Below are 55,883 nucleotides of genomic sequence, written 5' to 3'. Positions count from 1 at the left end.
GTGCAAGGCGTACAGTCGAAATACAAGCGGCTCGTCAAGGCGATGGCGCTGGATATCGAGAACGGCACACTGGCTTCAGGCGCACGCTTGCCGCCGCAACGCGAGGTCGCGGCGGATCTGGAAATCAGCGTGCAGACGGTCACCAATGCCTATAAAGAACTCGAGCGCCAGGGGCTGATTCGCTGCGAAGTCGGGCGCGGCAGCTTCGTCGCGGCGCGCGTCACGGAAACCATGTCCAACTACATGCTCGATACGGCCGAGCGCTCCGTGGTCGACTTTTCGATTGCGCGTATCGTCCATACGCCCGAACACGATGCAATGTGGCGCAAGGTCTGCGCGACGCTTGCAACCATCGAGGATCAGCCCTGGATACGCGCGTTTCGTCCGATTGCGGGTTTCGAGCATCATCGGCAAGCGGGTGTTGCTTGGCTCGAATCGCTCAACATGCCTGCGACCGCTGAGACGCTCCTAGTCACGAATGGTGCTGCGCACGGCATCTTTCTGGCGCTTGCTTCCATTGTCGGACCGGGCGATACCGTGCTCTGCGAGAGCCTGACCGATCACGGCGTCATAGGCTCCGCGAACGTGCTCGGCTTCACGCTCAAGGGACTGGAAATCGACGAACATGGCATACGTCCCGAACATTTCGAGGAAATGTGCGACAGCGAGCGCGTAAGCGCACTGGTCTGCACACCGACGCTCAATAATCCCACGGTCGCCATCTTGACCGACTCGCGCCGGCGCGCGATTGCGCGCATTGCAGAGCGATACGGCGTGTATGTCATCGAAGACGATGTCTACGGCGCGTTGCCCGCCAAGGCGCAGACGCCGATAGCAAGCCTGATCCCCGAACTGGCGTTCTATTGCACGAGCATGACGAAGTCAGTGTTAAGCGGCTTGCGCACGGGCTTCATGACCGTGCCACGGCGTCTTGCCTTGCGCGCGGAAAGCGTGTTGCGCGTATCGAGCTGGATGGCGACCTCGCCGATAGCCGAAGTCACCGCGCGCTGGATCATGGACGGCACGGCGCAACGTCTCGTGCAGATACAACGCGAGCGGCTTTCGATGCGTCAGAGTGTCGTGCGTGAAGTGCTGGGAGAATATGTGCTCGGCAGCCATCCGAACGCGCTCTCTGCGTGGCTGCGCGTGCCGGATGAATGGGAAGCGGAACGTATTACGCGCGAACTGCGCAACCGCAATATCGCGGTGACATCGCCCGATCCGTTTCTCGTGCGCGGCGCTGAGCGGCCCAATGCGGTGCGTCTGTGCGTGGGCGCCGAAGTGGGCGAGGCGAGCTTTCGCACGGCCATAGAGACCATTCGCGAAGTCTTCGAGCAATTTCCGCACGTGCACGACTTCAACTAATCTCGCATGCGCGGAAATGAACTAGGACAATTCAAAACGATTTTTTAGGACATTAGACTCGGTTGCATCGACACTTGCTCAATGCAATCGCGCCATGTCCGCACTCACGCTCGACGATGTTTATCGCGCACGCCAACGCATCGAAGGGCGTGTGCTCGTCACGCCGCTCGTGCAGTCGGCGACACTCTCGCGCGTTGTAGACGCACCTGTCTACCTCAAACTCGAAACGCTTCAGCCTACCGGCAGCTTCAAGTTGCGCGGCGCGACCAACGCATTGGCGCAACTCGCGGAAGCAGGGTGCAAGCGTGTCGTGACGGCATCGACGGGTAATCATGGCCGTGCGATCGCGCATGCGGCGCGCGCGCTGGGAATCGAGGCCGCAGTGTGCATGTCATCGCTTGTGCCAGCGAACAAGGTGGATGCGGTCGCGGCGCTCGGCGCGCGCGTCGTGATTGCAGGCAAGAGCCAGGACGATGCACAAGTCGAAGCGCAGCGCCTGGTGCGCGAAGAAGGCTATGCGTTCGTACCGCCTTTCGACGATGCGCGCGTCATTGCGGGGCAGAGCACCATTGGTCTGGAGATTATCGAAGCGCTTCCCGACGCATCCGCTATCGTCGTGCCCCTGTCGGGCGGCGGTCTTTTCAGCGGCGTGGCATTCGCGGCAAAAGGCATGAGGCCAGGCATCGAAATGATCGGCGTATCCATGCAACGCGGCGCCGCCATGCATGCGAGCCTCGAGGCGGGCAAACCCGTTCTCGTCGATGAACTCGAGACGCTGGCGGATTCGCTCGGCGGCGGCATTGGTCTCGACAACCAGCATACGTTCGCGATGACACGTGAATTGATCGATCGCATGGTGCTCCTCGATGAGCGTTCGATTGCTCGCGGCATTGCACATGCATATAACGAAGAGCGGCTCGTGGTGGAGGGCGCAGCGGCCGTCGGCATCGCGGCTGTGCTGGATGGTGCCATCAGGCCGCGTGAAGGTGGGCCAGTGGTTATCGTCGTGAGCGGTTGCAACATCGATATCGATACGCACCGCCGCCTGATTGGAGCGCTTTGATGACGTCTTCAATCGATCGTTCCACCATCTTGCTAGGCGAAGCGGAGCTGCGCGAACTCGTGCCGCTCGACCTCGATGCGATCGCACAGATCGAAGCTGCCTTCCGTTCGCTTGCGACAGAAGCGGTGGCGATGCCGCCGATTCTTCGCCTCGACATTCCCGAACACGCTGGCGAAGTCGACGTAAAAACCGCTTATTTGCCGGGTCTTCTGAGTTTTGCGATCAAAGTCAGTCCTGGCTTCTTCAACAATCCCTCTCTGGGTTTGCCGAGCTTGAACGGTCTCATGCTCGTGCTTTCGGCGCGCACGGGACTGACGCAAGCCGTGCTGCTCGACAACGGCTATCTCACGGCGGTACGCACGGCGGCAGCGGGTGCTGTCGCCGCACGCTGGCTCGCAAGACATGACGCCAAACGCGTGGCGATCATCGGTGCGGGCGAACAGGCGCGCCTTCAACTCAAAGCGTTGCGACTGGTACGCGACATCGATCACGTGACCGTGTGGGCCCGCGAAGGCGAGCGCGCGTTGCACTACGCACGCGATTGTGAAGCGGCGGGCCTTGAATGGGCTGTCGCCGATAGCGTGAGCCACGCGCTCAGGCATGCGGATATCGCCATCACCACGACACCTAGCCGCGAGCCGTTGATTCACGCCCGCGATCTTCATGCGGGCTTGCATATCACCGCGATGGGTTCGGATGCCGAGCACAAGAACGAGATTGCGCCAGACGTGTTCAAGGCGGCGCGCTACGTGTGCGACCGCTTGCAGCAAACGCGCGTGCTTGGCGAACTACATCACGCGATAAGCGCAGGGGTTATCGCCGCCGATGCATCGTTCGCCGAATTGGGACAGATCATCGCGCAGCAAGTGCAAGGCCGCATGAGCGATGACGACATCACCGTATGCGATCTCACCGGCACCGGCGCGCAGGACACGGCCATTGCAGCACTTGCGCTTGCAAGAGCACGCGCGACGCGTGCAGGAAGCATCTTTCACAACGACGTGACGCTTTGACAGAGGGGACGATGTCCGAAATCAAGCAAGAGAAGCGAGGCGAAGCGCCGGTCGTGCGCTTGCCGTTCGATCGCGGCGAGTACGACGCGCGCATGGCGAAGACGCGACGCGCAATGGAGAAAGCAGGTATCGACCTGATGATCGTGACGGACCCGACCAACATGGCATGGCTCACCGGTTACGACGGCTGGTCATTCTATGTGCATCAATGCGTGCTGCTTGCCATGGATGGCGAGCCGGTATGGTTCGGTCGCGGGCAAGATGCGAACGGCGCGAAGCGCACGGTGTTCATGGCGCACGAGAATATCGTCGGATATCCGGATCACTACGTGCAGTCTCAGGTTCGTCATCCGATGGACTTTCTCTCGATTGAAGTCATCGTCGCGCGCGGATGGGACAAGAAGCATATCGGTGTGGAGATGGACAATTACTACTTCAGTGCGAAGGCGTATGCGTCGCTCGTTCAGCACTTGCCCAACGCGAAGTTCAAGGACGCGACCGCGCTCGTCAACTGGCAGCGTGCGGTGAAATCGCCGCGCGAGATCGAATATATGCGTGTGGCGGCGCACATCGTCGAGAAGATGCACGCGCGCATTCTCGACAAGGTCGAGCCTGGCATGAGGAAGTGCGACCTCGTCGCGCAAATCTATGACGCCGGCATCACGGGCGTCGAAGGCTATGGCGGCGACTATCCGGCTATCGTGCCGCTCTTGCCTACTGGCTCGGATGCAGCGGCGCCACATCTCACATGGGACGACTCCGCGTTCACTGCGAATGCCGGGACGTTTTTCGAAATCGCCGGATGTTTCAAGCGCTATCACTGTCCGCAATCGCGCACGGTTTATCTCGGCAAACCGCCGCAGCATTTCATCGATGCCGAGAAGGCGGTAGTCGAAGGCATTGAAGCAGGACTCGCCGCTGCGAAGCCGGGCAACAAGACCGAGGACATCGCCGATGCGTTCTTCGCGGTGCTGCGCAAGTCGGGTATCGAGAAGGATAGCCGCTGCGGTTATCCCATCGGTGCGAGTTATCCGCCCGACTGGGGCGAGCGCACCATGAGCTTGCGGCCGGGGGACAAGACGGTCCTCGAACCCGGCATGACGTTTCATTTCATGCCGGGACTATGGCTCGATGACTGGGGTCTCGAGATCACGGAAAGCATCCTGATTACCAATACCGGCGTCGAGACTTTCTGCAATACGCCTCGCAAATTGTTCGTGAAGGAGTAGTACGATGCGCGCGTCACCGATCAGTCCGACCGTCGACTTCGAAGCCGACGGCGAACAACACGGCTTCCTGAAGCTGCCGTATTCGCGCAACGATTCGGCGTGGGGTGCGGTAATGATTCCGGTCACGGTCATCAAGCGCGGCGACGGACCGACCGTGTTGCTCACGGGCGGCAATCACGGTGACGAGTATGAAGGGCCGATCGCGTTGTCGAAGCTCGCATCGACGTTGAAGGCCGGCGATATCAATGGCCGCTTGATCGTGGTGCCGTTCATGAATTACCCGGCGTTTCGCGCGGGTACGCGCACGTCGCCCATCGACGCGGGTAATCTCAATCGCAGCTTTCCGGGCCATCCCGATGGCACGGTGACGCAGAAGATAGCCGATTACTTTCAGCGTCATTTGCTGCCCTTGGCGGACTACGTTCTCGACATTCATGCAGGCGGGCGTACGCTCGATTTTCTTCCGTTCGCGGCGACTCACGTGTTGGCGGATGCACGGCAACAGGCTCGCTGCGAAGCCGCCATGCGCGCGTTCGGCGCACCTTATTTAATGCGCATGCTCGAACTCGACAGCGTCGGTTTATACGACAGCGCAGCCGAAGAGGCGGGCAAGGTGTTCGTCTCCACCGAACTCGGTGGCGGCGGTTCATCCACTGCTGCTAGCGTCGCCATCGCGGAACGCGGCGTGTATGGCTTCCTCGCCCATGCGGGCATCATCGACAAAGAAAGCGTGATTGGCGAAGCGCGCACGACCACGCTGCTCGATATGCCCGATGGCGCGTGCTATACGACGAGCGAACACGCGGGCTTGCTGGAGATGTGCCGCGATCTTGGCGACATGGTGGCCGAGGGCGATGTGCTTGCGCGTGTTCATGACATCACGCGCTCTGGCGCGACGCCGGTCGAATATCGCGCACAGCGTGCGGGACTGCTTGCGGCAAGGCACTTTCCTGGCCTCGTACAGACAGGTGACACGGTGGCTGTCGTGGCCGACATCATCGAACGCAACATACCGGTGACGATCTGACTTGACCAAACTCGACCGATACGATCTGGCTATCTTGCGCATTCTCGCGGGCGACGGACGCATTACGAAGTCGCGTCTGGCGGAGAAGGTGAACCTGTCGATCTCACCTGCATGGGAGCGTGTGAAGCGGCTCGAAGAAAGCGGGATAGTCAAGGGATATCGGGCGAATATCGACTGGACGTCGGCGTTCAAGGGAAGCCGTATCGTCGTGGAAGTTACGCTCTCGCGGCATACCGCGTCAGACATGAGACGCTTCGAAGACCGCGTGCAACAAGCGTCCGAGATCGTGCAGTGTGTGGCGACAGGTGGTGGTGTCGATTACGTGCTGCATGTAGTCGCGCGGGACATAGACCACTACCAGCGCTTCATCGACTCGTTGCTGGTCGAGGAACTCAGCATCGAAAAGTACTTCACGTATATCGTGACCAAGGTCATCAAGGACGATTGCGGTGGTCCGCCCGAGTGGGCGCAAGTTTGAGTCGCGAACATCGAAACAGAAAAAACACCAGGCGTGGCAATCGATAACGAAAAATTCCGCGACTGCATGAGCTTAAAGTGACTCCATCGAATTAGACTCAAGAGCGAATCAACCGATAGGAGCGAACGTCATGCTGTTAGGACATCCGGTTCTCTTCAAGTCGCTGTGCTATGTGGACGGCCGTTGGGTACATAGCAACAATGCCGCGTCGATCCCGGTGGTCAATCCCGCCGATCAGCGCGTCATCGGGCATGTGCCGATGCTCGAACGCGAACAGGTCGTCAGCGCCGTCGGAGCCGCCGACCGCGCGTTTCAAGCTTGGCGCTGGACACCCCAGCAAAAGCGCAGCGCGTTTCTCATGCGCTGGCATGAACTGATCTTGCGTCATCAGTCTGACCTCGCCGGCATTTTGTCGCTGGAGCAAGGCAAGCCGCTCGCCGAAGCGAAGGGCGAGATCGCATATGCCGCGAGCTTTATCGAATGGTTTGCCGACGAAGCAAAACGCCTTGCAGGACGCACCATTCCAACGCATATCGATGGCGCGCATCTCGGCACGGTCATGGAGCCAGTCGGCGTTGCGGCGCTCATCACGCCATGGAATTTCCCCGTGGCGATGATCACGCGCAAAGCCGCAGCCGCTATCGCGTCGGGCTGCACGGTTGTCATCAAGCCTGCGCACGAAACGCCTTTTTCAGCGATGGCGCTTGCACAACTCGCGGAAGAGGCTGGCTTTCCCGCAGGCGTGTTCAACGTCGTGATCGGCGAGCCGCAGATGACCATGGAAGCGCTCGTGAGCGACACTCGCGTGCGTGCGGTGAGCTTCACCGGTTCGACGCGAGTTGGAGGTCTGGTGGCAAAGGCCGTGGCGCAGGCAGGCATCAAGAAGCTTGCGCTCGAGCTTGGCGGCAATGCGCCGTTCATCGTGACCGAGGACGCAGATCTCGAACATTCGGTGCGCGTTGCGATTGGGGCAAAGTTTCAGACATCGGGTCAGGATTGTTGCGCCGCGAATCGCATCTTCGTGGCGCGACCCTTGTACGAAGCGTTCGTGCAACGTTATACCGAAGCGGTCAAGGCACTGAAGGTAGGCAGCGCGTTCGAAGCGAATGTCGATGTCGGTCCGCTCATGCATCAGGCCGCTTTCGATGCGACCGTTGCGCGTATCGAAGACGCAAAGGCGCAAGGCGCGCGCATCACTGTCGGCGGCAACGCGCATGAGCTCGGTGGATGGTTCTATGAGCCGACCGTTGTCGCGGATGCTAGAGCTGGCATGCGTATCTACGATGAAGAGAACTTCGCGCCCATCTCCGCGATCTCTCCGTTCGATACGCTCGACGAAGCCGTGACACGCGCCAACGATACGGAATACGGCCTTGCCGCCTATATCTGCGCCACGCGCATCGACACGATCTTCCAGTTGGTGCGACGGCTCGACTTCGCAATGGTCTCGGTGAACGGCGTCAAGTTCACGGGCGCGCCCATTCCCTTTGGCGGCATGAAGGCATCGGGTCTCGGCCGCGAAGGTGGCGCGGAGGGCTTCGAACCGTTCGTCGAAACGAAGTATTTTTGCTTAGGGAATCTGGGTCTGCCGCTTTCGAGCGCAGCCTGATTCAACCCACGTTAAGAACACGCATAGCGCTCCAAGGAGAAGCACATGAGCCAGCAACAGCAATCGCTTGAACACTTGTTCGCGGAAGATCGCGCGCATTTCATGCATCCGTCCACGCACGCCCACGATCATGCAAGCGGCGCGTTGCCGGGCAAGATCGTGACGGGCGCCAAGGGCATTCGTATCGAAGATCATCAGGGCCGGACTTATATCGATGCATTCGCAGGACTGTATTGCGTGAACATCGGCTACGGTCGAACCGAAGTGGCCGAAGCCATTTATGAGCAGGCAAAGAAGCTCGCTTACTATCACACTTATGTCGGCCACTCGACCGATGCGATCATCGAGTTGTCGTCGCGCATCATCGCGTGGTCACCGGAAGGCATGAAGAAGGTGTACTACGGCATGTCCGGGTCCGATGCCAACGAAACGCAGGTCAAGATCGTCTGGTACTACAACAACGTACTGGGTCGCTCGAACAAGAAGAAGATCATCTCGCGCGAACGGGGCTATCATGGCTCGGGCATCGTCACGGGCAGCCTCACTGGCTTGCCGAGCTTTCATCAGCACTTCGACTTGCCGATCGATCGTGTGAAGCATACGGTTTGTCCGCATTGGTATCGAAAGGCACCGGCTGGTATGAGTGAAGCGCAGTTCACCGCATACTGCGTGGAAGAACTCGAGAAGCTGATCGCGAAGGAAGGCGCGGATACCATCGCTGCGTTCATCGCCGAACCGGTCATGGGCACGGGCGGCATCATCGCGCCGCCGGAAGGTTACTGGGATGCTATCCAGCAAGTGCTCAGCAAGCACGACATCCTCTTGATCTCCGATGAAGTCGTGTGCGGCTTCGGACGTCTCGGCTCGAAGATGGGCGCGCAGCATTACGGCATCAAGCCGGATCTCATCACCGTGGCTAAGGGCCTCACGAGCGCTTATGCGCCGCTGTCGGGCGTGATCGTGGGCGAACGTGTATGGGATGTGATCGACAAGGGCTCACGAGAGCATGGTCCGATGGGACACGGTTGGACCTATTCGGGTCATCCCATTTGCGCGGCTGCTGCACTGGCCAACCTCGACATTCTCGAACGTGAAAACCTCACGCAGAATGCGGCGGAAACGGGAGCTTATCTGCATGCGCAGCTTCACGCGGCATTCGATTCGCATCCGTTAGTGGGCGAAGTGCGTGGCGCGGGTATGCTTGCCGCGCTCGAATTCATGGCCGATAAAGACGCGCGCAAACCTTTCGATGCGGCGCTCAAGGTCGGGCCGAAGGTATCGGCAGCGGCTCTGGAGCGCGGTGTGATTGCGCGAGCCATGCCGCACGGCGATATTCTCGGCTTTGCGCCACCGCTCGTAACGACGCGTGCCGAAGTGGATGAGATAGTCGGCATCGTCAAGCAGGCGGTCGACGCGGTGGCTAATGACGTGATCGGATCGACTGTCGCGAGCTGAAGGTCGGAGTGGAATGCGCGTTGCTCATGTTGTTGGCACCGACAGCCTTTAACGGGAGCAAGCAATGACGATTAACGACAGCGAACAGAAGAGCACGGATAAGCCGCTTGGCGATGCTGGCAGCGGAGCAAGCGGTGGCGGTTCTATCGGCAATCTGCCGGGTCCCGGTTCAGCGACAGGAGGCGATCCAAAGCAAGGAGTGCGTCACCCTAATGCGGGAGAGATAGAGCCTGAAAATAGGCGGCTTGACGAAGATCCGCATCAAACGGCGGAAGTGCCTTTGGGTTCAGGCAGCCGACCTGAACCGGCAGGAAAGGGTGGACTTGGCCCACAAAAAAGCGAAGGTGACGGTGCAACGTCGCACGAGTCGCTCAAGCCTTGAAAAGAAAGCGGCCGCTTTGTGCGGCCGTTTTCTGCTTGGCGATTAACGCGTGGCGATGTACATCGTGATTTCAAAGCCAAAGCGCATATCGGTAAAGCTAGGGGTTTCCCATTTCATAAAGCCTCCTTTTGCAAGAGCGGCCAAGCGGTTGCAAGACCGATGCGCGGTTCTAAGCTTGGTTTAGCGCCGGCCGAATCCGCGCCCAAAATTCGACGCGCTTTAATCCTAACGCGTCTTAGGCGTCTGCATCATTGAAAATTGCCCGCGAGATCATTTAATTTATTTATAGCGGTCTTGGCCGGTTTCCCGAATCGTCAGGGGATGTACCTACTTTGTCAGGGTCCGTGACGGGATTCTGTTCCAGCGCTTCTCCGGGACGAGGGATTACCCTGTCTGCCTCGGACGGCTCGATTTCGTTCAGACGATTGCCGCCGGGTGTACGCGGCTCTTCATGCAAGTCGTTATTTGTTTGCGCGGATGTCATTACGGTTTCCTTTAGTCGCCTTGTCGTTACGTGAACCAAGTTGATAGAGCAGCAACCGTTGTACCTAAGGTCAGCGTGCGCCAGGCGCACTTGATGCTAGCCGATTGATATGTCTATCCACTCCAAGGAGCGAAGCATGTCAATCGAAGCGGACCGTATTTCCGATCTCGAAGTGAAAGTCGAAGACACGTTGTACATGTTCGATACAAAGGATCGCGCTGACGCGTTCATGCAGTGCCTTGGCAACGACTCGTTGCAGACGTGCACCATTAATCACGCGCCTGTATCGATGCGCGCTATGACGACCGACACAGGCGTGCCGGAAGGTGAACCGGGCAGCATCATCTCGCCCTCGCTTGGCGGCATGCCCTGATCCAATGCTCAAGAATCAGAGAATGGCGCTTGAAGTAGTGCGTGGCGCAAGCGCGCTGCGCGTCAGCGACTCTAGTGGCAAAGGCTTGTCGAAGAAGTAGCCTTGCGCCTGCGCTGCACCCATGTCGCGTAGTACTGCAAGCGTGGCCGCGTCCTCGACGCCTTCGGCGACAAGCGTGAGATCGAGCGACTCGGCCATTCGCACGATAGCTCGCACGATCGCGCGACTGCGAGGGCTTTCGGTCAGTTCGAGAATAAACGACTTGTCGATCTTGAGGCCGCTGAACTGATACTGATGCACATAGCTCAGGGACGAAAAGCCCGCGCCGAAGTCATCCAGTACGACGGACATGCCGTTATCCGCGAGTCTTTGCATGGTGCGGCGCGCAAGATCCGGCTCGGCTACGAGCGCGCCTTCCGTGAGTTCGAGACATACACGCGATGGCGACACGCGATAACGCCTGAGCAGCGCAAGGACATCGTCGGCGAACTCGGGGCGCGTCATGCTATAGCTCGAACAATTGACATGCACGGGCGGCCAGTGCGCAAAGCTGGCATTGGAAAGTATCGCGGCGACGCGTTCCAGCATGTATAAGTCGAGCCGACCGATGAGGCGCAGCCCTTCCACGGCAGGCAGAAATTCGCCGGGTGCCACGATACGTCCATCGGGTTGGCGCCAGCGAATCAACGCTTCGAGCGCGACCACTTGGCCACTCCCTACATCGACGATAGGCTGAAAATACGGCAGCAACTCGTCGTCGCGCTTGATCGCGTTACGCAATGCGCCCTCGCGTTCGACCTGATCGGAGACCTGTCGGCGCAGCTCCTGATTGAACACGACGAAGCTGTCGCGGCCCGCGTTCTTGACGCGATACATCGCGGTATCGGCATCGCGCAAAAGATCGGCGGGCTCGGTATGAAACTGCGTGTCCGCGCTCACGATGCCAATGCTGCACGAAGAAAACACCACATGTTCTTCGATATGAAACGGCAGATCGAAAGCCGCGAGGATGCGCTTGGCAATCGCCACCGCGTCGCGTACCGGCGCCTTGGGCGACAGCACTGCGAATTCGTCGCCGCCCAAGCGCGCGAGCAGATCGGTGGAGCGCAGACAATCGCGCAGACGCGCGGCGGCCTGCACCAGCAGCATGTCGCCGAAATGATGACCCAGGCTGTCGTTCACCACCTTGAAGCGATCGAGGTCGATGAACATCACCGAGAGCTCATCGCCGCGTGTCTGGTAGTCGTGCCATGCACCACGCAGCCGATGCATCAGATGACTGCGGTTGGGCAGGCCGGTCAATGCATCGTGCGAATTCTCGTACAGCAGACGCGCGTTGACATCGTCGAGTTCACGCGTACGGGCCTGCACACGGGCTTCGAGCTCGAGGTTGGCTGCATGCAATGCTTCGGCATCGCGGCGGCGCGAGAGGGCGGTATCGATATGGCGCGATACGAAGGTCAGCAACTCCTGATCGCGCTGCGAATAGCGCACGAGCGGCGAGTAACTTTGCACCGCGAGCACGCCGCGCACGACATCGCCATCGAACAGCGGAATGCCGAGCCACGAGCGCAGGCGCACGTCGTCGTGATCGGTTTCGAACGCCCCTTCCGCGATGAGACGCAGCGCTTCCTGATGATCGATGAGACGCGCGCGGCGTTCGCGAATCACATACTCGGTGAGCCCACGCTGGCCGCGACGCGGCGCGGGCCGCTCCTGCACGATCTCATCGACGTAATAGGGAAACGAGACTTCGCATGTTTCGGTTTCGAAGAGCGCCACATAAAAATTGCGCGCATAGAGCAGCTCGCCGACGATGCCATGCAAACTGCGAAAGAACTCCATCATGTCGCCGGGCCGGCTCGACAATTCCGCGATCTGATAGAGCGCTGCTTGCAGATGCTCGGAACGCTCGCGCTCGGCAATGCCATGTCGCAAAGCAGCGTTGAGCTTCGACAATTCGGAGGTGCGGCGGGCGACCTGTTCTTCCAGATCCGCGCGATGCAGGATACGGTCGAGCGCCATTGCGACGTGACGCGCCACGACTAAAAACAGCGCGCGGTCCTCGGCGGTGTACATGCGCGAGACGTCATAGACCTGCATGGCCAGCATGCCGAAGACTTCGTCGGACGCATTCTTGAGCGGCGCGCCCATCCAGAACTCGGGGCGATCGCCGATGCAATAGAAACGCTCCGCGCGTTCGGCCGCGCAGATGTCGGCTGCGGTCACAAAGAGCGGCTGCTCGCTCGTGAGCACTTGCCCTGTCATCGAAAGACGCTTGGGATCGAGAATGTCGTAGTTCTCGGCGGCGACCACGTCCGTGTCGATCACATCGACGTAATACGGATAGGTGATCTTGCCGGTCTTGCGGTCGTAGAGCGCGAGGTAGAAGTTCTCGGCGTCGATGAGCGTGCCGAGACGCTCGTGCACGCAACGCAGAAAATCCGCGCGCTCGGGCACCGAACTGGCGAGATACGCGATCTCATACAACACGCGTTGCGTGAGTTGCGCGCGCGCGAGGACATCGGCCTGCACGCGTTCACCAAGTGCGCGCGCGAGTTCAGCGAGATGTGCATTGTCGCTGTATGCCACCGGCGCGAGCAGCCAGCCGAGCACGCTTTCGCCGCGGCCGGTCGGCCATGCATGCCAGCCGTGCGCGGCGCAGGCTTTCGCGAGGCGGTCCTCAGCGATGTCGCTTGGCCACGCTGGTATGCAAAATTCATTGCCCTGGCGTTCAAGATGCAATTGCTCCCCCGCGCGATACCAAGCCCATGTGTTGGGGCAAGCGGACGCGGCAGTGTCCCGCAGCAAGGCGTCGATGGACGGTGCGATGTTCGCCAGCGCGGCATCGGCAGCGGCAGTCACGTCTTCCTGTGCGGCCTGAGCCGCCTGCAGTGGCGCGTTATACGCGGAAAACACACTCATCGGCGCTCCAGGCCCTCAGGCCGCCTCGTCGGACGGTTGGTTAAGCAAAGCGGCTCGCGCACGGTTGCCCGAAGCGCCTCATGCAATCGCTCTTACTCTGGTATCGGCAGCGAGCATACAGCCTTGAGCATGGATGACAAAAAAAGCGGCAGGATTGGCTTTTGCATGCACTTTATGCCGATACCGCCGCGCGGGCGAAGCGTTCGCGGTAAGTCTGAGGCGCAACCCCGAGTGCGCGCACGAAGCCGCGTCGCATGGTTTCTTCCGAACCGAAGCCGCAGCGTGCCGCAATGCGCTTGACCGGCAGGTCCGTGTCGCCCAGCATACGGCGCGCGGCTTCCAGCCGCATTTGTTCGATGGCGCGAGCAGGCGTTGCGCCGGTCTGCGCCCGGTAATGACGCACGAAGCTGCGCTCGCTCATGCCGACGCGCGCCGCCAGCGTTCCGATGGATAGATTGCATGCAAGATTCTCCGCGATCCATGCATGCAATTCGCCGAAGCGTTCGCCCGAGTCCTTCTGCAGCGAAAGCGCGGCGCTGAACTGCGCCTGCCCGCCGGGGCGCTTCAGAAACACGACGAGATGACGCGCGACATCGAGCGCGAGCGCGCGTCCGAGATCATCTTCGACGAGCGCAAGCGCCAGGTCGATTCCCGCTGTCACGCCCGCGGAGGTCCAGAGATCGCCGTCGCGGATGAAGATGGGATCGGACTCGACCCGCACCGCCGGAAAGCGGCTCGCGAGCTCGGCGCAGCGCGTCCAGTGCGTGACGGCGCGGCGTTCGTCCAGCAGGCCGGTCGCCGCAAGCAGAAAGGCGCCGGTACACACCGATGCCGTGCGGCGCGCATGAGCGGACCGCGCGCGCACCCAGTTGACCAGCGTGCGGTCGCGCAGCGCTTCATGCACGCCCCAGCCGCCCGCGATGACGAGCGTGTCGCACGGCTCGCGCGCATCGGGCAGCGCTTCGCCGATCAGCCCAAGTCCCGCCGATGCTGTCACCGTGCCGCCCGGCGCGACGACTCTCGCGCGATAAGGGCGTGGCATGCCGGCCTCGCGCGCCAGTTCGTTCGCGGACGCGAACACCTGCAAGGGACCGGCGACATCGAGCAACTGAACGTCGGGAAAGGCGAGTATGTCGATGATGCGTGGCTTCGGCGATGACATGATAGCTAGGGCGCTTGGCGTAAAAGGTGGGGCGATCGACCATCTCGCCATAGCGTAGCGGCGTAGGATGCATTCGTCCACCTTCATTCTTCAACCTGCCACCAGAGAGAAAGCGATGACCCTTCAAATCGGCCTGCTGCTTTTCCCGCGCGTTCAACAACTCGACCTCACCGGTCCGTACGAAGTCTTTGCGCATCTGCCGGACGCTAAAGTGCATCTTGTATGCAAAACGCTTGCGCCTGTTCCTTCCAGTACAGGGATGCAACTCACACCCGACACATCGTTCGCGGAATGCCCCACACTCGACGTGCTCTGTGTTCCCGGAGGCGAAGGCGTCGGCGCTCTGATGGAAGACAAGGAAACGCTTGCGTTCATCCGCCAGCAGGCCAAGGGCGCTCGCTTCATCACTTCGGTATGCACCGGTTCACTCGTTCTCGGCGCGGCCGGTTTGCTGCGCGGCAAGCGTGCGACGACGCATTGGGCTTTTCACGAGCTGCTGGGCGAATTCGATGCGACGCCCGTGCACGCCCGCGTGGTGCGCGACGGCGCCTTGTTCACGGGCGGTGGAATCACGGCGGGCATCGACTTCGCGCTGACGCTCGCGGCTGAACTCGTCGGCGAGCACGAGGCGCAGGCCATTCAACTGCAAATGGAGTACGCGCCCGCGCCGCCGTTCGATGCCGGGGATCCGAATCACGCGCCTGCCGCTGTAGTGGCGGACGTGCGGGAGCGCTCGGCGGCTTCGCTCGCAAAGCGCAGGGAAATCACGAAGCGCGCGGTGCATCGGCTCGGATTGAATGCTTGATGCAAAATGCCGGCATGCCGCATTTTGAATGCCAAATGCCTGTATTCAGAACCGCTTTTGCATGAAGTACCGCGCACGTCCTGAATGGAAATCAGCGAGTTCGCCGAAGACTTCGAAACCGTGGCGAACATAAAGATCGCGGGCTGCGGGATTGAGCGTATCGAGCCACGCGGCGCGGCAGCCGCGCTTGCGTGCCTCGACTTCGGCGGCGTCGAGCGCGTGAGCGCCAAGTCCGCGACCGCGCGCATCTTCGCGAACCCAGAGCCATTTGACGAAAAGCCATTCCCACGCGGTGAAGCCCGCGAGGCCGCCTACAAAGTCGTCGCCTTGATAAAGCGAAACGGCCAAGTCGCGATGATCGCTTGGTCCGAGTTGACCGGCATTGAACGCGGCGAGACCGCCTGCCACATCGGCCTCGAACGATGCGTCGATCCAGTCGGTCACGGATACCGTCACTTGGATACGCTCGCCCTGCATCAAAGCTGCTCCGGCGGCGCAAGCGAGACGCCGGTAATGCCGTGTCGCGCGAACGCATCCCGAATAAAGCCCGACCGTTTGATGTCCTCGATGAAGTCGCGAAGATACTGCGTGGCCGCATCGCCGCGAGTCTTCGGCAAGCCCATTGCCTGCCTGATCACCATGAAGCGCCCGTCGATCAGCCGTACCCCGGGCGTGCGAGCGGCGTCGGCCTCGAGTTGCTGCTTCACGCCCGCGGCGACCTCGATCCCGTCGCGCAGAAAAGTGTCGACCACCGCCTCCGACAGTCCAGTGCGCACGAGTTGAGCATGCTGCAATTCGCGCGTCAGGAAGAGGTCGTATGCGCTCCCTTTGCCCACCATGATGCGATTGCCCTCGCGATCCACATCCTCGATGCGAGAAAGCGGCGAGTCGTTGCGCACCAGATAGCACCCTTCGATCAGCACATACGGTGCAGTGAACGCAATGCCCGCGCCACGCAGCGGATCGATCGCGAAGAAGCCGACATCGGCCTGTTCCGCCGTCACCGTCTCCACCGATTGCGCGGCGTTGGGAAAGGAATTGAATGCAATCTCGACGCCGAGCCGCGCGGCCAGTTCGCGGGCAATATCCACGGAGACGCCGCTGGGTTCGCTGCTCGCCGAATCGCGATGCACGAGCACGGGGTTTCCAAGGTTGAGCGCCGCGCGAAGCGTGCCGGTTGGAGCAAGAGCGTTTTTCGTGGTCGCGGTTAGCGTCATGGTTTTCCTTCGATGAGAGACGTTGGCATCTTGCGTTCTGCATGCAAACCGATCCGATGCAGAATACGCGATGCGCCAACCATCTGGCAAAGGAGAACGCATGCAGATACCCCGCATAGACAGTCGCGAGTTGATCGATCGCCTCGAGCTCGAACCGCATCCCGAGGGCGGCTACTTTCGTGAGACCTATCGCGCGAATTCAGGAGTCACGCGCAAGGGCGAGGACGATTTCCGTTCGGCATCGACAGCCATCTATTTCCTCCTTTGCGATGGCGCTTACTCCGCCTGGCACCGTATTCGGTCGGATGAAGTCTGGCATTTCTATGCGGGTGACTCGATCGATGTCCATGTGCTCCATTCGAACGGAAAACTGACGACGCATCGACTCGGCAATGCGCTTGAAGATCCGCAGGCGGCGTTTCAGGCGGTCGTCAACGCGGGTGACTGGTTTGCCGCCGAATGCCATGAACCAGGCGGTGCCGCGCTCGTCGGCTGCACGGTGGCGCCAGGGTTCGAGTTCAGCGAGTTCGAATTGGCCGCGCCCGGCGCGCTCGGGGCGCGTTATCCACGGCATCGCCAGTTGATCGAGCGGCTGGAGCCTAAGCGTCTGTGAGCCAAATGAAAGTCAGGCGCGCGGTTTGCTGTGAAACGGCTAAGAAATGAAAAGCAACTTAGCAAACGAGCAAACCGAAAGCGCCATGGACGATTCCCTTATCCGCCTGCGGGCGAAGATTGCAAGGCAAATCGCCGAGCGAGAAGCAACCCTACAACCGATGCGCGACTACGCAGTTCTTGGCGGCAATGCCACCCCCGAACGAACTTACTGCCCCGTTACCCTCGCGGCATTGGAGCAAGACCTTTGCGGCTGGAAGCGCATGGCCGCAAAATTGGAGACGACTGTTTTGTTCGAGCCGCGCGAACATCGCGCGTTACGCATGCCGCGTCTGCGTTAAGCAAGCGTCGGCCTTTGCGGTCAAAATGATTAGCGCAACGCTAACCACGGAGACCCGCAATGTCAGCATCGAAGCAAGACACGCCTGTCTGGTTCATCACCGGCTGTTCCACCGGCTTTGGCCGTGAACTCGCATCCGCTGTGCTTGCGCGCGGCTGGCGTGCTGTCGTCGCCGCTCGCGATCCCGCCCGCGTCGCCGACATCGTCGAGCCTGCAGGCGATAGAGCCATTGCGGTTCGGCTCGACGTCACGCGCCCGAACGACATCACCGCTTCGGTAAAAGCGGCGCACGATGCGTTCGGTCAGATCGACGTATTGGTCAATAATGCCGGCTTCGGCTATTTGGCCGCAGTCGAGGAAGGCGAGGACGACGAGGTGCGCGCGATGTTCGAAACCAATTTCTTCGGCGCGGCTGCAATGATTCGCGCGGTACTGCCAGGCATGCGCGAGCGTCGCGCGGGGCACGTGGTCAACATCACATCCGTGGGCGGCCTGGTTGGTAATCCAGGCAGCGGGTATTACGCTGCGACGAAGTTTGCGCTCGAAGGCCTCGGCGAAGCGCTCGCGCGCGAGACCGAGGGCCTTGGCATCAAGGTCACGGCCGTCGAACCTGGACCTTTCCGCACGGATTGGGCGGGCCGCTCGCTTAAGCAGACCCAGCGTTCGATCGACGATTACGATTCCGTTGCCGGTCGCCGTCGCGCGGGGATTGCCGAGCTTAGCGGCAGACAAGCGGGTGATCCGGTGCGCGCGGTGCAGATCATCATCGAAGCCGTGGAAGCTAAAAATCCGCCCGCGCATCTCGTGCTTGGCAATATTGGGCTCCAAGCCGTGCGGGCCAAGCTTGCAGCGCTTAACGCGGATATCGATACCTGGCAAGAACGCAGCGCCTGGAGCGACAACCCGCTCGATTAAAAGCATCAACCTCGAACCTCAGGCCCGCTTATTGCGCTATTTGTTATTGCGCTCGATCTTCGACGCTTGTGCTATTTACGCTTCGGGAAAAATCCATCATGCGCGTGCTTTTCGTTGAAGATGACGTTGGTCTTTGCGACGCTTTCAGCGCGCTTGCCCGCGCCTCGGGGCATATCGCCGATGTCGCATACGATGGACACCGGGCGCTTGAACTCGCGTCGGAAAATCGCTACGACACGATATTTATCGACATAGGCCTGCCGGATTTCGATGGTCGCGATCTTTGCAGACGGTTGCGCGCTGCCGGGCCGAGCCAGCTTGCTTGCGTCGTCGCGGTAACGGGTGACGACCGGCACCGTGACAGCGAACAGGAACAATTCGACGGCTACTACCTCAAGCCCTTCACTGAAGAAGGCTTTATGGCGGTCTTAGCGGCTTGCTAAAGAAAGCAATTAAAGACGCAATAAAAACGTCCGTTCATTAGAACGGACGTTCTTTTTTGTGCTTAAGGGAAATGCAGGAAAAAACGTAGCCACACAGAAAAGTCCGTTTGTACAATGCCCTTAACGGCGATTCAAGGCCTGCCCAAAGAGGCGGTAGCAGGAGACAACCCAAAAACGACATGGTCCGCTTTGCTTGCAAGCGAGCACCGGAACACGACACCGCCGAGTCCCCGGTCTATCCGGTGGTCGTGACCGGCGCGGGACCGGTCGGTCTTGCGACTGCAATCGATCTTGCGCAACACGGCGTTTGTACCGTGCTCGTCGATAGGGACGACACCGTATCGGCCGGTTCGCGCGCCATCTGTTTTGCGAAGCGCACGCTTGAAATCTTCGAACGTCTCGGCTGCGTCGACGAGATGATCGAAAAAGGTGTGCGCTGGAATGTCGGGAAGGTGTTCCTGCATGACGATCTGATTTATGCATTCGACTTGCTGCCCGAAGCAGGCCATGCGCATCCCGCGTTCATCAATCTCCAGCAATATTACGTCGAGCGCTATCTCGTCGAACGCGCGGCACAACTCGATAACTTGCATATGCGCTGGAAGAGCCGTGTAGTCGGTGTAACGCAGCATCGGGATCATGTCGAACTGCAAGTGGATACGCCCGATGGACGATACGCCTTACGTACACGCTATGTCGTAGCGGCCGACGGCTCACGCAGCTTCATTCGTCAGGCTCTCGATCTCGATAGTCACGGCCGGGTATTCAAGGACCGCTTTCTCATTGCGGACGTCAAGATGAAAGCGCCGTTTCCGGCGGAACGCTGGTTCTGGTTCGATCCACCGTTTCATCGCAACCAGTCTGTGCTGCTGCATCGCCAGCCGGACAACGTATGGCGCATCGACTTTCAGCTCGGCTGGGAAGCTGACCCTGTCACGGAAAAAGCACCCGAACGTGTCATTCCGCGCGTCAAGGCATTGCTTGGCGAAGACGCGGAATTCGAACTCGAATGGGTGAGCATCTATACGTTTGCATGTCAGCGCATGGAGCATTTCAGGCACGGTCGAATTCTGTTCGCAGGCGATGCGGCGCACGGCGTCTCACCTTTCGGCGCGCGCGGCGCGAATAGCGGTGTGCAAGATGCAGACAATCTCGCATGGAAGCTCAGTCTCGTCGTTCATGGCGACGCTCCGCCTGCTTTACTCGACACGTATGCATCCGAACGGGAATACGCCGCGGATGAAAACATTCGTCATTCCACGCGATCGACCGATTTCATCACGCCGAAGAGTACGGCCTCGCGTCTCTTTCGGGACGCGGTGTTGAAGCTATCGAAGGACTGTGCTTTTGCGCGACGCCTCGTCAATAGCGGGCGACTCTCGGTGCCGACCGTGCTGCAAGACTCGCCGCTCAATACGCCCGATCAGCGCGATGACAGCTTCGCATGTTCGATGACGCCAGGGACGGCATGCGTGGATGCGCCCATACGCGTAAATGGCCGCGCTGCATGGCTCTTGCAACAAACGCATGGCAAAGGCTTCATAGGAATCTACTTCTGCGGCAGCGATGACGGGGAGGAAGTGCGCAGGGCTCTTTTACAGAGGCTAACGTCGTTTCGTCTATTGCTGGTTGCGCCGAAGGGCATGGCCGCGTCGTCCGAAGATATCGAAGACGTCGATGGCATCGTGGCGCATCGATTCGATGCTCGCCCCGGCACGTTCTACTTGTTGCGCCCCGACCAGCACGTATGCGCGCGCTGGCGTGCGTTCAACGCCGATGCGATATTTAACGCCGTACAACGCGCTACTTGCAATGGATAAGCCAGCATGAAGCTCAAGCTCGAAGCCAATCTTGCCGATCCGGATGCGTTCTATGAACGGCTCATCGGCACACACGATGGACTAAGCGACGAAGAAAGCCACATGCTCAACGCCAAGCTCGTGCTGCTTCTCGCGAATCATATTGGCGATGACGATGTAATCGGAGAAGCATTGGACATCGCGCGCAACGGCGTCAAAGCAGATTAAACGGCAATGCGCAGTGTCTCGCAGATAAAGGCGCCAATGCGGTCTAGATCGTCTAGCGGCAGCAGAGGCAGCGCGCTGTCGACTGCCGAGGCATCGTCGGTTGCAATGGCAAGAATTGCGACGTCGGTCTTATAAAGCGGCTCCCGGCCAACCGATGGCCGAACCACCTCCAGTCGCGGAATGGCTTCGCGTGCAAATCCTTCGACAATCGTGAGGTCCGCATGTGTCAGCCGCGCAGCGAGTTCCGTAAGCGAAGGCTCGTTCCCCTCGCGCAACTCGCGCACGATTGCATAGCGGTAAGGCGATGCAATCACCACTTCGCCCGCGCCTGCACGCCTGAAGCGCGCGCTGTCTTTGCCCGGCGGTTCGAGTTCGATTGAATGATGACTGTGCTTGATGACGTTGACTACAAGACCGCGTTCCCGAAACCAGGGCAACAACGCCTCGATCAGCGTGGTCTTGCCCTGACCCGAGCGGCCCGAGATACCGAAGAGCGGCGCATTCATGCGATAGATCGTCTCAAGGAAAAGTGCTGGATCGATCGAAGGAGTTTAACGGTTCATTAGCAGCCAGGGAGAATTCGCGCTATCGTCGTGCATTGCGTTTGGCGGCGCCCCACGGTTCGCGTCATCGCCCCGTCAAGCATTAGCGGACAAAGCATTCAACAGGATCAAACATGGCAGAAGACAATCCCAGCACAGGCGTCGCTCCGCAGCAATTTTCCATCGACGTAATGCTTGAAAAATATGCCAAGGGCGACGAGACGCGCGTCGAAGATATTTATCTGCGCGTGGCGCGTGGTGTCGCAATGGCCGAGCCCAAAGCGTTACGCGCGAAGATCGAAGCGGAGTTCGTCGATAACTTCCGGCGCGGCGCATTGGGCGCCGGGCGCATCATGAGCGCGGCGGGCGCGGGTATCGATGCCACGCTCATCAACTGCTTCGTTCAGCCCGTGGGCGATGCCATTCAAGGCGTCGACGATAACGGTTTGCCCGGCATTTACGTTGCGCTGCTGCAAGCGGCCGAGACGATGCGGCGCGGCGGAGGCGTGGGCTATAACTTTTCCGCCATTCGTCCTCGCGGTGCGCGCGTGCATTCCACGGGTTCAGCTGCATCCGGACCATGCAGTTATATGGATGTGTTCGATGCATCGTGCCGCACGGTGGAGAGCGCAGGATCACGCCGTGGCGCACAGATGGGCATACTCGACTGCACGCACCCCGATTTGCTCGAATTCATCGCGGCTAAACACACGAAGGGACGCTGGAACAACTTCAACGTGTCCGTCGCGGTAACGGACGAATTCATGCAGGCCGTTGCCGACGACGCTGTCTGGCAACTCGTGCATAAGGCCGAGCCTTCGCCTGCGCAGCGGGCATCGGCGGACATCCGGAAGCGTGACGACGGCTTGTGGGTGTATCGGGAAGTGCGTGCGCGTGACGTATGGAACACGATCATGCGATCGACCTACAATGTCGCCGAGCCAGGCGTCGTTTTCATGTCGCGCATGAATGACGACAACAATCTGCGCGCCGTCGAAACGATTCGCGCGACGAACCCTTGCGGTGAACAACCCTTGCCCGCATACGGTTGCTGCAACCTGGGCCCGCTCAATCTGACTCGCTTCGTGCGCGACCCTTTTGCGCAAGCGCGCGGCGGCGTTCCTGGTTTCGATTGGGACGGTCTCATGCGTACCACGCGCACGCAAGTGCGCTTTCTCGATGACGTTCTCGACGTCACGTTATGGCCGCTCGAAGAACAAGCACGTGAAGCGGCTGCCAAGCGACGTATCGGCGTCGGCTTCACGGGGCTAGGCGACACGCTAGTAATGCTTGGTCTTCGCTATAACTCGAACGAAGGACGCGAATTTGCCATGCGCGTTGCACGCACCATGCGCGATGAAGCGTATCGCGCGTCGGTCGAGCTTGCACGCGAACGCGGCGCATTTCCGCTCTTCGATGCAGCACGCTATCTGGAAGAGGGCACTTTCGCATCGCGTTTGCCTGATGATCTCAAGAGCGAGATTCGCGCGCATGGCATCCGCAATAGCCATCTGCTTTCCATCGCGCCCACGGGCACCGTGAGTCTCGCGTTTGCGGACAATGCATCGAATGGTATCGAGCCCGCGTTCTCGTGGACCTATCAGCGCACCAAGCGCATGGCCGATGGCTCCAGCCAGACCTTCGCTGTCGAAGACCACGCGTACAGGCTTTATCGCGAGATGGGCGGAGACGTCAAGGCGCTACCCGATTACTTCGTGAGTGCGCTCGATATGTCCGCGCAAGATCATCTGGAAATGATGACGGCCGTGCAGCCTTTCGTCGATACATCGATATCGAAGACCGTCAACGTACCTGCGGATTATCCGTTCGACGCGTTTCAGGACCTTTACTTCGAGGCATGGCGACGTGGCTTGAAGGGACTCGCGACCTATCGGCCTAACGACACCTTGGGCGCGGTGTTGTCAGTCACGCCACAGGAAGAGAAGACACCGAGCGACTCGCCCGATCCCGAACTGGATCTCGATCCTTTGCGTATTGCGATCGATCATCGTCCGCGTGGAGAGCTGCCCGCGATTATCGAGAAGGTCGAGTATCTGACGCAGGCTGGAAAGAAGTCGCTCTATCTTGCGGTGTCGTTCATCGAAGTGACAGGGCGTATTGCAGGCGATGACGTGACCATCGAGCGGCCCATCGAATTCTTTATCCCGACGGGGCAGAGCGACGAATCGCAGCAATGGATCACGGCGACCATGCGTTCATTGTCGCTTGCGGCGCGTGGAGGCTTTGCCGCGCGTACGCTGCAGGACATGCGCAAGGTATCGTGGGATCGCGGTCAGGTGCGTCTCGGCGATGTCGAGCGTTTAGATGGACACCGCAGTCCACGCTGGCATGACTCGGAAGTCGCCGCGCTTGCCTTTGCGATTCAGCAAATTCTTCATCGACGCGGTTTTCTCGATGCCGAAGGCAGTCAGGTGCCGTCACGCGTACTTGCCCGCAAGCATATCGACGTGACCCATACACGCGCTCTAGTGACTGAAGACGAGACCGTGGCACACGCGGACGTGACGGAATTTTCGTCCGACGATGCCTTGTCGAACGACCCGCATACACTCACGCAGATGCATGGGCGCAAATGCCCGACATGTGGCGCGAATGCGGTGATCCGGAAAGACGGTTGCGACTTCTGCACTGCTTGCGGTGAAATAGGCGCTTGCGGCTGAAGCTCAAACGCGTGTGCCCGGCAGGCACACGCGTTTGATTGATTTGCTACTCGCCGTGCTCGCTCGTGTCCTGCTCGGTCTCTTGCGAGCGAGATTCGACAAACGGGCGCCACACCGGCGTCACAGAGGCTAGCTCTTCAAGAACCGAATATTGTTCAAGCGAAGTATTTTCGAACATGATGACCTCTGCAATTCTTTAGCGCGTGACCGAACCGTTCGCATATTCCACGATATGGCGATTGCGCGCTTCCGCTTGAGCGGCATCGCGAGCATGCGCTTCGCTTTGAGCAGCGACCGCATCGCCCCACATGCTGCGATCAGGATACGTATTGCGATTCAACGCGGGCAACGAACCGTTCGAATAGGCAGCGGCAAGTTCAGCCCGCACTTGCGCACGCGTCTTGGGCGTTTCACTCGTAGTCGTTTGCGTCTGATACGTTCCCGCGCGACCAATGCCTTCACCGCCGTCGGCAAATGCCGTGCTCGAAACCACGGCTGAGATAGCCGCGAGTGAGAAACCCGTGATGAGATAGCTTTTCATGCGTGCAACTCCTTTCGATCCGTTTCCTGTGCTTCGGATGCGACGCGGATGCAATCGGCTAAGAAGAGGATTGCATGCGCTTCGCGACAGGTCGAAATGTAGTCGCCACGCTAGGGGCAGATAAATGCCGGATGCGCGAATAGATTTGTCGATTTCGGCGAATAATCGCTAAGAGCCTTAGCCACCGGACATTTGGCGACGCTTGCATGTGCCGGCATTTTTCCCTATCGCATCGATAGGCACGAAAAAAAGGCGTGTCGCCTGAGACACGCCTTTGCTTTGCCAGCGAAATAGCTAGCCAATAGTTAGCTATACAACGACATCCTCAGTACCCGAAACTTCCGGCGTACCGTGACGCACGACCGTGGGCGCGGCAGTGCTGGTGGGCAGGCAACGCTCCTCCGCGTCCTTCTGACCTTGCAGCAACGGGCAACGCTCGAACAGCTCCGCGACCCAGTCCACGAACACGCGCACCTTTGGCGAAAGATGGCGATTGTGCGGATAGACGGCGGAAATAGGCATCGGCAAAGGGCTCCATTGCGGCAGCACTTCGACGAGCTCGCCTGAACGCAAGTACGGCAACGCCATGAAGCGCGGCGCTTGAATCAGACCCACGCCCTTGAGACCGCAACTGAGATAGGCCTCGGCGTCGTTCACCGCGATCATGCCGCGCATCTTCACTTCGATGGATTCGTCGTTGACGACGAAGTCCATATCCATCACACGCCCCGTGCGGCTCGAAAAATAATTCACGGCCACATGGTCCTGAAGGTCTTCAAGCGTTTGCGGCTTGCCATGACGTTCGAGATATTGGGGACTTGCGACCGTCACGCCCTGAAACACGCCAATGCGTCGCGCGACCAGACTCGAATCCTGCAGCGTTCCGACGCGAATCACGCAGTCGACGCCTTCCTGGATGAGGTCGACTGGCTTGTCGCCGAAGCCGAGCATGAGTTCGATTTCCGGATAGCGTGTGTGAAAGTCGCAAAGCTGCGGCATCACGATGAGCCTGCCGATGGCCCCCGGCATGTCTACCCGCAATTTGCCGTGCGGACCCTTGCCGTTGTTCGAGAATGTGCCCTCGGCTTCCTCGATGTCGGCAAGGATGCGCACGCAGCGCTCGTAGTAGGCCGCGCCATCAGGCGTCAGATTGAGCCTGCGTGTCGTGCGCTGAAGCAGTCGCACGTTGAGAAACGCTTCCAGGTTTTGAATGATCGTCGTGACCGACGCGCGCGGCAAATTGAGCGTATCCGCTGCGCGCGAAAAACTGTTGGTGTCGACAACCCGTGTGAAGACCTGCATTGCTTGTAGCCGATCCATGTTTCCTCACCTTCGATGCTTAGGGCACCAGCATAGCGGCGCACGGAATTAAGCGCCTGGCTAAGAACAGTCATGTGCGTATTAACGATGATTGTTCGGTGCGTCCGAATTGTGTTGCCGGATTATAGGCATTTATTAAAAAAGGCGTGGCATCCAGAATTCGCAGCATCGCAACTTATGCGTGACGGCCTTATTTCTCAGGCCGCGCACGAAAAATAACCATGGCAACATTGTTGGATCTGGAGGCGCGTCCGAGATTGTGCATCGAAGATGTGCGTATCGCCGGACACGTACAGCCGATCACGCTGCGCAGTTACCGCCCCGCGTCGGATGGCAACGTGTTGCCTATCGTTCTTTATTTCCACGGCGGCGGTTTCGTGCGTGGAAGTCTGGACGAAGCCGATGTGGCTGCAAGCGTCATTGCGCGAGATACGCCCGCTTGGGTCATCTCGGTCGGCTATTCGCTTGCGCCTGAATTTCCATTTCCCGCCGCGCCTGAAGACGGATATCGCGCGGCACAGTGGGCGGTTGCGCATGCTCGTGCGCAACGCGCAGACCCTTTGCGCATCGGCGTGGCGGGGCATGACGCAGGCGGCAACCTCGCGACGTGCGTTGCAGCCATAGCGCGCGATCGCGGCGATTTGCGCCTGTCCGCTCAAGTGCTGCTTGCGCCATTGCTCGATCCGAGCATGACGCGCCTCGCCGATGAACGCAAAGTGCTGTGCCCCGATCTGGAAATGAGCGATTGCGCGCGTTGCTATCGCGCGTATCTGCCCGTGCCTTCGCAACGTTTGCATCCCTATGCGGCGCCGCTCGAATCGCGGCGACTCAATGGGTTGCCGCCGGCGCTGATCGCGAGCGCGGAGCATGACCTCCTGCATATCGAGGCGGAAAAATACGCGGCGGAATTGATCAACGCAGGCGTGCCGACCGAAATGACGCGTCATTGCAAGGCCTCGCATCAAGCGCTGGCCGCGCATCCCGACGCGCTTGCCGATGTCGTCGCGTTCTTCAAGAAACGCCTCGCGCGCCCCAAATAAGCGCGCCACGCACCATAAAAAAACAATCTCAACGCAACCGGAGCTTCACCATGTTCTTCACTCGCAAACGTATTTACGCGGCGCTAGGCGCGGTGATCGTCATTGCTGGCGCGGGCGGCTATACCGCCTGGCGCGGTCACGGCGACGCCATCAACCAGGCGCAAGCCGCCGCGCATAGCCCGACCGCCACCGAAGTGGACGTGGCCGCGGTGGTCTCGAAGACCATCACGGACTGGCAGAGCTATTCGGGCCGTCTCGAAGCGGTGGACCATGTCGACATTCGCCCGCTCGTGCCCGGCACGATCGTCGCGGTGCACTTCAAGGACGGCGCGCTCGTGAAGAAGGGTGACGCGCTCTTTACCATCGACCCGCGTCCGTATGAAGCGGAAGTCGCACGCGCCGCGGCGCAAGTTGCATCGGCGCAAGCGCGTAACGGCTATACGTCCACCGACGCTGCGCGTGCAGAGCGCTTGCTTACCGATAACGCCATCGCCAAGCGCGATTACGACGAGAAACAGAACGCCGCACGCGAGGCCGTCGCCAACCTGAAGGCCGCGCAGGCTGCGCTCGAAACGGCGAAGATCAACCTCGCCTACACGCATATCGTGGCGCCCGTATCGGGGCGCGTATCGCGTGCAGAGCTCACGGTGGGCAACATCGTCTCGACGGGTGCGAATGCGCCGCTTCTGACCACGCTTGTCTCGGTCTCGCCGATCTATGCCTCGTTCGATGTCGACGAACAGACGTACTTGCGCTATCTCGGCCGCGATACGGGCAGCAGCGTGCCTGTTTCGCTGGGTCTTGCAAACGAAGACGGTTACTCGCGCGAAGGCGTGGTCGATTCCGTCGATAACCGCCTCGATACGACCTCGGGCACGATCCGCGTGCGTGCGCGCTTCAACAATCCGGATGGCTCGCTCTTGCCGGGACTTTATGCACGCATCAAGGTCGGCGGTGGCACGCCGCATCCGGCCGTGCTCGTGGATGACGCGGCTGTCGGCACCGATCAGGACAAGAAGTACGTCATGGTGGTGGACAAGGACAACCGCGTGCAGTACCGCGAAGTCACGTTAGGCGCCACGCATGAAGGCCTGCGCGTGATTACGAAGGGATTGCAGCCGGGCGAACGCATCGTCGTCAATGGCTTGCAGCGCGTGCGTCCCAACGATGTGATCAAGGCCAATAACGTCGCAATGGACAGCAACGCCAATGCGACGCCCGTGAAAACGGCATCGGCTTCGTAAGCATCTCGAACAGACAGAACTCGTCATGAACATATCCAAATTTTTCATCGACCGTCCGATCTTTGCGGGCGTGCTGTCGGTGATCGTTTTGCTGGCTGGCGTCATCGCCATGTTCAAGCTGCCGATCTCCGAGTACCCGGAAGTCGTACCGCCTTCGGTCGTGGTGCACGCGCAGTATCCGGGCGCGAATCCGAAGGTGATCGCGGAGACCGTGGCCTCGCCGATCGAAGAGCAGATCAACGGCGTCGAGGACATGCTCTACATGCAGTCGCAGGCGAATAGCGACGGCAACCTCACGACCACGGTCACGTTCAAGCTCGGCACCGATCCGGACAAGAACACGCAGCTCGTTCAGAACCGCGTGAATCAGGCTTTGCCGCGCTTGCCGCAAGACGTGCAGCGGCTTGGCGTGACCACCATCAAATCCTCGCCGACGCTGACGATGGTGGTTCACCTGAACTCGCCGAACAACCGTTACGACATGACGTATCTGCGCAACTATGCGCTGATCAACGTGAAGGATCGGCTCGAACGCATCTCGGGTGTGGGTGAAGTGCAACTGTGGGGTTCGGGCGATTATTCGATGCGCGTATGGCTCGATCCGCAAAAGGTCGCGCAACGCGGCATGACGGCGACCGACGTGGTCAACGCCATTCGTGAACAGAACGTGCAGGTGGCGGCAGGCGTGATCGGTGGTTCGCCCACGCTGCCAAATACGCCCTTGCAACTGAACGTGAATGCACGCGGCCGCTTGCAGAACGAGTCCGAGTTCCGCGACATCGTGCTGAAGACGTCGCCCGATGGTGCAGTCACGCATCTGAGCGATGTGGCGCGCGTCGAACTCGCGGCATCGGAATATGGCTTGCGTTCCTTGCTCGACAACAAGTCGGCGGTTGCAATCGCAATCAATCAGCAGCCGGGTGCAAATTCGCTGCAAATCTCCGATGAAGTGCGCAAGACGATGAAGGAACTGCAGGCGGACATGCCTGCGGGTCTGGAGTATCAGATCGTCTATGACCCGACGCAGTTCGTGCGCTCCAGTATCGAAGCGGTAATTCATACGCTGGCTGAAGCCATCGCCTTGGTCGTGCTCGTGGTGATCGTGTTCCTGCAAACCTGGCGTGCTTCGATCATTCCGTTGCTGGCGGTGCCGGTGTCGATTGTCGGCACGTTCTCGCTGTTGCTTGCGTTCGGCTTCTCGATCAACGCGTTGTCATTGTTCGGGATGGTCCTCGCGATTGGCATCGTGGTGGACGATGCAATCGTCGTCGTGGAGAACGTCGAACGTAATATCGAAGCGGGGTTATCTGCCCGAGAGGCGACGTATCAGGCCATGCGCGAAGTGAGCGGGCCGATCATCGCAATTGCCTTGACGCTCGTGGCCGTGTTCGTGCCGCTCGCGTTCATGTCGGGCCTCACGGGTCAGTTCTACAAGCAGTTCGCGGTGACCATCGCTATCTCAACGGTGATCTCCGCATTCAACTCGCTGACCTTGTCGCCTGCGCTGGCTGCGATGTTGCTCAAGGGTCACGATGAACCGAAGGACTGGCTCACGCGTGGCATGGACCGTGTGTTCGGCGGTTTCTTCCGTCAGTTCAACAAGGTCTTTCATCGCGGTTCGGATGCCTACGGCAAGGGCGTGAAGAGCGTCATCAACCGCAAGGCCGTAATGATGGTGCTGTATGCCGTGCTTCTTGCAGGTGCGGTTCTGATGGGCAAGATTGTGCCGGGCGGTTTCGTGCCCGCGCAGGACAAGGAGTATCTGATCAGCTTCGCGCAATTGCCCAATGGCGCATCGCTCGACCGTACCGAAGGCGTGATCCGGCAGATGAGCGACATCGCGCTCAAGCAACCGGGCGTGGAAAGCGCAGTGGAGTTTCCGGGCTTGTCGGTGAACGGCTTTACGAACTCATCGAGCGCGGGGATCGTGTTCGTGACGTTGAAGCCCTTCAAGAACCGCGTGCATGACAAGGCACTTTCCGCCAATGCGATCGCGGGTGCGCTGAATCAGAAGTATGCGGGTATCAAGGGGTCGTTCATCGCCGTGTTCCCGCCTCCGCCGGTTCTCGGGCTGGGTACGCTCGGTGGTTTCAAGATGCAACTGGAGGACCGTGGTGCGCTCGGTTATGCAGCGCTCGCGGATGCGACGCAGGCGTTCATCAAGCGTGCCTCGCAGACGCCTGAACTCGGACCGACGTTCTCGAGCTATCAGATCAACGTGCCGCAGCTGAACGTCGATCTGGATCGCGTCAAGGCCAAGCAGCTTGGCGTATCCGTGACAGATGTTTTCGACACGATGCAGGTGTATCTCGGCTCGCTCTACGTGAACGACTTCAACCGCTTCGGACGCGTGTATCAAGTGCGCGTGCAGGCCGATGCCCCGTTCCGCGCGAATCCTGAAGATATCGGCTTGCTGAAGACCCGCAACGCGAATGGCGACATGGTGCCGCTCTCGTCGCTCGTCAGGGTGACGCCGACTTATGGTCCGGAAATGGTGGTGCGCTACAACGGCTACACGGCAGCTGACATCAACGGCGGTCCGGCTCCTGGCTATTCATCGGGTCAGGCGCAGGCAGCGGCGGAGCGAATCGCCGCGGAAGTGTTGCCGCGCGGGATCAAGTTCGAATGGACCGATCTCACGTATCAGCAGATTCTCGCGGGCAATGCGGCTTTGTGGGTGTTCCCGATCAGCGTGCTGCTCGTGTTCCTCGTGCTTGCAGCGTTGTATGAAAGCCTGACCCTGCCGCTCGCGGTGATCCTGATCGTACCGATGAGCATTCTGTCGGCGCTGCTCGGTGTTTGGCTTACGGATGGCGACAACAACATCTTCACGCAGATTGGTTTGATGGTGCTGGTGGGCTTGTCGGCGAAGAACGCGATTCTCATCGTGGAGTTCGCCCGCGAACTGGAGATGCAGGGACGCTCGATCGTGCAGGCCGCGATCGAAGCAAGCCGCTTGCGCTTGCGCCCGATTCTCATGACATCTATCGCCTTCATCATGGGCGTGGTGCCGCTCGTACTGTCTTCGGGTGCGGGTTCGGAGATGCGTCATGCAATGGGCGTTGCGGTGTTCTTCGGCATGCTGGGTGTCACGCTCTTCGGTCTGATGCTGACGCCGGTCTTCTACGTGATCCTGCGCAAGCTCTCGCGCACGGAGCATGTGACGGACAAGCACGGCTCGCATCCGCAGATGCGGGGTATCGGCGGCTCTTACGAGGCGCAATGAGGTCAAACATGAACAAGTTGCATATGAAACGATGGCTGGGCCTTCCGGGTTTGATGGCGGCGCTGCTGGTGGTCGCGGGCTGCTCGCTCGCGCCCACTTACGAAAAGCCGGATGTGCATGCGCCTTCCGCTTACAAGGAAACGCCGCAACGAACCAGCGATACGAGCGCGCTTGCTCCTTCGGAAACGGGCACCTGGAAAACGGCTCAACCCTCCGAAGAAATGATGCGCGGCGAGTGGTGGACCTTGTTCGATGATCCCGCGCTCAACGACCTCGAACGTCAGGCGCAGGAAGCGAACCAGAACCTCAAGGCAGCAGCGGCACGCGTGAAGGAAGCGCGCGCAATCAACCAGACTGCCCGTGCGGGTCTGTTCCCGACGCTCGATGCAGGCTTCGGTCCGACGCGTGAGAAGTTCTCGCCGGCATCGCAGTTCCTGCCGGCCGATGCCAACGTGCCTGCACAAACGTTGTGGCGTGCCCAGGCGAGCGCATCGTATGAAGTCGATCTGTTCGGCCGCGTTTCGGATTCCGTCAAAGCCGCCAACGCCGACACGCAACAAGGCGAAGCGCTTTTCCGCTCGGTGCAGTTGGCCTTGCAAGCGGACGTCGCGCAGAACTACTTCAATTTGCGCGAGCTCGATGCGGAGAACGATGTCTTCACGCGCACGGTGACGTTGCGTGAGCAAGCGTTGAAACTCGTGCAGCGCCGTTTCGATGAAGGCGACATCAGTGAGCTCGATGTTGCGCGCGCCAAGTCCGAGCTCGCGACCGCGCGCTCGGATGCGATGACCGTGCAACGTCTGCGCGCATCGTCCGAGCATAGTCTTGCGGTGCTGCTCGGCAAGACGCCGGCTGAATTCAGCGTGGCGGCGAATCCGCTCAAGCCAGTGACGGTTCGCGTGCCACCAGGCTTGCCTTCAACCTTACTCGAACGTCGTCCTGACATTGCTGCTGCTGAACGTTCGATGGCCGCAGCAAATGCTCGCATAGGCGTAGCGAAGGCTGCGTTCTTCCCTTCGCTCACGTTGACGGGCGCAGGCGGCTTCGAGTCGGCAACGCTTGGCGATCTCTTCAAATGGTCGAGCAGAACATTCCTGCTGGGTCCTTTCGCGGGAACGGCGCTGAATATTCCAATCTTCGATGGCGGCCGTCGCAAGGGCAATCTCGCGAATGCACGTGCAATCTATGAAGAGGACGCCGCGAATTATCGGCAACAAGTGCTCGTTGCATTTCGTGAGGTAGAAGACAATTTGTCCGACTTGCGCATTCTCGAAGATCAGACGGCTACGCAATCGGATGCGGTCAAGGCTTCGGTGCGCGCGGCACAACTCTCGCGAACGCAGTACACGGAAGGTGCGGTCAATTATCTCGATGTGATCGATGCGGAGCGCACTGTGCTGCAATCGCAGCGTACTTCGGTGCAGCTTGCGGGAACGCAGGCGGTATCCACAGTCAACTTGATACGTGCATTAGGCGGCGGCTGGGGCGATGCGATGCCCGCGCCGGTGCCTGAGCCGAGTCTCGCGCAGAAGTAATGCGTCTTCAAGGCCCTGCAGCATGCAGGGCCTTATTGTTCGTATCGGGGAACATATGTCTTCATCCGCGGGCCATTTATCCCGGGCCTGCAAATCCCTAAAATTCTTATATGGAAATGGGAGCTAAAGATGAAAGCATTAATTGCCCGACAACTGTATCAACCAGCCGTGGTGCTGCCACTGCTGCTACTCATGCGCCTGATGGTCACCCTTGACTTCAACCTCGCGCAAGTCATGTTCGTGATGGTGTTCAAGGGTTCGCAGCAAGCGTATCAGTTTGCCATTCGCCGCACGCTGCACCGTCAGGAACACATCGGGTGCAGTCACTGCTGCTAAAGCGCTTTAGTAAATCTCCGGAACGTACATGGTCTCCGGCACGGGCTGCCGCAAATAATCCGGATTGAATACGCGCTCGGGCAGCGTAATCGCAGAGTGCTCGATCTCGTGATACGGCACCTGACTCAACAGATGATGCATGCAGTTCAGCCGCGCACGCTTCTTGTCGACGGCCTGAACCACCCACCACGGCGCTTCGGGAATGTGTGAACGCTGCAGCATGACTTCCTTAGCGGCTGTATAGGCTTCCCAGCGGCGTCGGCTTTCGAGGTCCATCGGACTCAGCTTCCACTGCTTTAGCGGATCTTCAATACGCGCCTCGAAGCGCACTTCCTGTTCGTCATCGGTAATAGAAAACCAGTACTTGATGATCTGAACGCCGCTACGCACGAGCATCTTTTCGAACTCGGGCACGGAACGGAAGAACTCTTCGTATTCGGCGTCAGTACAGAAGTTCATCACGCGTTCTACTCCCGCGCGGTTATACCAGCTTCGATCGAACAGAACGATTTCACCGCCTGCCGGAAGATGCGATACGTAGCGCTGGAAATACCATTGCGTGCGTTCACGATTATTCGGCGCAGGCAGAGCAGCGACGCGGCACACGCGCGGGTTCAGCCGCTGCGTGATGCGCTTGATCGCACCACCTTTACCGGCCGCATCGCGGCCTTCAAAAATCACCACGAGTCTATGGCCCGTATGCACAACCCAATCCTGCAACTTCACCAGTTCGCCCTGCAAGCGAAATAGCTCGCGGAAATAGGTCTTACGAAGCTGCCGTTCCTCGTCGGAGAACGCTGCCTCGCCATCCAGGAAGCGGTCGTCGATCTCCATTTCGAACTCTTCGTCGTAGCTGTCGATCAGGTCGGCATGGAAGCGGCGCTGCTTGTCCATCTCGTTCATTGTGGGCTCCGTGGGCGGCTTGCCGCTGCAATTTTTGCGGCGCAGATTGCTTGATTATGACTGTATTCGAAGGCAATCATATGACGGCGTACGCAACGCTTTGCGCGTTTTAGTGCACCGACGGCAAATGGTCGAGGTCGCTTGCGCCGTTAGAATGTTGCGATATTTCAGTGGCATTGCGATGGCAACTTTCCCTTCCGAGGCCAAAGACACGATGAATCAAACCTCAAGCGCGATTCCAATTTTCGACGCCGAACGCACCGCGCAGCTCGTTCCTTATGACCGCCTGGTCGACACGCTTGCCGCCACCATGCTCGATTACGCGGCGGGCCGTATCGTGAGTCCGGAGCGCATGGTGGTGCCGCTTGCACAAGGTGGGATCATGTTGTCGATGCCTGCAAGCGCGGCGGACTTGGCCATGCACAAGCTCGTCAACGTGTGCGCGGGTAACGGTGCGCTTGGTTTGCCCACGATTCACGGACAGGTCACCGCATTCGATGCCGTCACCGGCGTGCCGCAATTCATGCTCGACGGCCCAACTGTAACGGGGCGCAGAACGGCGGCGGTATCGATGCTCGCTATCCGCGCTCTAAGCGCGCAGCCGCCGAAACAAGTGCTGGTGATCGGTACGGGCAAGCAGGCGGCCTACCATGTGGAAGCGATCGCAAGCGTTTATCCCGATGCATCGATCATCGTCCAGGGGTCGCGAGCCGAGCGTGCGAATGCCTTTTGCAATGCCTACGCAGCGGCTTTGCCAAAGCTCGCGGCGCTTGAAAGCTCAAACATTCCCGAAGCTGTCGATGTCGTCATCACCGCGACTACCAGCAAGCAGCCTGTCTATACGCTGCCGGCGCGAGCAGATCGGTTGGTCATCGGTGTTGGCGCCTTTACGCCTGATGCGGCAGAAATAGCGTCGGGCACTATCGATTCAAGCGCTTTGTATGTCGATGACCCGGCAGGCGCGCGCCATGAAGCGGGGGATTTCATCCTTGCCGGTGTGAAATGGGAGAATGTCAATTCACTTGCACAAGCAATCACGGCAAGGGTGAAAAACGAACGCCCGGTCGTATTTAAATCCGTCGGATGCGCGGCATGGGATCTCGCTGCATGTCGAGTTGCTAGAGCTTTATTGTTAGACAAAAATAACCGCGCTATTTAAGGCGCTAGCTGGCTTGGAACGTTCCTTGCTGAATGTCTGTTCAATCGAAAGCTGGCGCAAGCGCCTTTGCACCCAAGTGAACAGACCCATGAATAGCCGATACGACACCAGATGGACGCCCGGTTTTCCCGCGCGCGACGACGGGAATGATGGATCAGGCGGTGCGTCCGCACAGCCTAACGCGGCGCCGCCGGCTGCTTACTTTATCTCCGTGCTGGAGCTTGCGACTGGCGAGAAGCTGGGCAATGACGAACGCTTACGCGCCGTCGCCATGCTTGAATCGCAGTTTGGCGAGGGACGTCCACGTACGCTTAAGGAGGCCGTGCGCATTTGTGCCGGAGCCATCGATTCATCGACATTGCAGCGAATGGCGCGTGGCGCTAAGGCTTAGGAAGGCCTTAGCGAGCGACGCAATTCGTTCACGGTCTTGTAAGACAGGCGGCTCTTATTTAACCGTCTGAATCACTTCGAAGCCTTCGAATTCCGGGTGGCCTAAGTAAAGCTGCCTGGTTTCTCCGCCCGCATTGCGATGCGCGGCGCGAAATGCATCCGACTGAGTCCACTGTTCGAACGCAGCATGGTTTGTCCAGATCGTGTGACTCGAATAGAGAACATGGTCATCCCGCGTCGGTCCCTTTAGCAGATGGAACTCCACGAAGCCCGGCACTTCCTTGAGGTGCGTGTCGCGGCTTGTCCAGAGATGTTCGAAATCGGCTTCCGCGCCTGGAACGATCTTGAAGCGGTTCATGGCAATGTACATGTCGATATGGCTCCTTGGTTTTAGGCATTCGAAAAATAATCAGGCCTTTGACAGTTCGACCAGCGTCCTGAAGCCGCCGAAGAACATGCGTTTGGGATCGAACGGCGGTTCGCCGTTTTCCATCATGCTCTTAAGACGCGAGTCTTCCATTACTTTGGCGTTGACGGCGTCACGCTGTTCGCGCGATTCATAGACGATCCACGAGAAGACCACCGTTTCGCCTTCCTTGAGCTGTACGCTTCGAGGGAACGAGGTGAGCTCGCCTGGCTTAACATCGTCGGCAATACATTCGACAAACTGCAGCGCGCCATATTCCAGCCATATTTTTCCCGCTGCATCGGCCATGCTGCGATACGCGTCGACCTTGTCGATCGGCACTGGTACGACGAAACCATCCACATAGTGCGCCATTGCTGTCTCCTTTGAGCGAACCAGTCGCTGCTTGCTTTGAGCACCGAGCGGCCATCTAAGTTCAGGAGGGCACGTACGTCCATTTGCCTTCCGCGAACTTGAGCAAGACGGACGATAGCGGCGCGAGATCCATCTTGAGTATCGACGACAACGGTTCGTCGCGCACGATACAGAGCGCCGCCTTCATGACGATGGCGTGCGTTACGACTATGCAGCATTCGTGCTCCGTATTCGAAGCAAGCCCCTCAAGCGCTTTCTCAACGCGCTTTGACAGCATTGCCACGCTCTCGCCGCCATGCGGCCTTGCATGGGGATCGGAAAGCCACGCCGCAACGTCTTGAGGCTCGCGCTCACTAATCTCGCGAATGGAACGACCGCGCCATTCTCCATAGTCGATATCGTCGAATGCGACATCGATCGAAAAATCTGTCGTGATCCAAGCCGCTGTTTCGCAAGCAACGCGGGCCGGGCTGGATGTGACGCGGCTTGGGTCGCCCGGGACATCGAGCGTGCATTTAGCCTGTTCGACAGGCTCGTCGCCTTGCGGAAAACGCCCGCTTTTCATGGCATGCGTGGCGGCGTGGCACAGCAAAATCAATGTCGATTGCATAGGCTTTAGCTCATGGTCGTTTTACTTTGCCGGCAATCATCATAGAATGGCAAGCTTGCAGTGCGAGGAAGCCGGTGGAAGCCCGGCACGGTCGCGCCACTGTATGCGGTTCGCGCTAAGAGCGCGATGCCGCGAGTCAGACCCCGCTGCATGCTCTTCGTCTATCGGGACGCGCTTTTCCCTGGAGAAATTTCAATGAATATGTCCAACGCGCCGGCTTTTTCCGCTGGTATTGCAACGCCCGCTAACGATGCACCGGTCCCCATTCCGGTGCGTGAGGTCCTTCCTTGGGCCGTTTTTATCGGCCTCGTTCTGCTGATCGCGATTTATTTCGTCGGCGCCGAGCAAGGTGCAACGTCCATTATCTCGGGCATGTACGTCCACGAATTCGTTCACGATGGCCGGCACTTGCTCGGCTTTCCGTGCCACTGAGGACGGAGCATGATTCGCAACTTGCTTATACGCGGCATGGTCGCGGGACTCGTCGCGGGCCTGATCGGCTTTGGCTTTGCGCGCGGCTTCGGCGAACCTTCAGTTGCTCGGGCTATCGCGTTCGAAGAACAGCACGAGCATGCACAAGCGCCCGCACACGATCATCACGATGAAGCGGCGGCAGCGCAATCGCATAGTCATGGTGATGATGAAGAACTCGTTAGCCGGGACACGCAAGCGGGTTTGGGCTTACTAACGGGCGTGGTGGTGTTCGGCACGGCTTTAGGCGGTATTTTCTCGCTGATCTTTGCCTTGGCTTATGGGCGGCTCGGCTCGTTGCATGCGCGCGGAACGTCGGTTTTGCTTGCGCTCATTGGTTTCGTTAGCGTTGCGCTCGTGCCGTTCATCAAATATCCCCCAAACCCGCCCGCCGTGGGCAATGCCGAAACCATCGGTCCGCGTACGGCGCTTTTCTTCGGCATGGTGGCGATATCAATCGTCGGCGCGGTGTTCGCGGTCTATGCGCAGCGACGCTTGCAGGCGCGTCGCGGCAACTGGAACGCGGCGCTTATTGCGGCGGCTGGTTACGTCGTCCTGATGGTTATCGCGCAAGTGGCGCTGCCTTCTGTCGACGAAGTACCCGCCGACTTTTCCGCGTCGTTGTTGTGGAATTTCAGGCTGACTGCCGTCGGTATCCAGGCATTGATCTGGGCAACGCTTGGACTGCTCTTCGGCGCGCTTGCGTCACGTGAACTCGAGCGTCCGGCAGCGCGTCGCATGGCCGCTGCCTGAATCGAATGCTCGATGGATGTCAAAAGGCCCGCGTCGCTTGAGCACGAGCGCGAGCCTTCGTTCATTGCGAGGCCGCGCGCCGCTCAAGCAACTGGTCGAACAACGCGAGCTTCGCGTGATCGTCCATCGTTCTAAAGAATTTAATTTCCTCGCGGCTTCTAAAGCATCCCGCGCACAGGCCGCTCGATGCGTCGAGCTTGCAAACGCCGGTGCACGGCGAGCCGATTGGCTCCTGCGCGCTGGCGCGTTCGATCATCTCGGCGAGATCGCGTGGCCCGATTTCGGTCGATGTCGTCATAGTGCTTCGCCGCGAAAGAGCGCAGCCATTGCCGCAGGATTCGAGGGCCAGTAAGCGTGCATGTAAGTGGCCGTTATCGCGCCATGACGATAAAGCGCTTCGCCCTGCGCACCGGTCGTTGCGTGCGTGGCTGTCGTGAAAGGCTGCATCGATGTCTTGAGCGTCGAATAGTGAAAGGTGTGGCCGGTGAGCGGACCGTGGGCGGTGTCGACTCGTTGCATCGCCAGCCGCGAAAGACGGCGTTGCATGGTGGCGTCGCCGGGAAGGGCGCTTAGCATTGAATGACGATTGCCTTCGACATCCGTCAGTGCGTCGAGCAGGTAGAGCATACCGCCGCATTCCGCGACTACCGCGCGATTGCGCGCGATATGTTCTTCTATCGAAGCGCGCGTGCACGCATTGGAAGCAAGCGTCGCGGCATGAAGCTCGGGATAGCCGCCGGGCAAGTAGAGCGCATCGACATGAGCGGGTACGGGCTCATCCGCTAGCGGGGAAAAATAGCTGACGCTTGCGCCCGATGCCTTTAGCAAATCGACATTCGCGGGATAAATAAATGAAAACGCGGCGTCCCGCGCGATCGCAATGTGCAATCCGTCGAGAAGACGCGGCGGTTCACTTAGCGTGATGTCGTCGTCGAAGCGAACGAGCGGCGGCAAATCGGCAAGCGTGGTCGCGGCAATGGCATCGGCGGCGCGGTCGAGACGCGCATCCAGGTCCGCCACTTCCCGCGCTTGAGTGAGGCCAAGGTGACGTTCGGGTAGCGCGATATCGTCCGCGTTCGAAAAATGACCGCAATAGCGCAGCCCTTCGGGGATGGCTTCGGCCAGCATCTGTGCATGGCGCGCAGACGCCACGCGATTTGCAAGCACGCCATGAAACGGCACATCGGGCCGATAACGCGCAAGTCCGAACGCAAGCGCGCCGAAGGTTTGCGCCATGCCATGCGCGCCGATTACCGCGAGCACGGGCACATTGAACGCAGCGGCGAGATCGGCGCTGCTCGGCGTGCCATCGAAGAGGCCCATTACGCCTTCGATCAAAATAAGGTCGGCTTCCTTGGCGGCCGCGGAAAGCATCGCGCGGCACGCTTCCAGTCCGACCATCCAAAGATGCAGCGAATAAACGGGCGACCCGCATGCCCGCTCGAGAATCATCGGATCGAGAAAATCCGGCCCGGTCTTGAAGATGCGCACGCGCCTGCCTTGCCGCGTGTGATGACGCGCAAGCGCGGCCGTCACCGTGGTCTTGCCTTGATGCGACGCGCTCGCGCCGATGAAGAGTGCGGGACAGTTTGCCATTGCGTCAGAACTCGACGCCGCGTTGCGCCTTGACGCCCTGCTCGCGATAAGGGTGCTTTACGAGGCGCATTTCGGTGACGAGATCGGCTATTTCAATGAGCTCATCGGCCGCGTGTCGTCCTGTCACGACGACATGCAGCATGGCCGGCCGTGCCTTTAGCACGCCGAGTACTTCCTCAAGCGGCAAATATTCGTACTTGAGCACGGCATTGAGCTCGTCGAGTACGACCATCTGATACTCGCCGCTTTGGATCATGCGTCGTGCTTCGTCCCATCCCTTGCGCGCCGTGGCGATGTCCGCCTCGCGATTTTGCGTGTTCCACGTATAGCCATCGCCCATCGTCACGAAATCGCAATGCGCGATTGCGCCAAGGAAATCGCGTTCCGACGTATGCAGCGCGCCTTTGATAAATTGCACCACGCCGAGTTTCATGCCGTGCCCGAGCACGCGCATGGCCATGCCGAATGCAGCGGTGGTCTTGCCTTTGCCGTTGCCGGTATTGACGATCAACAGGCCCTTTTCATGGTCGGCGGCGGCCTGCTTTTTCTCATGGCCTTCCTTGCGCCGCTGGGTCATGCGCAAATGCGATTCGGTATCGGTTTTCATGCTTGTTTCTTCGATGGTGTCTCTGCAATAGCGACCGTCACGCCGCCCGCGATAGTCTTATGCACGACGAGCCGGCCGCCGCTGGCAATGAGCGCGCAAGGCTCGCATACGCCGTCGACATTCAAATGCCGCCTGGCCTGCGATAAGAATTTCCCAGGCGCGCGCTCGATTTGATCGGCGCTAAAGAAATCCACGCGCAATTGATGACGCTCGCAAAATGCAAGCAATCCTGTTTCGTCTTTCTTAGCGTCGATGCTTGCCACGCTGGCGATATCGGCAAATGCGAGCGTGCCAAGCGCACCACGCACAGCGCGTTCTATTGCTTCGGCGCTTACGCCGCGGCGGCAGCCGATGCCGATGACGAGCGCGGCGCTCATGCTAAACGAAGCCAATTCATGGAGGTCGACTTGAAAAGCCTTAAGGCGGAGGAAAGATACCATACCGGACGCTTAGGCAGGCACCATGCTTTCTTGACGCCTAACCCCGCTAGCCCTAGACTTTCAATAGTTCAGGTGCTCGCGCGCCAAGTCTTTAGCGCGCAGTTGAACGGGAAACAGGAAGCGCGCGTTCAGGCGAACGCAAGCCAACCTGTGCTGCCCCCGCAACGGTAAGCGAAAGCCACGCATGACATGCGCGGCAAGCCGGTTTCAAAGCCACTGTGCTAGGCGTTCAAAGCGTCCGGCGCGGGAAGGCGAAGCGGCTATTTTCGTCAGCCCGGATACCGGCCAGAATTACCGAAGGGATTTCCTTAGCCGCGGGGTTGCGGCGTATTCCCAGATCCACCGAGTCGTGCGCTTTTCCATGTCCATGCCGCTGCAAAGGTCGAATAGACCGCATCGCGCACACCATCACGCATAGGGCGCACGCATCAATCAAGCACGGAGCAACGATGCAAACGCGCAAGATCCCCGTCACGGTCGTGACCGGCTTCCTCGGCAGCGGCAAAACCACGCTGATGCGGCACATTCTTTCAAACGCGCAGGGCAAGCGCATCGCGGTCATCGTCAACGAGTTCGGCGAGCTCGGTATCGATGGGGAAATTCTCAAGGGCTGCGGTATCGGTTGCGACGACGAAGCAGGCTCCGCCGAACGCAATCTCTATGAACTCGCGAACGGTTGCTTGTGTTGCACCGTGCAGGAAGAGTTTTATCCGGTGATGGAGCAACTGCTTGAACGGCGCGACAGTATCGATCACGTGTTGATCGAAACGTCCGGGCTTGCCTTGCCCAAGCCGCTCGTGCAGGCCTTCAACTGGCCGTCCATCAAGAACGCCTTCACCGTGGACGCGGTCGTTACCGTGGTCGACGGTCCGGCTGCGGCAAGCGGTCAGTTCGCGGCAAATCCCAGCGCCGTCGATGCGCAGCGCAAGGCCGATCCGAATCTCGATCACGAATCGCCGTTGCATGAATTGTTTGAAGACCAACTGTCGTCGGCGGATCTCGTCATCGTCAACAAGACCGATCTCATGGATGCCGCCGCGTTGAGCAAGGTCGATGCGCTCGTGCGTCCCGAGATTCCGCCCGAAGTGAAGATCGTTCCCGCGCAGATGGGCAAACTCGACATGCATGCGCTGCTCGGCTTGCAATCCGCATCGGAAGAGACCATTCATCTGCGGCACGACCATCATGGCTCGCCCGACGAAGACGGTCATGCGGATCATCATCACGACGAGTTCGATTCCGTGGTGGTCGCAGCGGATGTCGAGTCGCGCGAACAGCTGCTTGCGGCACTGCACGTGCTGGTGGAAAGGCACACGATTTACCGTGTGAAGGGCTTCGCGGCGTTGCCGGGTGCCGCCATGCGGCTCGTCGTGCAAGGCGTGGGGCGACGCTTCGACAGTTACTTCGACAGGCGCTGGAACGAGGGCGAGGCATCGAGTCGCTTCGTGCTTATCGGCGAGGACCTCGACCGCGAAACGCTGCAACGTGCTTTCGTTTCCGCGTTGCAGACCTTACCCGTGCAGGCCTGAGCGATGCATCTGCTGCGCACGACTCCGGGAGGCTTCGTCGACGACGCAGCAGGCGTGATGCGGATCGAGCAGACGCGCGCGCCCATTGTCGTGCTCAGTTCGGCCGATACCACGCTCGCGCTGCTCGCAAGCGTCTTTCCGCGTCTCGGCCCCGGCTTTCCGGAAGTGCGGCTCGCAAATCAATCGTTCCTGCGCCAGAACGCTTCGGTCGACTTTTATGTCGACGACATTCTGCGTCATGCAAAGGTCGTCATCGTCGATCATCTCGGCGGCGAATCGTATTGGCCCTACGGTATCGAGCGTCTCGTCGCTTTGGCAAAGCGCGAAAAGCAAATGCTCGCCATGTTTTCGGGCGATCTTGCGGAAGACCCGAATCTCATCGGCAAGAGTACGGCCGATGCCGCGTTCTGCCGCGACCTGTCGCGCTATTTACGTGAAGGCGGCGCGCGCAATGCCGAAGAGTTTCTACGCGCCATTGCGCATCGCGCGTTCGGTTGGGGACGCGAAGCGCACGCGCCGAGCGCGTTGCCCGCGGTCGCGATCTATCACCCCGAGCGCGAAAGCGCTTCTAGCGACGATTGGCGCGAACGCTGGACCGAAGGCGCGCCGGTGGTTGCCATTCTTTTCTATCGCGCGCACCTTCAATCAGGCAACACCGCTGTGTTCGATGCATTCATCGAAGCGCTCGAACGCGAGGGCATGAATCCGCTGCCCATTGCGATTGCATCGCTCAAGGAAAGTCTGAGCCGCGAAGTAGTGGAGCGTTTGTGCGCGCAGCATGGTGCATCGCTCGTGCTCAATACCACGGCGTTCGCTGCGGGCGTGATCGGAGAAAGCGAAGCATTCGAAGTGGCCGGCGATGCGCCCGTGATGCAAGTGATCTTGAGCGGGGGCAATCGCGATGACTGGCAGAAGGACAATCAAGGCCTGAATTCGCGCGATGTCGCCATGCACGTGGCGCTCCCCGAGGTGGATGGCCGTATCATCACGCGAGCGGTGAGCTTCAAGGGGCTTGCTTATCGATGCCCGCATACGCAGGTCGACGTGGTGCGTTATAAAGCCGATACCGAGCGCCTGCGCTTCGTCGCCGAACTCAGCGCGCGCTGGTGCAAGCTCAGACATACGCCGAACGAGCGCAAGCGCATCGCGCTCGTCTTGGCGAATTATCCGGCGAGCGAAGGGCGCATTGGCAACGGCGTGGGACTGGACACGCCGGCATCGGCCATCAACATCTTGCAGTTGCTCGAGCGTGAAGGCTATCGCTTAGACCAGATTCCCGAACATGGCGATGCGCTCATCGAAGCGCTTACGCGAGGCGTGACGAACGACCCTGTCGTGCGCGATCTTCGCCCGGCCCTGCAAAGTCTTGCGCTCGAAGATTATCTCGATGCCTATCGCGCGTTGCCGCTGGATGCACGGCAAGCACTGGAAAATATATGGGGCGCGCCTGAAGACGATCCGACGATACGGCGCGGCCGCTTCATGATTGCAGGCTTGCGTTGCGGTGAAGTGTTCATCGGCATTCAGCCTTCGCGCTCGCGCGAGCGCAACGATTATGCGAGCTATCACGATGCCGAGCTCGTGCCGCCGCATGCGTATCTCGCGTTTTATTTTTGGTTGCGCTTGCGTTTCCAGGCCGATGCGCTCGTGCATGTCGGCAAGCATGGCAACCTCGAATGGCTGCCGGGCAAGAGCGTTGCGTTGTCGGCATCGTGCTGGCCCGATCTCATTCTCGGTCCCATGCCGCATCTCTATCCCTTCATCGTGAACGATCCGGGCGAGGGAAGTCAGGCCAAGCGTCGCGCGCAGGCGGTCATCATCGACCATCTGATGCCGCCGCTCACGCGTGCCGAAAACTATGGGCCGCTGCAGGATCTCGAACGACAAGTGGACGAATACTACGAAGCGCTCATGGTCGATACGCGCCGCGCGAAGCTGCTGCGCAAGTCCATCCTCGCGAACATCGTCGAGAACAGGTTGCATGAGGAACTCGGGCTCGACGCACCGCGCGACTTGCAAGGCGAAGACACGCTGCTTACGCGTGCCGATGCCTATCTGTGCGAACTCAAGGAAGCGCAGATACGCGATGGTCTGCATGTGTTCGGCGTATCGCCCGAAGGCGTGCAAAGGCGCGATACGCTGCTCGCATTGGGCCGTTTTCCGACCGGCGACGGACGCGGTGCGAATGCAAGTCTCATCACGGCCATGGCGCGCGATCTCGCGCTCGGTGAAGCGTTCGATCCGCTCGATGCCGACTGGGCGGCGCCATGGAATGGACCTCGCCCCGACGCGCTTCAAAACGCGGTCGACGCGCCTTGGCGGCATCATGGCGATACACGCGAACGCCTCGAATCGTTAGCGTTGCAACTATTTCAAGGCGATGCCGAATCGCCGGGGCCGCAAACGACGCTGGTGCTCGAACGCTTGCAAGGCGATGTGCTCGCGCGTCTCGACGCGTGTGGTCCGCAAGAGCTCGAGCAACTGAAGCGCGGGCTCGAGGGCCGCTTCGTGCCGCCTGGTCCGAGCGGTTCTCCATCGCGCGGCAGACCGGACGTGTTGCCTACCGGACGCAATTTTTATTCGGTCGACACACGCGCGTTGCCGACTCAGGCCGCGTGGTCCATCGGCCTCAAGTCGGCCAATCTGCTGGTGGAACGACACGTGCAGGATCACGGCGATTTCCCGCGCGCCATCGGCCTTTCCGTGTGGGGCACGGCGACCATGCGCACTGGCGGCGACGATATGGCCCAGGCGTTCGCACTGATCGGCGTACGGCCGAAGTGGGCGGCGGGAAGCAATCGCGTGACGGACTTCGAGATACTGCCAATCTCCATCTTCAACCGGCCGCGTATCGACGTTACCTTGCGCGTATCGGGGTTCTTTCGCGACGCCTTCGCCAATCTCATGCATCTTTTCGATGCGGCGGTGCAAGCCGTCGCCGAACTCGAAGACGAGCCCGAGGATATCAATCCGATTCGCGCGCGCATCATGCGTGAGCGCGATGAACTGATCGGTCGCGGTATGAATGCGAAAGAAGCGCGGCAACGTGCAGGCTGGCGCGTGTTCAGCACAAAGCCGGGCGCGTATGGCGCGGGCTTGCAGGAACTGATCGATGCGAAGCAATGGCAGAGCGACGCCGATCTCTCGGCCGCGTATCAAAGCACGGGAGGCTATGCGTATTCGCAGGCGCAAGACGGCGTGGATGCGCGAGCGAGCTTCGGCACGCGGCTTTCCGCGCTCGATGTCGTGCTTCAGAATCAAGATAACCGCGAGCACGATCTGCTGGACTCGAACGACTACCATCAGTTTCAGGGCGGCATGGTCGCGGCCGTGCGTTATCTTTCGGGCCTGCAACCGCAGGCGTATAACGCGGATCATAGCAATCCCGCCGCGCCGCGCGTGCGGACCTTGAACGAAGAGATTGCACGCGTGGTGCGCTCGCGCGTGGTCAATCCAAAATGGATCGACGGCGTCAAGCGTCACGGCTACAAAGGCGCATCCGAACTCGCTGCAACGGTGGATTATCTCTATGGATACGACGCCACGGCGCGTGTCGTATCGGATCATCAATACGCGCTCGTTACCGACGCTTACGTGAACGACGCAGACACGCGCGAGTTCATCACGCAGCACAATCCTCACGCGCTCCAATCGATATGCGAGCGTCTGCTCGAAGCCATGGAGCGCGGTTTATGGCAAGAGCCGGGCGGCTATCGCGCTGACGTGACGCGCCATTTGCTCGATGTCGAACTGCAACTCGAAGGCCGACAGACTTGAACCCGAACGACGCTGATTTTCCGGTGTTTCCCTTTACCGCGCTCGTCGGGCAGGAGGCCTTGCAGCAGGCGCTCGTGCTCGCGGCTATCGATCCGGCGCTTGGCGGCGTGCTCGTCAGCGGCCCACGCGGAACGGCGAAGTCCACTGCCGCACGCGCCCTTGCCGAGCTATTGCCCGAAGGCCGGCTCGTCACGCTGCCGCTCGGCGCAAGCGAAGAGCAGTTGATCGGTACGCTCGATATTCAAAGCGCCTTGCGCGACGGCGGCGTGACCTTTTCGCCGGGCTTGCTTGCAAAAGCGCATCTCGGCGTGCTCTATGTCGATGAAGTGAATCTGCTGCCCAACCCGCTCGTCGATCAGTTGCTGGATGTCGCGGCAAGCGGCGTGAACGTCATCGAGCGCGATGGTATTTCGCATCGGCATGAAGCGCGTTTCGTATTGATCGGCACGATGAATCCCGAAGAAGGCGAATTGCGTCCGCAATTGCTCGACCGCTTCGGGCTCGCGGTCGAATTGAACAATTGCTTCGATGCGAGCGTGCGGCAACGGATCGTCAGGGCGCGGCTCGCGTTCGATATGGATGCTGAAGCATTCTGCGCACGCCATGCCGACGCACAGTCCGCGCTAGCAGAACGCATTCATGCAGCACGTGCCGTGCTATTCGCGCTCGATCCGGACGACGCGGTGCATGCGCGCGTGAGCGCGCTTTGCATCGCCGCCCACGTGGATGGCTTGCGCGCCGATCTCGTGATGCTGCGTGCGGCGAGAGCGCTCGCGGCATTCGAAGGCGCGAGCAACGTGCAGACGCTTCATGTCGATCGCGTGGCCGACGCCGTGCTGAAGCATCGACGACGCGAGGCCGATGCATCGAAAGGCGAAGCGCCGCAGCAGCCCGCCCCGCGCGATAACGGCAGCACGAATGAAAGCGATTGGGGCTACATGCCGCCCGAGCCAGCAGGCACGGCGAAGGTCAAGCAAGTCAGACCGCTTGCCGCAAAAAAAGCCTGAGCCATCGGAGACACGAAGCGGATGCTCAAGAGCATCGTCTTCGATGGCGTGAAGCGCGGGCACGCGGTCGCATGACCGGTCGCGAAGGCGATGAAAGCACCACGCTCGACTGGATATCGACGCTACGCGCGAAACGTGCCGAGCGTCTCGATGCACGGCATCTTCGCTATCGACGTGTGCAGGGCGAAGCGGCGTCGTTGCATTGCTTTCTTCTCGATTGCTCGGGATCGATGCTCACGGGTGAACGGCTCGCGCGTGCCAAGGGCTTGTTGATTGCGTTGTTCGATCGGGCTTATCGTGAGCGTGCGGAAATTGCGCTCGTATGTTTCGGTGGCGGGCGTGCGGAAGTGCGTCGTCAGCCGGGCGCCGCGCATTGGTGGAACGAGCGCTGGGTGAGTCCTATCGGTGGCGGTGGTGGCACGCCGCTGGCGTTGGGTCTTTCGAGTGCGCAGACCGTGCTTGCACGAGCCGCGCGTCGAAGACCCGCGCAGCGTCGCTGGCTATGGGTGCTGACCGATGGCCGCACGAACGAGACGCCCGCGCCGCCGCAGTGCGCGGACCGCGTCGTGCTAGTGGACTTCGATGAAGGGCAATTCGGAGTCGGGCAAGCGAGCACGTTGGCGCTACGCTGGGCGGCGGAGTACTTTCATGCGAGCGAACTGAGCGCGGACTTGCGGTAGCCTGCCCGTGTCATTCATACCTTCGCGGCGTATAAACCCATGCGCCATCGCCGATCACGCGCGTGGTCGATGATCCGACGATCACCATCGTTCGCATGTCCACCATCGTGCTGTCCAACTCGCCAAGCGTCATGATGCGAAGCGTCTCGCCCGCGCGTCCCACATCGCGCCCGAGCACGACGGGCGTTTTGGCATCGCGATGCTGCTTCACGATTTCGATCGCGCGATCGAATTGCCAGGGCCGTGCCTTCGATAGCGGGTTGTAGAACGCCATGACGAAATCGGCCTGACCCGCATGCGCTATGCGTTTCTCGATGACGCCCCACGGCTTCAGATTATCCGATAGCGACAAAACGCAGAAGTCATGGCCGAGCGGTGCGCCCGCACGCGCCGCCGTGGCAAGCGACGCCGATACGCCCGGCACGATCTCGAGTTTCACGGCATGCCATGACGCGTTTGCTTCCTTGTCGAGTGCTTCAAGCACGGCTGCCGCCATGGCGAACACGCCCGGATCGCCCGACGATACGACCACGACCCTGCGTCCCTCGCTTGCCAGTTCGAACGCATGTCGCGCGCGCTGCAACTCTTCGCGATTGTCCGTCATATGCGCGCGTTGATCGGTGCGAAACGGGCCTGCCATGCGCACGTAGGTTTCGTAACCGAGCACGTCTTCTGCGGCACGGAGCGCGGCTTTCGCGGCGGGCGTCATCATTTCGGAGCTGCCTGGACCGAGACCGATCACGGTCAACGTGCCGCGTGCACGGCCTATCGCCTGCGCATCGACGGGCGCGTTCGCGACGTGCAATGCAACGTCGCCGTTATGCGAAACATCGAAAGGCGGGGCGTCGCTGAAACGCAATGGCACGTCGAGCGCTTGCGCGGCATCGGCGAGACGTCGCGATGTCATTGCGTGCGTGGGCGCGACCAGCACAGCGAGTGCGAGCGGCGCGAGGCTTCGTGCTTGAAGTGCCTTGCGTACGCATTCCGCTACATCGCCGTTCGTCGCGTCGTCTTCGATCCATGCAATCACACAACGTGGATGAATCACGAGACTGTGTTCATCGCGGGCGCTTTCGGGCGTGATGCGGATGGCGCGCGACGCATCGTCGGCGCGAGGAAGGGCTGCCTGATCGAGCCACGGTGCGTGGCCTTCCACGCGCGTCGTTGCTCCGCCAAGCAAGTCGGACACGAAGCGCTTGCCGCGTTCGATATCCGCCAGTACGTAGCCTTCGGGCGGCGCGAGCAGACATTGACCGAAGCGTAATTCGCCGCTCGTCGTGATGGCCGGTACGATACCGAGCATCTGGCCGATTTCACGCGCAAGCATGTTCACGCCGCTCATGCCGCCGAGCAGCGGCACGACCGCGCTGCCGTCCTGCGCGACAGCGAGCACCGGCGGCTCCGCGCCTTTATCCGCAAGCGACGCTGCCAGCGCGCGAATCACGATGCCTGCTGAACATAGCGCGACGATTGGCGAGCCTGCCGCGTAGAGTGCCCGCACGTGCGCGCCGAAGTCGTCGAAGGAGACGTCCACCTTCACGCGACTAGCGAGTCCATGAACGAGCGATCCCGGACGACACGCCTGAATCTTGCGCGCGATAGTCAGCGCACCGTTGCCGAGCACGACGATGGCAAGCGGCTTCGCTAAGTCTATGCGCTCCATTTCGTCCCCGGCACGATCAACAGCGAGAAGTAGGGCGATGCCATTGGATCGACTTCGTTCAGCGGCACGATGCGTTGATTCGCCATCGTCGCGCGTTCCACATACAACGCGCGTTTGTCGAGCCCGAGTTCCGCCAGCACACGACGCACTTTGTCGAAGTTGCGGCCGAGCTTCATGATGACGGCGGCATCGCTCGTCGCCAGCTTTCGTTTTAGTTCGGTTTCCGAAAGAACGCCCGAAAGCACCGCAAGGCTCTGATTACGATAAACCAGTGGCACGCCAAGCACTGCGACGCCGCCCAGCATCGAACAGACGCCGGGCACGACTTCTGCCTCGAAGCGCGCGGCAAGGCGATCGTGCAGATACATGTACGAGCCGTAGAAGAACGGATCGCCTTCGCAGATCACCGCCACGTCGCGGCCGGCTTCGAGATGATCCGCAATGGCGAGCGCGCATTCATCGTAGAACGCGCTGATGATCGTCTCGTAGCAAAGCGGCGGTTCGAGCGCTTCCGTCGTCACGGGATAGACGAGCGGCAAGCGCGTCTGCGTGTCTTCGAGATGAGATTCGATGATGCCGAACGCGTTGCCCTTCTTCCCCTTCGCGACGAAATACGCGACCACGGGCGCCGCCTTGAGCAGCTTCAACGCCTTCACCGTGATGAGATCGGGATCGCCCGGACCGACGCCCAGGCCATGGAGTCTTCCGCTCATCACTCGGCCTCCGATGCGAGCGCATTCACGGCGGCCGCCGCCATCGCGCTGCCGCCGCGTCGTCCGAGCAACGCGACGAAAGGAATGCCACGGCTGTCGGCGGCAAGCATGGCTTTCGATTCCGCCGCGCCTATAAAGCCCACCGGAAAGCCGAGGATGAGCGCGGGCTTCGGTGCGCCGTCGTCGATCATGTCGAGTAGATGAAAGAGCGCGGTGGGCGCATTGCCGATTGCGACGATCGCACCCGCAAGATCGGGCCGCCAGAGTTCGAGTGCGGCAGCGGAGCGCGTGTTGCGCATCTCACGGGCGCGTTCCGGCACGGAGGCATCGCCGAGCGTGCAGATCACGCGATTATTCGCGGGAAGGCGCGCGCGCGTGATGCCTTCGGCGACCATGCGCGCATCGCAGAGAATGGGCGCGCCGCTCACGAGCGCTTCACGGCCCGCGATACCGGCATCGCACGAGAAGCGCAGGTCATTGACGATATCGATCATGCCGCACGCATGAATCAGCCGCACGGCGAGCTTTTCGAGGTTGGCGGGAATGGCGGCGAGGTCGGCTTCGGCACGAATCGTCGCGAACGATTGCCGGTAAATCTCCGCACCGTCGCGGGTATAGTCAGACATCGGCATGACTCCGGGCGAGCCATGCGGCCGCCTCTTCGATGAGGAGGTTATGGGCGATCACGTGTGTGCCTCGAAGCACGTCGTAGCGGCCGGGCGCAACGGCAACGAGCGTGTTTTCGACGGGATGCGCCGCCGCACAAAAGCGCTCGCAGCCGCTCAGATGCGCGTGCGCATGCTCGGGCAGCAAGGAGGCTAAACGATGCGCGTCCGCTTTCGTATCGGCACGGCTTTTCGCGCAGCCCGAAGAACCCGCGCATGCGATCAGACGCGCGAACGGATCGCGTGGATCGGTGGCGAGGCCAAGCGCGCGAAGGGCGTCGACGACATGCGTCATGCGATTCGCGTGCACGTCCGGCAGCAACACGCTTTGCCAGGGCGTCATCACGACGCGTTCTTCGGCGAGATCGGCGATTGCGTGAAGCGTATTAGCAGCGAGGCGGCCGAGCGGCGCTTGCGCGCCGACATAGTCCGCATGCGCGCCGAGTCGTAACGTTGCATCGGAAGGCGCGCGACGCCATGACTGAAGTGCGGCGTCGTGCTGTGTTTCGAAGTCGAGGGCATGGAGAAAGCCCGCTATTCCAACGCGTGCGAGCACATCGCGCATGCGGTGTTCTTCCACCGATGCCAGTGCCAGAAACGCCTGCAGCACGGCCAGGATGAAGCGCTTCGCGTCGTCACGCGCAATCGCGCCCGAGGCAGGCGCATGTTCCTCACGATGCGGCATCGATCCTGCAAAACCGAATGCGAAGCACGCGCCATTGTCCAGCGCCGAAAGCCAAAGATCGTGCGGATGATCGAGCATCGCAAGCGTTTCGCCATCGTCGATCTGCAACGCGAACTTCGGCGACAACGCGTGCAACGCGGCATCGGCCTGCATGCTTTCGACGATATCCGCTGCAAGCGCACGCGTTCCCGTGCTCGCAAGCGGGCTCAGCATGACGTTTCGGATATCGTCGGCGCCGGCCGTGGTCGGACCGAGGCCCGCCGCGAGCACGATGTCGATGAGTTCCGCGTGGGCGTCGTCGCGAATGCCGCGCAGTTGCAGATTGGCGCGATTGGTCACTTCGATCGTGCCGGAACCGCAGCGCTCGGCGGCGTGCGCCACGGCATGCGCGGCTTCGCGACGCAACTCGCCACCGGCAAGACGCACGCGCGCAAGGGCGCCATCGCGTGCGGGCACGATACGCATGAGGCCGGGACAGGCCGAAGACCGAGGCGGCAAGAACGATTCCAAAAGCTCGACCGTATGCTCAAGCGCTTGAGTTGCGAACCGGTACACCCCGCCCGGCAGGCTTCGCGCAATTGCGTTGAATAGCGTTGAATAGCAGTGAATGCTTACGTCGGCAGGTCTCTTGGCTGGCAGGTCGACATTCGCGCTAGCCTTCCCGGTAAAAACCAGTGGCAGTGGAGCGCGGACTCGCTGCGTACAATTGCGGGGGCAGCCACAGTTTTGCTGTGTTCCCTGTTAGGCCATGAGGCTCGATACCGATCGAACCCTTCAGGCACCGACGAACGCGCTATTATGCCCGCTTTTATCGACCATCAGACCGCTTCCCGCCTTGCGCGGGTGCTTCAAACGCGGGATTCGCCCGTAGGAGGCCGCACATGTCGAACTGGCTGACCGTCGTGGGTATCGGCGAGGACGGCTGGCATGGGCTTGGCCGCGAGGCGCGGCGCGCGCTCTTCCAAGCACGGTCGATCCACGGCGGCGAACGTCACCTCGCGTTTCTGCCGGCGCGTATCGCGGCGCGCCGCGTGCCATGGCCAAGCCCGTTTTCCGTCGATGCCGTGCTCGCCGAGCGCGGCGTCCAAACATGCGTGCTTGCGAGCGGCGACCCCATGTTCTTCGGCGTCGGCGTCACGCTTGCGCGCGAATTATCCGCGGAAGAAATGCGCGTCATGCCCGCGCCTTCGTCGCTGTCGCTGGCGGCGGCGCGCTTGGGCTGGCCGTTGCAGGACGCGCAATGCGTGTCGCTCGTCGGGCGGCCGGTGGCGTCCCTGCTCGCGCATGTGTTTCGCGGCGGACGTCTGCTCGTCCTGAGCGCCGATGGCGCGACGCCCGCCGCCGTCACGCAGCTTCTCACGCTGCATGGTTTCGGCGCGAGCCGCGTGACGGTGTTCGAGCATCTGGGCGGCACGAATGAACGCCGGTTCGACGAACGTGCGGACGACTGGCGCGAGCCGCGCGTGGCGGCGCTCAATCTCATGGCGATCGAATGCCGCACGCATGCGGGCCACGCGGGGCCATCGCTCACGCCGGGTCTTGCCGACGACGCGTATCGGCACGACGGCCAGCTTACCAAGCGCGATGTACGCGCCGTGACGCTCGCACGTCTCGCGCCGCAACCGGGCGAATTGCTGTGGGATGTCGGCGCGGGTTGCGGGTCCATCGGTATCGAGTGGATGCGCGCGCATCCCGCTTGCCGCGCGATTGCAATCGAAGCGAACGAGGGGCGGCAGCGTCTCATCGAACATAACCGCGATGCGCTCGGCGTGCCTGCGCTGCAACTCGTCAAGGGCGAGGCGCCCGGCGCGCTCGACGGTTTGAGCGCGCCGGATGCCGTGTTCATCGGCGGCGGCGTGACCGTGCCGGGTCTCCTCGATGCGTGCTGGTCGCGCGTGCGGCAGGGCGGTCGGCTGATCGTCAACGCCGTGACCTTGCAGAGCGAAGCGGCGCTCGTTGCATGGCGCGCGGAGCATGGCGGCGAGCTGACGCGGATCGGCATCGCACGGGCCGAGCCGCTCGGCAGTTTCGATACGTGGCGGCAAGCGCTGCCGATCACGCTTCTGCACGCGAAGAAGCCATGAGCTCGCCGGCGGATGACCATCCCGATGCGTGACGAGACGCCCGAACAGTCCGCGCCGCTCAGAAGCGGCTACACGACGGGAAGCTGCGCGACGGTGACGAGTCTCGCGGCCGCGCGCCTTTTGTTGCTCGGCGAGCCGAGCGAGCGCGCGGTGATCGTGCTGCCGAAGGGCCAGTCCGTGACCATGCCGCTCGCGTTCTGCCGTCTTGCCGGCGATGCAGCGGAAGCGGGCGTCATCAAGGATGCCGGCGACGATCCCGATGTCACGCATGGCGCGCTCGTCATAGCTCGCGTGCGGCTTGCGGCGCGGCATGGCGTGCGCTTTCACGCGGGACCGGGCGTTGGCACCGTGACGCGCGCGGGCCTTGCGTTGCCGATCGGCGAGCCGGCCATCAACCCCGTTCCCCGCAAAATGATGAGCGAGCATCTCGAAGCACTCGCCACGCGAGCGGGTTATGCGGGCGGTTTCGACGTGAGCATCGGCGTGGAGAATGGCGAGGCGCTTGCGCTCAAGACGATGAATCCGCGGCTCGGCATTATCGGCGGACTGTCGATACTCGGGACCACCGGCATCGTCCGGCCGTTTTCGTGTGCGGCTTATATCGCGTCGATCCATCAGGGGATCGATGTCGCGCGCGCCAATGGCGTGCAACATATCGCGGCGTGCACCGGCAATCAGAGCGAGGACGCCATGCGCGCGCGTTACGGCTTGCCGGATATGGCGCTCATCGAAATGGGCGATTTCGCGGGTGCGGTTTTGAAGCACTTGCGTCGCGCGCCGGTCGAAAAACTTAGTGTTTGCGGCGGCTTCGGCAAACTCAGCAAGCTCGCGGCGGGACATATGGATCTGCACAGCCGCACGTCGAGTATCGACTTGCCGCTTCTCGCCACCTGGGCCGCCGATGCTGGCGCGAGCATCGCGTTGCAGCACGCGATTCGCATGGCCAACACGAGTCAGGAGGCGCTTAAGCTGGCGCGCGGCGAAGGCATCGCGCTCGGCGATATCGTCTGCGCGCGGGCCCGCGAAGTGGCGCTCGACGTCGTGCCGCAAGGCATCGTCGTGGAGACTTTCGCCATCGACAGGCAAGGGCAGATCGTCGGGAGCGCGCAATGAAGCGCGTGCTATTGCTCGGCGGCACCGGCGACGCGCTCGTCATTGCGCGCAAGCTCGGCACGTCGCATGTCTACAGTCTCGCGGGGCTCGGGCGTGTGCCGACGGATCTCGCATGTGAGGTTCGCGTCGGCGGTTTTGGCGGCGTGGCGGGTCTGGCAACGTATCTGCGTGAAGAAGGCATCGCGCTCGTGCTCGATGCCACGCATCCCTACGCCGCGCAGATGAGCCGTCATGCACGCGAAGCATGTACGCTCGTTGGCGTGCCCTTGTGGGCCGTGCGTCGTCCGGCATGGCAGCCGCGAGCAGGCGACATCTGGCGCGAGGCGCGCGATTGGCCAGGCGTCGTCGATGCAATCGCGGCCTATGAAAAGCCGTTATTCACGCTCGGACGCGAGCCGCTTGCGCATCTTGACGAGATACCCGCGTCGCAATTCTGGACTGTCCGTTGTCTCGACCCGCACGAAGGCAACGCGCGTGCGCGGATCGTCGATGCGCGCGGGCCGTTCAGTATCGAAGGCGAGCGCGCGTTGTTCGATGCGGCGCGTATCGATGTCGTCGTCAGCAAAAACAGCGGCGGCCGCGCGACCGAAGCGAAGCTCGCGGTGGCGCGCGAACGCGGCTTGCCCGTCGTGATGCTTGCGCGGCCCGCGCTTCCCGAAGCCGATCGCGCGTTCGACGATCCGGCAAGCGCGCTCGATGCACTCACAACCGAACTTCCTCTTCCATGACCGTCTATTTCATCGGCGCCGGACCGGGCGACCCGGAACTCATCACCGTGAAGGGCCAGCGGCTCATCCGCTCGTGTCCGGTGATTCTTTATGCGGGCTCGCTCGTGCCCGACGAAGTGTTGAGCGGGCATCGGGCGACG

General features: G+C 60.6%; 55 protein-coding genes and 3 riboswitches (2 of these 58 only partly in view). Of the genes, 35 read left to right on the top strand and 20 right to left on the bottom strand.

Annotation, left to right across the window (positions count from 1 at the left end; genetic code table 11):
- The 9 genes from ehuR to NCR98_RS17470 form a co-directional block, all read left to right on the top strand.
- Positions 1-1,365: the 3' portion of a MocR-like ectoine utilization transcription factor EhuR gene (gene ehuR / locus NCR98_RS17510; protein WP_250467292.1), read on the top strand. Its footprint begins 60 nt before the window's first position; only the last 1,365 of its 1,425 coding nucleotides appear in the window; the start codon falls outside the window, past its left edge; the stop codon is at positions 1,363-1,365.
- Between the two features lie 94 nt (positions 1,366-1,459).
- On the top strand, positions 1,460-2,428 hold the full coding sequence (gene eutB, locus NCR98_RS17505; protein ID WP_250510144.1) for a hydroxyectoine utilization dehydratase EutB: 969 nt from the start codon (positions 1,460-1,462) through the stop codon (positions 2,426-2,428).
- The gene (locus tag NCR98_RS17500) at positions 2,428-3,441 is read left to right on the top strand and encodes a cyclodeaminase (RefSeq protein WP_250493514.1); all 1,014 of its coding nucleotides are present in this window, start codon (positions 2,428-2,430) and stop codon (positions 3,439-3,441) included. Before eutB ends, NCR98_RS17500 begins: the two co-directional genes overlap by 1 nt.
- 11 nt (positions 3,442-3,452) lie before the next feature.
- Positions 3,453-4,670, top strand: a complete 1,218-nt coding sequence (gene doeA / locus NCR98_RS17495; RefSeq protein ID WP_250526798.1) for an ectoine hydrolase DoeA — start codon at positions 3,453-3,455, stop codon at positions 4,668-4,670.
- A 4-nt stretch (positions 4,671-4,674) separates the two neighbouring features.
- Positions 4,675-5,697, top strand: a complete 1,023-nt coding sequence (doeB, locus tag NCR98_RS17490) for a N(2)-acetyl-L-2,4-diaminobutanoate deacetylase DoeB (RefSeq protein WP_250526797.1) — start codon at positions 4,675-4,677, stop codon at positions 5,695-5,697.
- Position 5,698: 1 nt separating this feature from the next.
- Positions 5,699-6,175: an Lrp/AsnC family transcriptional regulator gene (locus tag NCR98_RS17485; RefSeq protein ID WP_250510141.1), complete on the top strand. Its 477-nt coding sequence runs from the start codon at positions 5,699-5,701 to the stop codon at positions 6,173-6,175.
- A gap of 130 nt (positions 6,176-6,305) precedes the next feature.
- The gene (locus tag NCR98_RS17480; protein ID WP_250526796.1) at positions 6,306-7,784 is read left to right on the top strand and encodes an NAD-dependent succinate-semialdehyde dehydrogenase; all 1,479 of its coding nucleotides are present in this window, start codon (positions 6,306-6,308) and stop codon (positions 7,782-7,784) included.
- A gap of 45 nt (positions 7,785-7,829) precedes the next feature.
- A complete protein-coding gene (locus NCR98_RS17475) occupies positions 7,830-9,239 on the top strand; it encodes an aspartate aminotransferase family protein (RefSeq protein ID WP_250526795.1) in 1,410 nt (469 codons plus the stop codon).
- Positions 9,240-9,303: 64 nt separating this feature from the next.
- Complete coding sequence (locus NCR98_RS17470) at positions 9,304-9,621, top strand: hypothetical protein (protein ID WP_250526794.1); 318 nt, start codon at positions 9,304-9,306, stop codon at positions 9,619-9,621.
- 42 nt (positions 9,622-9,663) lie between these two features.
- On the opposite strand, the gene pqqA is transcribed toward NCR98_RS17470, so the two are convergent.
- On the bottom strand, positions 9,664-9,738 hold the full coding sequence (gene pqqA / locus NCR98_RS17465; protein WP_008353049.1) for a pyrroloquinoline quinone precursor peptide PqqA: 75 nt from the start codon (positions 9,736-9,738) through the stop codon (positions 9,664-9,666).
- 503 nt (positions 9,739-10,241) lie between these two features.
- Between pqqA and NCR98_RS17460 the strand changes: the two genes are divergently transcribed.
- Positions 10,242-10,478, top strand: a complete 237-nt coding sequence (locus NCR98_RS17460) for a hypothetical protein (protein WP_250526793.1) — start codon at positions 10,242-10,244, stop codon at positions 10,476-10,478.
- A 15-nt stretch (positions 10,479-10,493) separates the two neighbouring features.
- Here NCR98_RS17460 and NCR98_RS17455 read toward each other — a convergent pair whose 3' ends face one another.
- Positions 10,494-13,403: a bifunctional diguanylate cyclase/phosphodiesterase gene (locus tag NCR98_RS17455; RefSeq protein WP_250526792.1), complete on the bottom strand. Its 2,910-nt coding sequence runs from the start codon at positions 13,401-13,403 to the stop codon at positions 10,494-10,496.
- A gap of 172 nt (positions 13,404-13,575) precedes the next feature.
- The gene (locus tag NCR98_RS17450) at positions 13,576-14,565 is read right to left on the bottom strand and encodes a GlxA family transcriptional regulator (RefSeq protein ID WP_250526791.1); all 990 of its coding nucleotides are present in this window, start codon (positions 14,563-14,565) and stop codon (positions 13,576-13,578) included.
- A gap of 115 nt (positions 14,566-14,680) precedes the next feature.
- Here NCR98_RS17450 and NCR98_RS17445 point away from each other — a divergent pair, with 115 nt between their 5' ends.
- Positions 14,681-15,370 carry a DJ-1/PfpI family protein gene (locus NCR98_RS17445; protein ID WP_250526790.1) on the top strand — a complete coding sequence of 230 codons (690 nt, stop codon included), beginning with the start codon at positions 14,681-14,683 and terminating at the stop codon, positions 15,368-15,370.
- 45 nt (positions 15,371-15,415) lie between these two features.
- On the opposite strand, the gene NCR98_RS17440 is transcribed toward NCR98_RS17445, so the two are convergent.
- Positions 15,416-15,847 carry a GNAT family N-acetyltransferase gene (locus NCR98_RS17440; protein ID WP_250526789.1) on the bottom strand — a complete coding sequence of 144 codons (432 nt, stop codon included), beginning with the start codon at positions 15,845-15,847 and terminating at the stop codon, positions 15,416-15,418.
- Complete coding sequence (locus NCR98_RS17435; protein WP_250493503.1) at positions 15,847-16,587, bottom strand: ABC transporter substrate-binding protein; 741 nt, start codon at positions 16,585-16,587, stop codon at positions 15,847-15,849. The genes NCR98_RS17440 and NCR98_RS17435 overlap by 1 nt, the downstream gene beginning before the upstream one ends.
- 100 nt (positions 16,588-16,687) lie before the next feature.
- Here NCR98_RS17435 and NCR98_RS17430 point away from each other — a divergent pair, with 100 nt between their 5' ends.
- The 6 genes from NCR98_RS17430 (at position 16,688) to NCR98_RS17405 (ending at position 20,924) form a co-directional block, all read left to right on the top strand.
- Positions 16,688-17,200 (top strand): cupin domain-containing protein, encoded by a 513-nt coding sequence (locus tag NCR98_RS17430; protein WP_250526788.1) that lies wholly within the window; start codon positions 16,688-16,690, stop codon positions 17,198-17,200.
- A 46-nt stretch (positions 17,201-17,246) separates the two neighbouring features.
- Complete coding sequence (locus NCR98_RS17425) at positions 17,247-17,540, top strand: hypothetical protein (protein ID WP_250467265.1); 294 nt, start codon at positions 17,247-17,249, stop codon at positions 17,538-17,540.
- A gap of 59 nt (positions 17,541-17,599) precedes the next feature.
- Positions 17,600-18,454, top strand: coding sequence for an oxidoreductase (locus NCR98_RS17420; protein ID WP_250526787.1), 855 nt, complete (start codon positions 17,600-17,602; stop codon positions 18,452-18,454).
- Positions 18,455-18,552: 98 nt separating this feature from the next.
- The gene (locus NCR98_RS17415) at positions 18,553-18,897 is read left to right on the top strand and encodes a response regulator (protein ID WP_244829475.1); all 345 of its coding nucleotides are present in this window, start codon (positions 18,553-18,555) and stop codon (positions 18,895-18,897) included.
- Positions 18,898-19,076: 179 nt separating this feature from the next.
- Positions 19,077-20,717 carry an FAD-dependent oxidoreductase gene (locus NCR98_RS17410; RefSeq protein ID WP_250526786.1) on the top strand — a complete coding sequence of 547 codons (1,641 nt, stop codon included), beginning with the start codon at positions 19,077-19,079 and terminating at the stop codon, positions 20,715-20,717.
- A gap of 6 nt (positions 20,718-20,723) precedes the next feature.
- Positions 20,724-20,924 carry a DUF2783 domain-containing protein gene (locus NCR98_RS17405; protein ID WP_250493498.1) on the top strand — a complete coding sequence of 67 codons (201 nt, stop codon included), beginning with the start codon at positions 20,724-20,726 and terminating at the stop codon, positions 20,922-20,924.
- Here NCR98_RS17405 and mobB read toward each other — a convergent pair.
- Positions 20,921-21,430: a molybdopterin-guanine dinucleotide biosynthesis protein B gene (mobB, locus tag NCR98_RS17400; protein ID WP_250526785.1), complete on the bottom strand. Its 510-nt coding sequence runs from the start codon at positions 21,428-21,430 to the stop codon at positions 20,921-20,923. The two genes, NCR98_RS17405 and mobB, sit on opposite strands and share 4 nt — an antisense overlap.
- A gap of 170 nt (positions 21,431-21,600) precedes the next feature.
- Here mobB and NCR98_RS17395 point away from each other — a divergent pair, with 170 nt between their 5' ends.
- Positions 21,601-24,147, top strand: coding sequence for an adenosylcobalamin-dependent ribonucleoside-diphosphate reductase (locus NCR98_RS17395; RefSeq protein ID WP_250526784.1), 2,547 nt, complete (start codon positions 21,601-21,603; stop codon positions 24,145-24,147).
- A 196-nt stretch (positions 24,148-24,343) separates the two neighbouring features.
- Here NCR98_RS17395 and NCR98_RS17390 read toward each other — a convergent pair whose 3' ends face one another.
- The gene (locus NCR98_RS17390; protein WP_244829479.1) at positions 24,344-24,688 is read right to left on the bottom strand and encodes a DUF4148 domain-containing protein; all 345 of its coding nucleotides are present in this window, start codon (positions 24,686-24,688) and stop codon (positions 24,344-24,346) included.
- A gap of 309 nt (positions 24,689-24,997) precedes the next feature.
- Positions 24,998-26,008, bottom strand: a complete 1,011-nt coding sequence (locus NCR98_RS17385; RefSeq protein ID WP_244829480.1) for a LysR family transcriptional regulator — start codon at positions 26,006-26,008, stop codon at positions 24,998-25,000.
- Between the two features lie 221 nt (positions 26,009-26,229).
- Between NCR98_RS17385 and NCR98_RS17380 the strand changes: the two genes are divergently transcribed.
- The 5 genes from NCR98_RS17380 (at position 26,230) to NCR98_RS17360 (ending at position 33,389) form a co-directional block, all read left to right on the top strand.
- Complete coding sequence (locus tag NCR98_RS17380; protein ID WP_250510130.1) at positions 26,230-27,048, top strand: alpha/beta hydrolase; 819 nt, start codon at positions 26,230-26,232, stop codon at positions 27,046-27,048.
- A 50-nt stretch (positions 27,049-27,098) separates the two neighbouring features.
- Positions 27,099-28,292 (top strand): efflux RND transporter periplasmic adaptor subunit, encoded by a 1,194-nt coding sequence (locus tag NCR98_RS17375; RefSeq protein ID WP_244829482.1) that lies wholly within the window; start codon positions 27,099-27,101, stop codon positions 28,290-28,292.
- 25 nt (positions 28,293-28,317) lie between these two features.
- Complete coding sequence (locus NCR98_RS17370) at positions 28,318-31,518, top strand: efflux RND transporter permease subunit (protein WP_250526783.1); 3,201 nt, start codon at positions 28,318-28,320, stop codon at positions 31,516-31,518.
- Positions 31,519-31,526: 8 nt separating this feature from the next.
- Positions 31,527-33,053, top strand: a complete 1,527-nt coding sequence (locus NCR98_RS17365) for an efflux transporter outer membrane subunit (RefSeq protein ID WP_250526782.1) — start codon at positions 31,527-31,529, stop codon at positions 33,051-33,053.
- Positions 33,054-33,182: 129 nt separating this feature from the next.
- Positions 33,183-33,389, top strand: coding sequence for a hypothetical protein (locus tag NCR98_RS17360; RefSeq protein WP_244829485.1), 207 nt, complete (start codon positions 33,183-33,185; stop codon positions 33,387-33,389).
- A 6-nt stretch (positions 33,390-33,395) separates the two neighbouring features.
- Here NCR98_RS17360 and ppk2 read toward each other — a convergent pair whose 3' ends face one another.
- Positions 33,396-34,292: a polyphosphate kinase 2 gene (ppk2, locus tag NCR98_RS17355; protein ID WP_244829486.1), complete on the bottom strand. Its 897-nt coding sequence runs from the start codon at positions 34,290-34,292 to the stop codon at positions 33,396-33,398.
- A 214-nt stretch (positions 34,293-34,506) separates the two neighbouring features.
- Here ppk2 and lhpI point away from each other — a divergent pair, with 214 nt between their 5' ends.
- A complete protein-coding gene (lhpI, locus tag NCR98_RS17350; protein ID WP_250526917.1) occupies positions 34,507-35,451 on the top strand; it encodes a bifunctional Delta(1)-pyrroline-2-carboxylate/Delta(1)-piperideine-2-carboxylate reductase in 945 nt (314 codons plus the stop codon).
- Positions 35,452-35,464: 13 nt separating this feature from the next.
- Positions 35,465-35,842, top strand: a complete 378-nt coding sequence (locus NCR98_RS17345; RefSeq protein WP_250526781.1) for a hypothetical protein — start codon at positions 35,465-35,467, stop codon at positions 35,840-35,842.
- Positions 35,843-35,896: 54 nt separating this feature from the next.
- Here NCR98_RS17345 and hmuQ read toward each other — a convergent pair whose 3' ends face one another.
- From hmuQ to NCR98_RS17330, 3 genes are all read right to left on the bottom strand, one after another.
- On the bottom strand, positions 35,897-36,211 hold the full coding sequence (gene hmuQ / locus NCR98_RS17340) for a heme-degrading protein HmuQ (protein WP_250467245.1): 315 nt from the start codon (positions 36,209-36,211) through the stop codon (positions 35,897-35,899).
- A gap of 39 nt (positions 36,212-36,250) precedes the next feature.
- Complete coding sequence (locus tag NCR98_RS17335; protein ID WP_250467237.1) at positions 36,251-36,622, bottom strand: DUF1428 domain-containing protein; 372 nt, start codon at positions 36,620-36,622, stop codon at positions 36,251-36,253.
- Positions 36,623-36,683: 61 nt separating this feature from the next.
- On the bottom strand, positions 36,684-37,232 hold the full coding sequence (locus NCR98_RS17330; RefSeq protein WP_250526780.1) for a histidine phosphatase family protein: 549 nt from the start codon (positions 37,230-37,232) through the stop codon (positions 36,684-36,686).
- A 41-nt stretch (positions 37,233-37,273) separates the two neighbouring features.
- Positions 37,274-37,397, top strand: a riboswitch (cobalamin riboswitch).
- Positions 37,398-37,433: 36 nt separating this feature from the next.
- Between NCR98_RS17330 and NCR98_RS17325 the strand changes: the two genes are divergently transcribed.
- Together NCR98_RS17325 and NCR98_RS17320 are read left to right on the top strand one after the other, a co-directional pair.
- Positions 37,434-37,664 (top strand): CbtB domain-containing protein, encoded by a 231-nt coding sequence (locus NCR98_RS17325; protein ID WP_250493651.1) that lies wholly within the window; start codon positions 37,434-37,436, stop codon positions 37,662-37,664.
- Between the two features lie 9 nt (positions 37,665-37,673).
- On the top strand, positions 37,674-38,456 hold the full coding sequence (locus tag NCR98_RS17320; RefSeq protein WP_250493490.1) for a CbtA family protein: 783 nt from the start codon (positions 37,674-37,676) through the stop codon (positions 38,454-38,456).
- A 61-nt stretch (positions 38,457-38,517) separates the two neighbouring features.
- On the opposite strand, the gene NCR98_RS17315 is transcribed toward NCR98_RS17320, so the two are convergent.
- The 4 genes from NCR98_RS17315 to NCR98_RS17300 are packed head-to-tail and all read right to left on the bottom strand — an operon-like array spanning position 38,518 to position 41,036.
- Positions 38,518-38,754 (bottom strand): DUF1289 domain-containing protein, encoded by a 237-nt coding sequence (locus NCR98_RS17315; RefSeq protein WP_250526779.1) that lies wholly within the window; start codon positions 38,752-38,754, stop codon positions 38,518-38,520.
- A complete protein-coding gene (locus tag NCR98_RS17310) occupies positions 38,751-40,052 on the bottom strand; it encodes a cobyrinic acid a,c-diamide synthase CobB (protein ID WP_250526778.1) in 1,302 nt (433 codons plus the stop codon). The genes NCR98_RS17315 and NCR98_RS17310 overlap by 4 nt, the downstream gene beginning before the upstream one ends.
- Positions 40,053-40,056: 4 nt before the next feature.
- A complete protein-coding gene (cobO, locus tag NCR98_RS17305; protein WP_244829493.1) occupies positions 40,057-40,659 on the bottom strand; it encodes a cob(I)yrinic acid a,c-diamide adenosyltransferase in 603 nt (200 codons plus the stop codon).
- Positions 40,656-41,036 carry a cobalamin biosynthesis protein gene (locus tag NCR98_RS17300; RefSeq protein ID WP_250467228.1) on the bottom strand — a complete coding sequence of 127 codons (381 nt, stop codon included), beginning with the start codon at positions 41,034-41,036 and terminating at the stop codon, positions 40,656-40,658. The genes cobO and NCR98_RS17300 overlap by 4 nt, the downstream gene beginning before the upstream one ends.
- 116 nt (positions 41,037-41,152) lie before the next feature.
- A riboswitch (cobalamin riboswitch) is annotated at positions 41,153-41,403 on the top strand.
- 145 nt (positions 41,404-41,548) lie between these two features.
- Here NCR98_RS17300 and cobW point away from each other — a divergent pair.
- The 4 genes from cobW to NCR98_RS17280 all read left to right on the top strand — a co-directional run bounded on the left by cobW (position 41,549) and on the right by NCR98_RS17280 (position 48,092).
- Positions 41,549-42,628, top strand: a complete 1,080-nt coding sequence (cobW, locus tag NCR98_RS17295; protein WP_250526777.1) for a cobalamin biosynthesis protein CobW — start codon at positions 41,549-41,551, stop codon at positions 42,626-42,628.
- A gap of 3 nt (positions 42,629-42,631) precedes the next feature.
- A complete protein-coding gene (cobN, locus tag NCR98_RS17290) occupies positions 42,632-46,405 on the top strand; it encodes a cobaltochelatase subunit CobN (RefSeq protein ID WP_250526776.1) in 3,774 nt (1,257 codons plus the stop codon).
- The gene (locus tag NCR98_RS17285; protein ID WP_250526775.1) at positions 46,402-47,412 is read left to right on the top strand and encodes a magnesium chelatase ATPase subunit I; all 1,011 of its coding nucleotides are present in this window, start codon (positions 46,402-46,404) and stop codon (positions 47,410-47,412) included. The genes cobN and NCR98_RS17285 overlap by 4 nt, the downstream gene beginning before the upstream one ends.
- 71 nt (positions 47,413-47,483) lie before the next feature.
- Positions 47,484-48,092, top strand: coding sequence for a vWA domain-containing protein (locus NCR98_RS17280; protein WP_244829498.1), 609 nt, complete (start codon positions 47,484-47,486; stop codon positions 48,090-48,092).
- Between the two features lie 10 nt (positions 48,093-48,102).
- On the opposite strand, the gene cobJ is transcribed toward NCR98_RS17280, so the two are convergent.
- The 4 genes from cobJ to cobG are packed head-to-tail and all read right to left on the bottom strand — an operon-like array spanning position 48,103 to position 52,316.
- Positions 48,103-49,755, bottom strand: a complete 1,653-nt coding sequence (cobJ, locus tag NCR98_RS17275) for a precorrin-3B C(17)-methyltransferase (RefSeq protein WP_250526774.1) — start codon at positions 49,753-49,755, stop codon at positions 48,103-48,105.
- The gene (locus NCR98_RS17270) at positions 49,743-50,468 is read right to left on the bottom strand and encodes a precorrin-2 C(20)-methyltransferase (protein WP_250510116.1); all 726 of its coding nucleotides are present in this window, start codon (positions 50,466-50,468) and stop codon (positions 49,743-49,745) included. Before NCR98_RS17270 ends, cobJ begins: the two co-directional genes overlap by 13 nt.
- On the bottom strand, positions 50,468-51,094 hold the full coding sequence (locus tag NCR98_RS17265; RefSeq protein ID WP_250526773.1) for a precorrin-8X methylmutase: 627 nt from the start codon (positions 51,092-51,094) through the stop codon (positions 50,468-50,470). Before NCR98_RS17265 ends, NCR98_RS17270 begins: the two co-directional genes overlap by 1 nt.
- Positions 51,087-52,316, bottom strand: coding sequence for a precorrin-3B synthase (gene cobG / locus NCR98_RS17260; protein WP_250526772.1), 1,230 nt, complete (start codon positions 52,314-52,316; stop codon positions 51,087-51,089). Before cobG ends, NCR98_RS17265 begins: the two co-directional genes overlap by 8 nt.
- Before the next feature lie 103 nt (positions 52,317-52,419).
- A riboswitch (cobalamin riboswitch) is annotated at positions 52,420-52,619 on the bottom strand.
- Between the two features lie 80 nt (positions 52,620-52,699).
- Between cobG and cbiE the strand changes: the two genes are divergently transcribed.
- The 4 genes in view from cbiE to cobM are tightly spaced (at most 24 nt apart) and all read left to right on the top strand, a layout consistent with a single transcriptional unit that may run on beyond the window.
- Positions 52,700-53,902, top strand: coding sequence for a precorrin-6y C5,15-methyltransferase (decarboxylating) subunit CbiE (gene cbiE, locus NCR98_RS17255; protein WP_250526771.1), 1,203 nt, complete (start codon positions 52,700-52,702; stop codon positions 53,900-53,902).
- A 24-nt stretch (positions 53,903-53,926) separates the two neighbouring features.
- The gene (locus NCR98_RS17250; protein WP_250526916.1) at positions 53,927-55,015 is read left to right on the top strand and encodes a cobalt-precorrin-5B (C(1))-methyltransferase; all 1,089 of its coding nucleotides are present in this window, start codon (positions 53,927-53,929) and stop codon (positions 55,013-55,015) included.
- Positions 55,012-55,743 (top strand): cobalt-precorrin-6A reductase, encoded by a 732-nt coding sequence (locus tag NCR98_RS17245; RefSeq protein ID WP_250526770.1) that lies wholly within the window; start codon positions 55,012-55,014, stop codon positions 55,741-55,743. The genes NCR98_RS17250 and NCR98_RS17245 overlap by 4 nt, the downstream gene beginning before the upstream one ends.
- Positions 55,740-55,883: the beginning of a precorrin-4 C(11)-methyltransferase gene (gene cobM / locus NCR98_RS17240; protein ID WP_244829505.1), read on the top strand. It continues 582 nt past the right edge of the window; only the first 144 of its 726 coding nucleotides appear in the window; it begins with the start codon at positions 55,740-55,742; its stop codon lies beyond the right edge, outside the window. Before NCR98_RS17245 ends, cobM begins: the two co-directional genes overlap by 4 nt.

It is taken from the genome of Caballeronia sp. GAWG2-1 (assembly GCF_023631405.1).
Lineage (GTDB): Bacteria > Pseudomonadota > Gammaproteobacteria > Burkholderiales > Burkholderiaceae > Caballeronia.
This window is presented reverse-complemented; position numbering and strand designations above follow the sequence as displayed.

Excerpts from the sequence above, each read along its gene's own strand:
- eutB (WP_250510144.1), top strand. The coding sequence starts at position 1,460 with ATGTCCGCACTCACGCTCGACGATGTTTATCGCGCACGCCAACGCATC.
- NCR98_RS17500 (WP_250493514.1), top strand. The coding sequence starts at position 2,428 with ATGACGTCTTCAATCGATCGTTCCACCATCTTGCTAGGCGAAGCGGAG.
- doeA (WP_250526798.1), top strand. The coding sequence starts at position 3,453 with ATGTCCGAAATCAAGCAAGAGAAGCGAGGCGAAGCGCCGGTCGTGCGC.
- doeB (WP_250526797.1), top strand. The coding sequence starts at position 4,675 with ATGCGCGCGTCACCGATCAGTCCGACCGTCGACTTCGAAGCCGACGGC.
- NCR98_RS17480 (WP_250526796.1), top strand. The coding sequence starts at position 6,306 with ATGCTGTTAGGACATCCGGTTCTCTTCAAGTCGCTGTGCTATGTGGAC.
- NCR98_RS17475 (WP_250526795.1), top strand. The coding sequence starts at position 7,830 with ATGAGCCAGCAACAGCAATCGCTTGAACACTTGTTCGCGGAAGATCGC.
- NCR98_RS17470 (WP_250526794.1), top strand. The coding sequence starts at position 9,304 with ATGACGATTAACGACAGCGAACAGAAGAGCACGGATAAGCCGCTTGGC.
- NCR98_RS17460 (WP_250526793.1), top strand. The coding sequence starts at position 10,242 with ATGTCAATCGAAGCGGACCGTATTTCCGATCTCGAAGTGAAAGTCGAA.
- NCR98_RS17455 (WP_250526792.1), bottom strand. The coding sequence starts at position 13,403 with ATGAGTGTGTTTTCCGCGTATAACGCGCCACTGCAGGCGGCTCAGGCC.
- NCR98_RS17450 (WP_250526791.1), bottom strand. The coding sequence starts at position 14,565 with ATGTCATCGCCGAAGCCACGCATCATCGACATACTCGCCTTTCCCGAC.
- NCR98_RS17445 (WP_250526790.1), top strand. The coding sequence starts at position 14,681 with ATGACCCTTCAAATCGGCCTGCTGCTTTTCCCGCGCGTTCAACAACTC.
- NCR98_RS17440 (WP_250526789.1), bottom strand. The coding sequence starts at position 15,847 with ATGCAGGGCGAGCGTATCCAAGTGACGGTATCCGTGACCGACTGGATC.
- NCR98_RS17435 (WP_250493503.1), bottom strand. The coding sequence starts at position 16,587 with ATGACGCTAACCGCGACCACGAAAAACGCTCTTGCTCCAACCGGCACG.
- NCR98_RS17430 (WP_250526788.1), top strand. The coding sequence starts at position 16,688 with ATGCAGATACCCCGCATAGACAGTCGCGAGTTGATCGATCGCCTCGAG.
- NCR98_RS17425 (WP_250467265.1), top strand. The coding sequence starts at position 17,247 with ATGAAAAGCAACTTAGCAAACGAGCAAACCGAAAGCGCCATGGACGAT.
- NCR98_RS17420 (WP_250526787.1), top strand. The coding sequence starts at position 17,600 with ATGTCAGCATCGAAGCAAGACACGCCTGTCTGGTTCATCACCGGCTGT.
- NCR98_RS17415 (WP_244829475.1), top strand. The coding sequence starts at position 18,553 with ATGCGCGTGCTTTTCGTTGAAGATGACGTTGGTCTTTGCGACGCTTTC.
- NCR98_RS17410 (WP_250526786.1), top strand. The coding sequence starts at position 19,077 with ATGGTCCGCTTTGCTTGCAAGCGAGCACCGGAACACGACACCGCCGAG.
- NCR98_RS17405 (WP_250493498.1), top strand. The coding sequence starts at position 20,724 with ATGAAGCTCAAGCTCGAAGCCAATCTTGCCGATCCGGATGCGTTCTAT.
- mobB (WP_250526785.1), bottom strand. The coding sequence starts at position 21,430 with ATGAATGCGCCGCTCTTCGGTATCTCGGGCCGCTCGGGTCAGGGCAAG.
- NCR98_RS17395 (WP_250526784.1), top strand. The coding sequence starts at position 21,601 with ATGGCAGAAGACAATCCCAGCACAGGCGTCGCTCCGCAGCAATTTTCC.
- NCR98_RS17390 (WP_244829479.1), bottom strand. The coding sequence starts at position 24,688 with ATGAAAAGCTATCTCATCACGGGTTTCTCACTCGCGGCTATCTCAGCC.
- NCR98_RS17385 (WP_244829480.1), bottom strand. The coding sequence starts at position 26,008 with ATGGATCGGCTACAAGCAATGCAGGTCTTCACACGGGTTGTCGACACC.
- NCR98_RS17380 (WP_250510130.1), top strand. The coding sequence starts at position 26,230 with ATGGCAACATTGTTGGATCTGGAGGCGCGTCCGAGATTGTGCATCGAA.
- NCR98_RS17375 (WP_244829482.1), top strand. The coding sequence starts at position 27,099 with ATGTTCTTCACTCGCAAACGTATTTACGCGGCGCTAGGCGCGGTGATC.
- NCR98_RS17370 (WP_250526783.1), top strand. The coding sequence starts at position 28,318 with ATGAACATATCCAAATTTTTCATCGACCGTCCGATCTTTGCGGGCGTG.
- NCR98_RS17365 (WP_250526782.1), top strand. The coding sequence starts at position 31,527 with ATGAACAAGTTGCATATGAAACGATGGCTGGGCCTTCCGGGTTTGATG.
- NCR98_RS17360 (WP_244829485.1), top strand. The coding sequence starts at position 33,183 with ATGAAAGCATTAATTGCCCGACAACTGTATCAACCAGCCGTGGTGCTG.
- ppk2 (WP_244829486.1), bottom strand. The coding sequence starts at position 34,292 with ATGAACGAGATGGACAAGCAGCGCCGCTTCCATGCCGACCTGATCGAC.
- lhpI (WP_250526917.1), top strand. The coding sequence starts at position 34,507 with ATGAATCAAACCTCAAGCGCGATTCCAATTTTCGACGCCGAACGCACC.
- hmuQ (WP_250467245.1), bottom strand. The coding sequence starts at position 36,211 with ATGTACATTGCCATGAACCGCTTCAAGATCGTTCCAGGCGCGGAAGCC.
- NCR98_RS17335 (WP_250467237.1), bottom strand. The coding sequence starts at position 36,622 with ATGGCGCACTATGTGGATGGTTTCGTCGTACCAGTGCCGATCGACAAG.
- NCR98_RS17330 (WP_250526780.1), bottom strand. The coding sequence starts at position 37,232 with ATGCAATCGACATTGATTTTGCTGTGCCACGCCGCCACGCATGCCATG.
- NCR98_RS17325 (WP_250493651.1), top strand. The coding sequence starts at position 37,434 with ATGTCCAACGCGCCGGCTTTTTCCGCTGGTATTGCAACGCCCGCTAAC.
- NCR98_RS17320 (WP_250493490.1), top strand. The coding sequence starts at position 37,674 with ATGATTCGCAACTTGCTTATACGCGGCATGGTCGCGGGACTCGTCGCG.
- NCR98_RS17315 (WP_250526779.1), bottom strand. The coding sequence starts at position 38,754 with ATGACGACATCGACCGAAATCGGGCCACGCGATCTCGCCGAGATGATC.
- NCR98_RS17310 (WP_250526778.1), bottom strand. The coding sequence starts at position 40,052 with ATGGCAAACTGTCCCGCACTCTTCATCGGCGCGAGCGCGTCGCATCAA.
- cobO (WP_244829493.1), bottom strand. The coding sequence starts at position 40,659 with ATGAAAACCGATACCGAATCGCATTTGCGCATGACCCAGCGGCGCAAG.
- NCR98_RS17300 (WP_250467228.1), bottom strand. The coding sequence starts at position 41,036 with ATGAGCGCCGCGCTCGTCATCGGCATCGGCTGCCGCCGCGGCGTAAGC.
- cobW (WP_250526777.1), top strand. The coding sequence starts at position 41,549 with ATGCAAACGCGCAAGATCCCCGTCACGGTCGTGACCGGCTTCCTCGGC.
- cobN (WP_250526776.1), top strand. The coding sequence starts at position 42,632 with ATGCATCTGCTGCGCACGACTCCGGGAGGCTTCGTCGACGACGCAGCA.
- NCR98_RS17280 (WP_244829498.1), top strand. The coding sequence starts at position 47,484 with ATGACCGGTCGCGAAGGCGATGAAAGCACCACGCTCGACTGGATATCG.
- cobJ (WP_250526774.1), bottom strand. The coding sequence starts at position 49,755 with ATGGAGCGCATAGACTTAGCGAAGCCGCTTGCCATCGTCGTGCTCGGC.
- NCR98_RS17270 (WP_250510116.1), bottom strand. The coding sequence starts at position 50,468 with ATGAGCGGAAGACTCCATGGCCTGGGCGTCGGTCCGGGCGATCCCGAT.
- NCR98_RS17265 (WP_250526773.1), bottom strand. The coding sequence starts at position 51,094 with ATGTCTGACTATACCCGCGACGGTGCGGAGATTTACCGGCAATCGTTC.
- cbiE (WP_250526771.1), top strand. The coding sequence starts at position 52,700 with ATGTCGAACTGGCTGACCGTCGTGGGTATCGGCGAGGACGGCTGGCAT.
- NCR98_RS17250 (WP_250526916.1), top strand. The coding sequence starts at position 53,927 with ATGCGTGACGAGACGCCCGAACAGTCCGCGCCGCTCAGAAGCGGCTAC.
- NCR98_RS17245 (WP_250526770.1), top strand. The coding sequence starts at position 55,012 with ATGAAGCGCGTGCTATTGCTCGGCGGCACCGGCGACGCGCTCGTCATT.